This is a genomic window from Enterobacter cloacae complex sp. SHL021, assembly GCF_049237765.1.
GTDB lineage: Bacteria > Pseudomonadota > Gammaproteobacteria > Enterobacterales > Enterobacteriaceae > Enterobacter > Enterobacter cloacae.
The window spans coordinates 1-56,648 of the sequence record NZ_JBMKJG010000018.1 but is presented as its reverse complement, the minus strand read 5'-3'; the positions used below and the strand labels follow the sequence as shown (position 1 = coordinate 56,648).

Here is a 56,648-nt window from a genome sequence, read left to right as displayed (position 1 = left end):
TTGATCGCCACTTTCCCCACCTCTCCAATCTACCCCAACCCAGGCGTGACAGGGCATTTAAGCAAGTTACACCCATAAGAAAACAAATAAATAACATATCAACGAAAAGTCAACGCTTTTCCCTGATTTGGTCTAAAAAGTTGACGTTTTCGCACGCCATCTCTTATATCCAAAATCCTGCGCACCAGAATCCATCTCTCTGCGACCAAAACGCCAAAAACGACTCGTGATACCACCCCAAAACAGACACACTCAGAAGCGCTCCCGTTGCGTTATATTGGACGTCTAAACAAGTTGTTTTCATGCACAAGAAAACAAGTTAACCACACCCACAGGAAACCCAGAGACGCCATTACCCGCAATCCCGGAAACACCCACCTCTTCCTGTCAGGCTACCGAAAAGACCCACCTCTTTGCCCCAGGCTACAGAGCACCCACCTAATCTTCCCAGGCAACAGAGAACGCAGCTCGCGAATGCAAACCCCTACACGCCATTACCCAATACACGGAGAAGAACAACCAGAACGAAACCCCGGACAAACCCAGACCAGAACAGGAACCGTCGCAATCTCGCTTACCCACCATTACCCCGGAAGAGAGCGCAAATTCCTGAATAGCAGGGAACGCCATTACTTCATATGCGGAGAACAACTAAAGCGCCCTACTGCCATTACCCACACTTCCACCATTTCACGTAAACGGAGAGAAAAGCGCACCTGCCATTACTCAATACACGGAGAAGAAAACTCACCAAAACGACGAGAACAACCCAGACGAAAACACAAAGAAGAACCACCTCAAGAAGAACAAAACCACATACGCCGGCAGAGAGAACAAACCGCCCATTTCACCCAAAGGAATACTCGCCGTATAGAGCGTTATCAGGGTGAAGGTTTGCACGTCCACAGGAGAGAAAATCCGTAGAGACTTAACTGGAGGTATAAGTGGGAAGGGGAAGAGGGGTATCGCTACTTTCTCCGTAGAAATTCAAGCCATAGTTTTCATCCCCCGTAACGCCCCTATCCACCCCTTCGGTCAGCCTTCGGGCCATCCAGAGAAAAGGTCATGTCCCTTTTCAGGAACGAGAGCGTCGCCGCAGGGAAAAGGCTGGAGGTTTTCAGGGAAACGGTGGGAATCCCGCTATACGAACCGGGAAAAGGCTGGCTGCCGGTCGGGAAACGGGTACATCCCGGTACAGAGCGAGGGACGTCTGCGGGAGTATGCCTTATTCCTCATTCACCTGAAGAGTGCGGGAATTAGTGAATCCCGCAGTTGAGCGTTGAGACCAGATCAGCTTCGCACGCTCATGTCGGGAAGCCAGATCTAGTGTAAAGGGTTACGGGTTTTGGTGGTGAAATCGCCGAGGACGTTTATTCGAAAATCTCACTGCCCTGATTCGCATCGTCCCTGTTGTCCCACAAATCATCGAGCGCCTCTTCTCTTGTCCCGAAGGGGCCGGAGACGACAGGTGCGTTTGAACTGGTATCGTCCAGCTCTGTGTAAATCTGACCGTTAACCAAAATGACGCGTCCGACAGTAATGCCGCCATGTAGCAACTCGCCTCTCTCGGCGTCGATGCTGAAGTACCCGTCTGTGTAGTCTTTATTGCTCATTACATTCCCTCTGAGTTAGCCAGATACATACATATCAATAAATCGGCACAAGCACATCAGCCTTTAAGGAATTCTTTTTCACCGTTTTCTTATTTCGATAATAACACCAATAAGAAAACAACGTGTTTAGACAAAGGAGAAACACATGTACAAGCATTTGAATATCAGCATCACTCTCTGTGGCGAGGAAGCGTCCTCCCAGTGTGAGATCTCCCTTGATGACGCTATCCGTTCCCAGGATGTTGTTGGTCGCGTGGCGACGCTCATCTCTGAAGGATACAGAGAAGGGACGTTTGATTTCCATATCGAGGACAACCCAATGTCCGTCGCGTGGAACTGCACGACGTCAGAAACCAAGTGAGGGTGAAGAGATGATTAAGATGCCTGTGATGGTTGAGGTGTGGAGCGTGGATTCCCTGGCTGAGTGCCTGGATGCTGTGGGGCCGGAGTTGTACCGCAAGTTGTGGTCATTCGTCCCGGCTGAAGGGGAATCGCCCAAAGGGAAAGATATCTGGCACCTGCTCAGTGAAGATGAAAAGCGGGAGCTGGTGGACGCGGTATACATCGAGTTCCCGGACGACGAAGATTAAGAGTGAGGCCACCAGCACGGTGGCTTTTTGCTGTTTGCAACCTCCGGGGCAGCGCAGCACCGTAACGCTATGCTTTGTAGCCGTTTTCTCGCTGGTATTATTTGCACCAACAAGAAAACAAGTTGTTTACGGAGTGAGTTATGAAAAACGCGATGATCACCAAACTGAGCGCGGGCCAGCCACGTAAAGAAAAACCAACCGTAATGAGCCAGCTGACCCTGCTCGATATCATCGCCAACGGCACTGCCATTCGCCTGTTCAAAGAGACGCTGGTCTCGTTCGACAATGGTTCCCGCACGCGTTACGTAATGAGTGTGCGTCGCCAGAGTGGAAGAGGGTGGATGGCAAAACAGATCATCTGGCCGGAAGGAGAGCTGGAACAGGCGCTACTGGAAGCGAACAAAGTAGCCCAGCAAGAAATCCAGCGTGCCTCTCTCCTGGCGACAGCCTGACATGTGCAAAAGCGATTAGTCGTCCCTACGACAGCCCCGTCCATCCTTCGGGGCTTTTTTGCTTACCTGTATTGTAAGTGCCTACCTATGACAATAATATAATCAGGTCAACAACAGGGAGACCAAAAATGACTGTAATTCGTGAAAACCTGGTTCTTGATTTGTACTATGCGTCAGAAACAACCTCAGGCGGAAAAGTTGCAAAACTGACCGCTATTCTGCGTGACAGCACGAACGGGACTGAAGTGCTCACCACCACCCTGATCCGCACCGGGACAGAAGAGGATTGGGTGTACACCGTAGGCTTCCAGAGCATCAGCGACGCATCCGAACCAATGCTGCTGAAACTGGAAACGTATTTCCGCGGCGTAGACAAAGAGATGTTTGAAAAGATGATGGTGAAAGCGGACGAGCTGTACACCTCCTACTTGAACCCGAGCAACACCTGGCTTGGACAATACGGTCTGCGCATCGTGTCCAACGAACCGGTTGAAAACTACATCCCGGAAAGCGTATTCGCTTAATCCCTCCAATGGCGCGTACCCCGCGCCATTTTCTTATCCCCGATAACAAAATGTTTTTTGCCTTATCCACATTGCGATAATTACACCAACAAGAAAACAAGATGTTTACGCATGGAGGATATGCACATGACCGATTTCACTAGCTCCCCTAAAGCTGAAAACGTATGGCTGGAATCCTGGCTCGACCTGTCGCCGGAAGAACAGCAGGAAATGGATCACGTTGAACAGGACGAACAATATGATGCCCGCTTCTTCCGCTTTGAGGACAGCGTTTATGATATTGCCGACTTCATGCGCGATGACCGCTTCCCGGACTGGCACGCAGGCTACCCATTAAATGCCTTCGCCATGCTGATGATCCGCGTGGATGGCTCCGGCGATACCATCGACGTCGGTCTGCTCCACTAAGAGAACGAGGCCACCCATGCTGGTGGCCTTAAATGACCATCCTGTTTCCCGCAGGCTAAAAACACCCACCTCTTACCGCCAGGCTACCGAGCAACCCTCCGACTCCCTGCCGGCCACCAGCTGCCGGAACAGAACGCTTGGACGCCTTATGCGCGTAGCGATAATTAAACCAATAAGAAAACAAGTTGTTTAAAGGATTATCACCATGAACTTTATCGCTACTGTTAACATCCCTGCGCATGGCCATATTTCTGTGACGTTCTCTGATAACGAGAAAAGCGTGCTGGGCGCCTGGCGTGACAATGTAACCATCGAGCTGTCCGGGAAAGAGAAACAGCAGATCACCAATGACATAATCTGCAACCGTCGCCATAAGCGCGTATTTGAGAAAGCGTATGTCTCCACCTCGGGATTTGGCGTATTCATCTTCCCGGTGCGCAGCGGTCGCTTCTGTCAGTCAAAACTCATCGAGTTCGCCACGCAGATCGCGCTATGGGTTAAAACAGAATCCGGGTTCGACTTCAGCGAACAGGAAGCAGTGGGGGAGGGGATGCGTATCGCCAACAATGCCATCAAGTGCAAAAACGTCACCTACGAAGCAGGAATCGACTCGTGGAGTATCTCGTGCGGGGACTATGTGAAAGACGTGTACGGAAAGAATCGCATTCACATCCTGGCTGGCAAGTAAGAGGGGAGGGGCTGGAAACGCCCCTTTCTTTTCGTCCACCAACTGCCGCAGGGAATTTTAGAAACGGCCAGAGAGCTTTCCGGGGAACCGAAGGGAAACGGCCAGGGAATTTTCGGGAAACGGCTGGGTTTGCCTTTATGTAGAAAACAGAGCGGGAGAAGCCCAGAATCCTGCCAGAAAATATCGCAGGGGCGCTGGGGTAGCGCTGGTGGGGTTTCAGCCCCTGAGCCATCCAGATAGCTTTCGCTATGTGATTATGTGAATCCGTGGGTAAACCACTGCAAGCGCGTACACGTCGCGCCAACGTGCCAATGATACGCGAGCGCCCACGGATAGCGCCAACATTGCCGACACGTCCCGAAGGATAGCGCGGATCACGTCGCCAGATATCGCCAGACGATCACGCCCACGACACGACAAAATAAGCCACGCGCTAAAACGCTGTAAAACGCGCTATAACGTGTTTTTTATTGTGGGTAATGGGTATGTACCACCACACATAAAAACGCGTTAAATTGGCGCGTTTATGGCGCTTATTTTTGGTCTGTTTTGGCTGACTTCAGACAATGAAAAACGCGCCAACTATGGCGCGTTATGGTGTGCGGATCTTGAAACGAAAAAAGCGCCCATAGTGGGCGCTATTGTTTTTATTTTTCTAAGTGAATTTTAAAGCCAGCGTTTAAAAATTCTTGAATCATTAAAAGAACATCGGATTCTTTGATTCCTGCGCGCTTCCTATGATCCGCGCTATTCAGATCTATTTTAAACGTGGTTTCGTCGACTACTTCAGAGCTGAGAGCGTAACCAGCTAAACCAGCGATATCATAAACAAGAGTATGATTATGGATGTTAACGCCAGCGATAAAAATAACCATAAAAACGCTCCTTAAAAAATAAAATTGAATACAGACTTAAGATCTTTTGAATAAGCGCCCATAGTGGACGCTATATTCATTTAATTACGCTTTGAAAGCGTCAGCCAGATAGTTATAAAAATCACTTTTGATAAAGCGATATTGCTGCGATCCGTTTTTCGCTGCGCCCATTCCTTTGATCTTCTCGACCAGTCCGAGACGTTCACAAAGATTGATCAGCTGGTTGGCTTGCGTATATCCAGCGTCCAATTTAATTTCGTTGGCTTTTTTCGCTTCATTCATCAAATCGAAAACAGCGCCATTTGTGAATGTTTCCAATTCTTCATTAATCATTTCGATTAATGCGAATACGCGAGATCCGGACATATCAGCGACGGAATAAACGCATTTACCAGACTTGATAGACTTAACCAGATAAACCAATTTTTCGAGTGAATAGCTATTGGTCATAGCTTCGCGGAAAAACACTTCTGGCGCTTGTTTGCTTGCTTTAATCGCGTAGTAAAAGACACCAGCTAATTTCTCATCATTAACAGCGTTTAAAACGTTGTTGGTGAAGTATGCAAGTTTGGTAGTCGCTGCAAGCATGTTAGCTTTATCTGCTTTTGTGTGCGTACCATTCTGATAATGATTGTTATAAGTCTGAGTAGCGTTATTGGCTGCAACTTGTAATTCATTAGCGATAACTACAGCAGCGTCGATGATGGATTTTTTAGAGATAGCAACGTTAGACATGATATTAATCCTTATGTAATATTGATAACTTAATTTGTTATTTGTTTATCGTTAGCGTGTTCGCTTTCGATGTGACTAATTATCGATATACAGAAATTAAAATCAAGAGTTTTTTACGCGGGAACGAAAAAAAATTTCTTCAATAAAAATCAAAGTCTTAGAAATAAAATGCGTTTTCTCGAAGGTGTTGCCTAAATAAATTCCCTATTCGGTCATTCACCCTTATATATTTAAAACGGAATCGGGATTAGGGGAAATAAATATAACGGGAAGTGACACATAAAATAATAACCGGACTTAGCCGGTTATTACCCTTATAGATTTAAAACGGTAAAATCCGTTCGACCCAATCGAACATGACGACTGTCTTCCGACCGTCCCCCATGTTGAGCGTGACCTGGCAAGCGTCAACGCCTGAAGACACCCCCTCAATTTCACGGCCATCCGCCATGTAGACCCTTATAGACTTCTGCATCTCATGAGCCTGGCGACAAATTTTGAAGAAATCACGGCGAGATGGCCGATTGTCCACATAGTCTGGGTGTACCGTTGTCCGACCCGTGAAATCGTGCGCAATGCCTTCTGTCACACCTGATTCAATCGTACTGATTCGCTCAAGTGGGAGCCTTATACGATTTTCTTTGTCGAACGGGGCAGGGCAAAGATCGACTTTGTTGCGCGACGACATGAGACCCTGAACGTACATGCAGAACACCTGACCATCTTCCATCGTGACCCTTACAGGAATGAGAGACTTACGCCAGAACATCAGCGCCTTCTCCACGTGGGTGTAATCGCGCGGCCAGACTTCTGCAGGAATCCCGTAGGTGATGTCAGTAATATTCGTCATATCGTCACAGTGTCGTTGGTAGGATATCGATGTCACCTGCGTTGCTGGTGAACACCCGGAAGACTTTCGTCTCGCCAGCTTTGGTGATGGTCTCGCGTTCCTGGCGAGCAGGGTTCAGTGCGCACAGCCCGGCGCCTTCCAGTGAAGCGCCAACAATCCATTGCCCGGCATCAAGATGGAACGTCGCTTTTTCACCGGTCTCAAGTTTCGCAACCGTCTCACCATTGATGAAGATGGACGCGTCACAGCCCGCACCTATCATACCTTTGTCCCTCATAACCACCAGCGTGGTTGGTGCAGACGTCTGGTATTTGAAAACTCTGGCCTGCGGCGCCGGTTTTGCATCGGCTACAGACACAGGGCGGGATGAACATGCACTCAGGAGTAAAACGGGGATGGTAATCAGTGGAAGTAGAACGTGTTTCATGGCTTGAACTAAATCCTTATCACTTCAACGAACAAGGCGTCTTGCGACGCCCTTAATGCTTAATCGAGACGTTTGAGAATATCGGCAAGATCTTCTTTGGTCATGCCAGAGGATTCGTAAATCTTCATGACCTTTTCACGGGCCTTTGCAGAAGCCTCTAATGACGTAGCTGCCTTATCAAAATCAGCCATCGTCATGTTGGACAGCACCAGATTGATGATGTCTGCCTTTGACAGCTTAATATTGCGTTCACGCAGTCGATTCTGAAAGGTTTCCAGCTTGTCGTTTGCTTTTTCGGTTAACTGAACCTGGCAGTGTATAGCGCGTTTCTCGCTCATGCTTACTCTCTATTCAAAACAGTGAAATCGAATGTGCTACCCACCGGCAAAACGCCCTCGGCAAACCCAGGCGTCGTGTCGATAATGTGCTTCCGCTCATATGAATGCGACATGAGATATTTGTTGCTCACGTCGATAAAGTCGGTAATAAAGCACACGTTAGCCTGATTCTTTTTGGCTCGAAGACCGCGACCAACACGTTGGCGCATCTCAACTTCGGCTTTGCCGCCACCACCCAGAATCACCGCCCCTACGCTTGGAACGTCGACACCAACATCCAGAATGGTTGAACCAATCAGAACATCTATCTTGCCTGCCGCCAGACTGTTGAGCTTTGCTTGTCGGGTAGTCTGGTTTGATTCTCCGTAGATGAAATCGACCTTCAGGCCGCTTTCCTTCATCATTTCCATCAAAATCTGACCATGACGCTTCAGACGAACCAGCGTCATACAGTTCAGACCGTGACTTTTGTACATTAACGCTTCGCGCACAATAGCCTCGTTGCGGCCCAGATTGTAAACGATGCCTAACTGATAGGCTTTCTGGTAAGCCGTACTCATTCCAACCCGAAAGTTCAGGTGTTTCGAAGCAAGTTCGGCCCTAATCCGCACCTCGTCTGGAGTGTACGCGATTTTATGATATAGAAAGTATGGTTTCGCTAAAATACCTCGATCGATCAAATATTTCTCCGTTACCTTTATCTCAATGCGACCGGCAACGGCCATGAGACGCATATTTGCCTCGGTCGAGTCCTTCATGAACGGCGTAGCTGTCAGCGCCAGACGGTAATCGGCATTGATGCACAACCTGGCGATATCGTAGAAGTTTGAACCAGATGATTCGTGTGCCTCTTCCAGAATCAGCAGAGAAACGCTGGACAGAAAGCGCTTAACCAGTTCCCGGCGCTTCAGGTGGTACTGTTTTTTCTCCGGTGATGCGTCGCGCGGTGGCTCTTCGAGAAAACTGGCCAGGGTCTGCACCGTGGCAACGTTGATATGGCGCGAGACCTGGAACTCACCAGATCCAATCACCCCAACTTTCTGACCTTTCAGCCACGGCTCGCCATTCTCCGCGCGGTAGTCGATGGATTTCTGGAAGTTCTCTGCCATCTGGAACATCAGAACCGAGCGCGTGGTTAAAAACAGCGTCATACGGCCAATGCGAGCAGCTACCTTACACGCTACGTTCGATTTACCGCCACCCGTCGCAATCTGGGCAATCATCATCCCTTCGCGCACCAGTGTTTCCACAGTCTGATCCTGATACGCATAGTCCGGGTTATACGGGAATGGGTTAACTACCGGGTTCGGCTTGCCCAGCGCGGGGGCTTTTTCCTTGCGCACATGCACGCATTTGATGCCAGCTTTCAGAAGGTTGGCCGCTACTGGCTTCGCAAACCCAGCCGGGAACGCGTTTTTGCTCCAGTTGAACATCGTGCTGGTTCCTTTCCAGTCACCAGCCTCCACTTCATAGCTCAACATCTCCTGAACGAGCCGTTTCACGTTGTCATCAGCGCCAGAAATCAGCGCATTGACTGCATTCGATACAATCCGAACTGTCATAAACCTCTTTCCTTCGTGCCTTTTGTATGGTAATTGGCTATTATAGTAAGTAAGTACTTATACAATGGATTGTATCAGAATTATGGATGTGAAAATTACGATTCTGCAGGTGGAAGTCGCGAACCTGCGTCCGAATCCCTGGAATACCAACTCCGTTGGGGCGCAAAACTTCGAAAAACTGAAAGGCTCGATCGAAAAATTGGGCTTTTTTAAGCCAATTCTGGCGCGGGAGCTGGACGGGGGCGTTTTTGAGATCCTCGGTGGCGAACACCGCTGGCGTGCCGCGATGGAGCAGGGCATTTCAACGGTTCCCGTCATCTCCGTGGGCAAAATTAACGACCTGGTGGCCAAGCAGATGTCCCTCGTCGATAACGAGCGCTACGGCGAAGACGATCAGGTCGCTTTGCAGCGCTTAATCGAAGAAATCCAGTCTGAAATCGACTACCGGTTGTCCGATATCGCCCCGTATGACGACGAAATGGCTGCAACACTCGCCAAAGCGTCCGTTATCGATCTTGAAGCGCTGGAAGCGCTATCCCGTGGCGATGACGAGCCGGTCGATGAGGACAAACGCGAGAAAACCGAGCGAGTCGGCGCTGAACACCAGACGATGCGCTTCAAGGTGACGTTTGATGCGTCAGATCGCGTCGCCGACACCATCAAAACCATCATCAAAGAGCAGGGAATCAATACCGGTAACGAAATGGAGAACGCCGGGGAAGCCCTGGTTTGGCTGGTCGACTACTACAAGGAGCGTATGTAATGACCAAAAACTTTGAAATCGTCTATCGAAACCCGGCAGAACTCATCCCGTATGAGATGAACGCCAAAAAACATGACGAACAGCAGATCCGCGACCTGGCGGCCGCCATCAAAAAGCGCGGTTTTGACCAGCCGATCACTGTCGACAAGCACGACGTCATCATTACTGGCCACGGTCGTCGCGAGGCGGCACTTCTGGCTGGTCTGGAGCGTGTGCCGGTCATCGTTCGAGACGATCTGAGCGAAGAAGAAGTGAAGGCGAAGCGTCTGGAAGACAACCGCCTGGCCAGTATTGACTACGACGCCATCAAATTGCAGCAGGAACTGGAATCCCTGGTGCTTGGCGACGTCGAGGTCTTCGGTTTTGAAGAGCGCGAGCTGAACGTGCTTGTCGGCAGCATGACCGAAGAGATGGAAACCGGCTCTCTGGTGCTCGATCTGGGTGAAGAGACGGAACGCCAGAAAGAAGAGCACACCGAGATCAGTCGTGAAGTGGCCTCTGAAGAAGTCCGCGTCATCGACGTATTGGGCTTTAAAACGCTCCCTGCTGGCTCTGCCATTGTGGTTGGGGATTTGCTTGCACACATGGAAGAAATCACGGGAGAAAGCGGGGTAGACGCTTTTGTGGCGTATGCGGAGAAAGTTTCTTCTGGGGAGTTGGCTGCATGAGCAAATACACCATCAACGTATCGTTTCAGACCCGCGTGAACAAAACCACGCGCACGCTGGAGATTGCCGAATCGTTTGGTCTTGGCCTGGACGAAAAAGAGTGGACGCTTTACGACAATCTGGAGCTGGAAGTGAAGCAGGGCGATGTAGTGTACATCACTGGCCAATCCGGTTCCGGTAAATCCGTTGTGCTGCGCGAGCTGCAACGCCAGATGAAGGATGAAGGGCTTTCTGTAGCCTCCATCGATGACTTTACCTTCGACAATGAGGTTAACGTCATCGACCAGCTGGGCAAAACCACCAGCGAAGCGCTGGGGCTGCTGTCTATGGCCGGATTGAATGACGCCTATCTATTCGTGCGCAAGCCATCCGAGATGTCTGACGGCCAGAAATACCGTCTCAAGATCGCCAAGCTGATCGAGTCAGGCGCAAAAGTCTGGGCAGCCGACGAATTTGGCGCTGTTCTCGACCGTGTAACCGCCCAGGTTGTGGCGTCGAACCTCCAGCGTGCCGCCCGTAAGGTTGGTGCGACGGTAATGGTGGCGACGACCCACGAAGACCTGAAGAACGCGCTGCGCCCGGATATGCAGATCACCAAGCACTACAAAGAACGCGTGAAGGTGGAATATGCCTGATTTGAAGATCGTAGAGCTGAAGCCATCGAAAGAGGCTGACAACAACAACGTTGAAGTCATCCGCCTGCTGGAAGAAGCACTCCAGTACGCCAGAGAAGGCAAAAGCCAGAGCCTGGCGCTGCTGATGATCAACAACGACGGTAGTGTTCTGGATTGCTGGCATAACGGTGGGCGTCCATACGTCATGGTTGGGGCGATGGAATCGCTTCGCCTGGACTTCATCAATGCCAATATCGAGCGCAGGTGATCGACATGACAGACATCATCATCAAACGCTACCGCCCGGAAGAGTTCCCGCGTCATCTGGACTTTCTGGAGCGTATGACCGTTACCAAAGGCACGGTTGAAGACTGGCACGCGCTGAAGTCGCTGCACTACAAGACGGATGGTAAGCCGTTCGCGCCAACGTATTATCGCTGCGAACTGGACGGCCGGCTGGTGGGCGTCGTGGTTATGGCTTACCCGAAACTGCTGCTGGCGCCTCGCCATCGCATGTTTCCTAAGCTGAAGCCAACCACCAATACCACCGTGGCCAACCAGTATTGGGGTCGGTACGTGAACAACAACTTTGCGGTGATCAGTCGTTCCGTTGTGGACACTCAGTACCGCGGCGTCGGCGTCTCCTATCGAATGATTAACCTGGTTAGCAGGATGCACGACCGGCCAATCATCGAGATCCAGTCGTCGATGAGCAAATACAACCCGTTCGCCATGAAAGCAGGGTTCCAGTTCATCCGTCCGGAGCGTCCGAAGAGCTATGAGAGTGCGTTGCGCGTCTTCCAGCGTCATTTCCGTTCCGACCCTGGCGACAACGAAGCGATCGTCAAAGAGCTGTTCGCCATGAGTGAGTCTCGCCGTCGTCGTGCGCTGCGTGATCTGGTCGCTGACTACCACAAGAACAGTTCCCTGGCCAAAGCCGGGCGTAATCGTGGCACGACGATTCAGGACATTGCCGACAGCCTGGTGGACGAGGCCAGCATCGTGAAGCTGCTCAAGGACATTCACAACCTGAGCTTCACGTCTCCGCTGTATGGCGTGTACCGAAACCCGGACTTTGGTCATCAGCTGCCGGACACGCTGCCACTGCTGGCATTCGACAAACAGCCTTTGAATAAACCTCTTGAAATTGCATTACCGGCATAAGGATTTGCCATGACGTTGACCGACAAACAAAAAGACATCATCAAAACCATCAATTTAGGCCATGAGCGTGGGCATCTGCTCGATCTGGACGAGCTGCTTGAAGTGCTGCCGTACAAAACGACCAAACAGAGTATGCAGTTCTCTATCCGCGCACTGGTGAAAAAGGGGCTGGTGGAGAAAGGAATGTGCCGCCAGCGCGGTGATTCCGGCTACCACCGTCGCACGCTGGGACTGACCACTTTAGGTCGTGCCAGAGCCAAATTACTGGTGATGTAAGTCGGTCTGGGAGCCAGTTTGAGAGCCTGCTTCCGTATATATAAATACTAAGTGACTTATTAAATATATACGGAAGCAGGTTCTGAATACTCCCCAGCTCGGTTTTAAACACCCAGAAAACAAATTGGTTAGGCACAGAATTAAACAAGTTGTTTAGGAGCGCAAGGATGCGCTCTGAGTGTTTTAGAGGGATCTATGACTGTAGAAAAAGACGAGAGCAAAACTCGCCTGACGCCAGCTGAGTGGGCAGAAGCCGAAGCAAAGTGGACTTCCGGCGAATACACACTCTCCAAGCTGGAGGAAGAGTACGGCATTCGTCGTGAAACGCTCTCCAGACATTTCAAAAAGCGTGGATTAGAGAAAGGCGCGGACTCCGTTGGGAAGATGGTGCGCGAGTCGCTCAAATCCGACGCAGAGCTGCGTGCGAAGGCGCGTGCAGAGAAAATCGAAGAGCGCCGGACTCGTTACGACGATTGGGCATTCGCACTCGGTCGGATGGTGATGCATGAGGTGGCCACAGCCAAGAAGGACGGCAAGCCACTCGCAACCATCGAAGATGACCTGAAGAGTCTCCAGCGTGCCAGCGGCACACTCGCTAAGTGCTTCGAAATATCCTCGAAAGCGCTCGGTATGGATCGCGCTGAGAACGAAGAAGACGAAATCCCGAACCTGGTATTTGGCGAACTTACGCCTTCCCAGGTGGCGCAGCTGCGTAAGGAAGATGATGAGCCGGATCTGATTGATGACGATCTGCTTGAGTCACTCGAAGAGGAAGCACTGAGCGAAGCAGAGGGCGATTCTGACGCGTCTGGTGATGAAAGTGATGGGAGCGTCTAACTATGGCCATCCCGTCGTCTCTGAGTCTCGTACAGCTGCATTCTGGGCAGATGCAAGTCTTCCAGTCGCCACATCGTTTCAAAGTGGTGTGTGCGGGTCGACGCTGGGGTAAATCCCGGTTGTCGATCTCCACCATCATCCGCGCGGCAGCCAAAGAGAAAAAGCAACGTGTCTGGTACGTCGCACCGACTTACCAGATGGCTCGCCAGATCTTGTGGGATGACCTGCAGGAAGTTCTGCCTCGTAAATGGGTTCGTAAGAAAAACGACACCACGATGACCATCGTGCTGAAGAACGGCTCTGAAATCGCGCTGAAAGGTGCGGATAAGCCCGATACGCTTCGTGGTGTGGCACTGCACTTCGTGGTGCTCGATGAATTTCAGGATATGAAGCCGGACACCTGGTACAAGGTACTTCGTCCGACACTGTCCTCCACCCGTGGCGGTGCGCTGATCATCGGTACGCCAAAAGGCTTCTCCGAGTTCCACAAGCTGTGGACTATCGGTCAGAACAAAGATTTGCAACGCAAGGGGCAGTGGAAGAGCTGGCAGTTCGTTACGGCTGATTCTCCGTTCGTTCCGAGCGCGGAAATCGAAGCGGCGAAGAACGATATGGACCCTAAATCGTTCGCGCAGGAATACCTGGCCAGCTTCGAAAACATGTCCGGACGCGTTTACTACCCGTTCGACCGCAATGTGCATGTGAAGCCACTCCAGTTCAATCCGAAACTGCCGATCTGGGTTGGTCAGGACTTCAACATCGACCCTATGTCATCGGTCATCCTGCAGCCGCAGCCAAATGGTGAGTTGTGGGCCGTGGACGAGGTTGTGCTGTTCTCTTCCAACACGGCTGAAGTGTGTGATGAGCTTGAGCGTCGTTTCTGGCGCTGGAAGTCTCAGGTCACAATCTTCCCTGACCCGGCAGGTGCGTATCGCCAGCACGCACGCGGTGAATCGGACGTCGATATCTTCAAGGAAAAAGGTTTCCTTCGAGTCGATTATCCGAAGAAGCACCCGCCGATCGCAGACCGTGTTAACGCAGTGAACCGCATGTTGATGAGTGCCTCGGGCGAAACCCGGTTGTACATCGATCCGAAGTGCAAACACCTCATCGACTCGCTGGAGAAGGTGATCTACAAGCCAGGCTCACGCGATATGGATAAGACTGGCGGCATCGAACACAGTGCGGATGCGTTGGGTTATCCGGTTCATCGTAGGTATCCGGTGAAAAATCGTGTTATTCTTGGCGGATCTAGATAGGTAAGTACTTACCTAAACGGAAAGGAAAAGCAAATGGAATTGACTGACAAGCAAATCAAAGACCTTGTGGCACGACGCCACCCTGAATATGAGAAGAAAAAAGAACATTGGGACTTCCTCGCCAGCACCTACGCTGGCGGGCGTGCCTGGTTCAACGACAATATCTTCCGTTACTTCAAAGAGGGCGATCAGGAGTTCAAAGAGCGCCTGGAACGCGCTTATCGCTTCAACCACACTCGTGAAGTGGTAAACCTCATCAACAAATACCTCTTCAAAGAGGTCATTCACCGCAACACTGATGAAGCACCGGAGCAGATCCGCAATTTCTGGAAGCGAGCCACGCGCCAGAACACCTCCATCGATGCGTTTATGGCGGCTATCGATCTGCAATCATCCATTTATGGCCGTATCTGGGTTGTCGTGGACAGCACCATGAACGTCGATGTTGAGTCTGTTGCAGACGAGAAGAAAAATGATGCGCGTGCCTACGCTTACTGGATTTCGCCGCAGCAGCTGCTTGATGTTGCCTGGGACGAAGACGGCAATATGTTGTGGGCGCTGATTGTTGAAATCGCGCGCGACGACGAAGATCCGTTCACGTCAACCGGGCAGGAATACCAGCGTTACCGTCTGTGGACGCAAAACGAGTGGTATCTGTTCCGTGAAGAAGTGAAGAAAGGTTCCGGAAATAGCGGTCGTCGTCAGGCCAAAGTCGTTCTGGAGGATAGCGGCCAGCACAATCTGGGCGTGGTGCCGGTGTTTCCGGTGGACTGCATTGGCGAAAGCGAGTCTCCGTATTTCAGCCCGTCGTTGATTGACGATATCGCCTATCTTGACCGCGCCGTGGCCAACTACCTGTCTAACCTTGACGCGATTATTCAGGATCAGACATTCAGCCAGCTGGCGATCCCGGTTCAGTCACTGCTGCCGGGCGATGAAAACCACACCAAAGTGCTCGAAATGGGGACAAAACGCGTCTTCACCTTCGACTCTGAGAGCGGTAATCAGCCATTCTACCTGTCTCCAGACCCGAAACAGGCTCAGATGATCATCACCACGATTAAGACGGTGATTAACGAGATCTACCATTCCGTTGGTGTGGCAGGTGAGCGAACCAAGCAGGATAACGCACAGGGCATCGATAACTCTTCGGGCGCAGCGAAGATGTACGACTTCCAGCGCGTTAACAGTCTGCTGGTGACAAAAGCAGAGCGCCTCGAAAGGGCAGAACGCCAGATGATGCAGCTGGCAGCGAAATGGATGGGTGTCGAACTGGATGAAGACCACTCTCTGATCGCGTACCCGGAAAGTTTCGACATTCGCGGTCTGACTGACGAATTTGCCGTTGCTGAGAAACTGTCTCTGCTCCAGGCGCCTGATTCTGTTCGTCGTCATCAGATGGAAATGCTCATCGAGAAGGTCTTCCCGAACATTTCCGAGGCGATGCAAAAGGAATTTCAAAAAGATCTCTTGAAATTTCCTCAAAAAAATGATCTTAATACCCTTGAAAATAAGTCAGCACTTACTTATGATCGAGATACAGCCCAAGAAAGCGGGCAAGATCAACCCCGAGGGAATGGGGACTCATCTACTCAAGAGACCGAGTGATAAGTAACGAAAAGGAATTTCTATGAATCTGTGGCAAATGCTTATGGCCCGTCGTGGCCTGATGGATGTAGCTGAAGCGCATGAGCGCGGAGGCGCTGGTGGCGGTGCTCCTGCTGGAGACAATGAGCAGGGCAATCAAGACCCAGGCAAACAGGGCGAGCAAAAAGAGCAACCGAAGGGTGACGACGACGAGTATGCCGGTATGACTCAGGAAGAGTTGCTGGCAGAACTGCGTAAGTCCAAGAAAGCCGGTGCTGACCTGCTGAAAGAGAACATGAAGCGCAAGGAGAAAGAGCGCACATTGGCCGATCAGCTGGCTCAGTACGGTGATATTGACCCGGCGCGTGCTCGCCAGCTTCTCGAAGCTGAACAAGCCGCAGAAACCGCACGTCGCGAGGCGGAGCAGGCTGAACTGGAACGCCGTGGTGAGTTCGATGCTGTGAAAAAGCAGATGATCGAAGCGCACCAGGCTGAACTGGCACAGCGCGACGAACGCTACTCCGCTCTGGAGAGCGAGAACGCCGCACTGAAGGCCCAACTGGTCGAAATGACTGTTGGCGCTTCCTTCAGCGGCTCTGCCTTCCTGCGTGACAAAGTTCTGATGACTCCGGCTAAGGCTCGCGTTATCTACGGCTCTCATTTCGAAGTGGGTGAAGACGGTAGTGTTGTGGGCTTTGATAAGCCAGCCGGTCAGAAAGAACGTGCAGTTCTGGTTGACGGTGAAGGCAAACCGTTACCGTTCGAATCCGCGATTGAGCGCATTCTGCGTGCAGATCCGGAAGCTGACGCACTGTTGCGCAGCGAAGCCAAGCAGGGTGCTGGTTCCAATAGCAAACCGACCCACAAAGTAAACCAGCCGAAGAGCAAGTCGACTATGGATAAGTTGACCTCCGGTCTGGGGAAAATCGGACTCAAGTAACATCTTAAATCATAGGGAAATGAAAGATGCCATTACTGCGTGATGAAGCTGAAAAGCTGTCTAACAACGAACTTGAGCAGGGTGTGATCGAGACCATCATCGATCGCGATGACCTGTTCGCTGTTCTGCCTTTCATGAAGATTAATTCTAAGGCATACCTCTACAACCGCGAAGCTACCCTGAGCGAAGCAACCTTCATCGATGTGAACGACACCATCACCGAAGGCGCTGCAACCTTCACCGAACACGTTGCGAAGCTGCGTATCCTGGCAGGCGACGTAGACGTCGACAAATTCCTGGCGACCACTATGTCCGACACCAACAACCAGCTGGCAATCCAGGTTCGTCAGAAGGTGAAAGGTCTGGCTCGCGCATTCCGCCGCAACCTGATTCTGGGCGACTCCAGCACCAACAACAAAGCGTTCGACGGTATTCCGAAGCTGATGCACGACGATCAGAAGATCGACATCGAAGGCGCTTCCATGACCTTCTCCATGTTCGACGAGCTGGTCGACGCGGTGAAAGATCTGGGCGCAGACTGCATCATGATGCGTTCCGAGCACCTGCGTGCTTATCGCGCTCTGCTGCGTACCGTTAGCCTCGGCCCGTCCGAAATCATGATGGAAAACTTCGGCCGTCCGATGCTGTGCCACAACGGTGTACCGTTCATCGTGAACGACTTCATCCCGACTGACGCGGGCAAAGCAAGCATCTACTGCCTGCACCTGTCCGAAGAGAACGGTGTGACTGGTCTGTATGGCGGTGAAAACGCCGGTATCGTTGTTGAGAACATCGGTACTGTTCAGAACAAAGACGCAACCCGTACCCGCGTTAAGTGGTACTGCTCTCTGGCGAACAAGCACGACAAGGCTATCGCCGCGCTGACCAACGTAAAAATTTGATCAGTATAGTAGGTAAGTAATTATCTACCGTTTAAGGGTGGGCTATACGCCCACCCTTTTTGTAGGAGCGAGAAATGCCAGAACAAAAGATGAAGATCACGGAAGAGGCGTTTGCGGATTTCACGGGGCATATGTGCCGTGCCGGATTCACCAATTCCATCTCCAACGAGCCTCTGAGCGAGCGCCAGCAGAACCATCTTGCGGCTTGCTTCCGGGCAATTCCGTTCACTCAGTCTGTCACCATTACACCGGCTGCGCCGTCCGTATTGGTGGGCAAAACCGTTCAACTTAGTGCAGGTATCACCATGAGCAAAAGCGCAGATTCATTCACCTGGACGTCGGCCAATGACCAGGTCGCCACAGTCAGCGGTACGGGTCTGGTTACTGGCGTGACTCCGGGCAAAGTGAAGATCACCGCCACCGATAAGCAGACTCAGCTTTCTGCGTCAGTCGAAGTGACCGTTAAGCCTGTAAGCGTGGAGTCCGTTACGGTAACGCCAGACTCTACCTCCGTTGAGAAGGGGAAATCGGTCAAGTTGCGCGTTGATGTACAACCGTCAAACGCAACCAATAAAAGAGTCACCTGGACTTCCAAAAATAGCGACAAAGCGACCGTTGACCAGAACGGTAACGTAGCTGGCGTAGCCGTTGGTACGGCAACCATTGAAGTGGTTTCGCAGGATGGCAGCCATAAAGCTACTGCTACGGTTGAAGTCACTGAGCCTGTCGTTGCTGTTACTGGCGTCTCTGTCGATCCGAGCACCACCAGCGTTGAAGCCAACAAAACGGTACAGCTGACCGCGAACATCGAACCGGCTGGCGCAACCAATAAGCGCGTAACCTGGGCGTCAAAAAATGCCGAGTTCGCGACGGTTGATAGCGCAACTGGACTTGTGACCGGTGTAGCTGCAGGTACTGCCACTATCGAAGTCACCACGGAAGACGGTAGCCACAAAGCCACTGCGACCGTTGAAGTGACCGCAGCACCGGCTGCGTAACCAACACATGGGCGGCGATGCCGCCCATTAAGTGAGAAGAAGAATGAAACCAGCAAAAATTCGTTTATTGGAGCCTCAATTTTTGGGGTACACGGGCATTCTCTGCGGTATCCAGTTTGTCGACGGCATCTCGGTTGCCGAACTGCCATTCATCGATCAGCAGCGGATTTGTGCCTCCATGCGTGCCACTACCGTTGAAGGCAAAAATGTATCTCCTTCTGCCGCGTACAGCAGCCGCAATGATTTAACTGCGGACGACATTGTCGAGACGGCGGCCCCGGATATTGTGCCTATGAAACGTGGTACGGCTGAAGTGGAAGCCAAACCGGTACAGCGCTTTACTCGTGAAGAGCTGGAGTCGATTGCGGACTGTGAAGGTATTGCGGGTCTGCGTCAGATCGGCAACCAGATTGGCGTGAAAGCCAAAGGTATCGTTGAAATGATCGAAGGCATCCTGAAAGCACAGGGCGGTGAGTAATGGCGCAGATCGACACGTACCGTAGCGGGGAAGCAGTTTCCCTGTCGTTTGCATTTAACGTTCTGGATATTGAGTCGGCCACGTATACCGTCAGAGATGGCGCTGGTGCGATCATCGTCGATAACGAACCTCTCGATATTACTGAGGGGCAGATGTCCATTCCGGTTGTCGTGTCGGCCGAACACAACCTGCTTTCAGATAAAGAGCGCGATCTGCGACACGTCATTGTCAAAGCGGTGGCATCCGGGCTGACGCATGAAGAGCGCAAGATGTACGTTCTGCTGAATAGCTTCGAGCTGTCAATTCCAGGCCAGTCATTCGCAACGGTCGCAGACGCCCAGATGCAAGCTATCGATATGCTGAACGGCGACACCCTGTTAGCTGATGGCGAAGGGCTGATGCGCAAACGTCTCATTGAGGCTACCAGACGCGTCAAAACGCTGCCGTTCTCAATCCGCAAAGTCCTGCGTATCGACTTCGACCGGTACGATCGCCCGCAAAACATGCTGAACGTCTATGACATTCCGTGGGGCGCTGACGGGGCATATCGTCACGATCTGATCGATTGGGAGCAGATGACGCCTGAGAAATTCGACGAGTTCCCGGACTACTTCAAACAGGCATTAATGCTGGCCGTGGTTAATGAAGCCTGCGAAATCGCTAACGGTAATGACGTAGCGGCAGCCCGCGAGGACGGCATTCTGTCTGAGTCCATTGGTGAAACGACCAATATGTACCGCACCGGCAAAGCGGCAAATGTGCATGTGGCTCGCAGTACCTGGCGACTGCTGGTCAGTTACATCAATAACCGCATGATTGTTCGCCGTGCGTAACGCCAGTCGCATTATTTACTTCTGGTCGAAAGGCTCAAGACGAGCAATCGCGCCTTCGCCTGGTAATGAGTGCGGCTGCCAACCACAGGGAGAGTGCATGAACATTTCATGGCAAGCAGAGATAGCGATTTACCGTCTGGGTTCGAAGAACGTCTACGGTGAAGCGCAATTGCAGTTCGTCAGGAAGACGAACGTCGGCGTCGTTAAGTTTGAGCAAAGCAACGAGAAGTCATCGGTACGTGCGGACAGCTCCGGCAGTCGCGGTAAAGCGAATCTGGAGTTGTTCGATGCTGTTCTGGTGATCCCACTTGAGGCCGCAGTGCAGCTTGATGACGTTCTCATTCTGGAGGGGCAAAAGCTGAAGGTATCCAGCGTGCATCGTCGCTGGGGACTGCGTGGGCGCCCTGGGCATCTGGAAGTAGGGGCAAACATATGGGTCTGAAGTACGACGCACATCAGTTTAAGCGTGCTGGCGACAGGCTCAATAACAGCCAGAAAGCCTTTAAGCGTTATCTCATCCGTGACATGGAGAAGCTGGCGCGTCTGGTTGAGCGTCTGGCGCGGGCAATGGCCCCGCTGGAGACCGGCTCACTCGAAAGCGCGATCTTCGCGAGAGTGGTCAAAGAAGGCTATACCGGGCTGCGTATTGAGTTATCGGTATCTGGAGCCAAAGCACGTGAAGGGCATCCGGGCGTTGAGGTTGGCGATTATGCGGAGTACATGGAGTTGGGCAAGTATCGTCTAGGCTATCTCTCCCGCATGAAGAGCGTCACCAACCCGCCAGTCGCTGGTGTGAAGCCACGAGTTGGGCCTTTGTTCCTTGAGAGAGCCGTGCAGATCAGTGAGAAGCAGTTCACTCAGACGATAGCAGAAGCGGCAAGGAAAGCAGGTTTTACGAGAGGTTGATGTGTTTATTGAAGCATTTGCGAGCCTGATGCAGAAGGCGAAGATCGGTACAGTCGGCACTGACATTTTCTGTCACTACATGCCAGCCAATGTGAAGTCCGGTGTTCTGTTGGTTACTCCCAATACGGGGATCACCATTGACCATGAGTTAAAAGGCTTCTATCACGACTCTTTCACCGTCATCGTGCGTAATGCGACGATCACAAAGGCGGTGGCGAAAGCCAATAAGATCATGGACATGTTCCCGGTCGAAGAAACCGTGTCAGAGGGCGTTTACTTCCGGTTGGTTCGGCCAATGTCGATGCCGATTACTTATCCCAAAAACGAAGGTTCGTTGATTGAAGCGGGTATCCCGATTGAATTTGCGGGCTATTTGTTGAATTAATAAAATAAGTAAGTATATACTTACAATTGGCACCATGAAGGTGCTGATTTAACGGAAAAAGGAGTTTTCCAACAATGTCCAATACCCATGTAAAAAACATCAAACTTGGCGCCTGCAAAGTGTCGTTTGGTGGCGTTGATCTGGGTTACACCAAAGGCGGTGTTCAGGTCGAAGTTGCGACCGAAACTCTGAAAGTCACCGTAGACCAGCTGGGGCAGACCACCATCTCCGAGCTGGTGCAGGGTCGTAACATCACTATCACTGCGCCGCTGGCCGAGTCTGTGTTGCAGAATATGGTCGATCTGATGCCGGGTTCTACCCTGAGTGAAGAAGATAACGCTGTGACCATCACTTCCGCACAGGGCGTCAACCTGATCGACGTAGCCAAAGAGCTGGTTCTGACCCCGCAGGATACCACCGACTACGTTCTGACCATCCCGAAAGCTGCGACCGCAGGTAACTTCACCATGACCTACCAGTCTGATGATGTTCGCGTGTTCTCCGTTCAGTTCACCGCTTACCCGGATGACGACGGCGTGCTGGGGAAAATGAGCGGCCCAAAGCCGGTTAAAACCGTCTCTATCTCTCCGGAATCTCCGGAAGTTAAAGCCGGTGAGACCGTGCAGTTGACTGCCCAGATCACCCCTGCAGATGCCGGTGACAAAACCGGTGTGTGGGAATCCGACAATCAGGAGAAAGCAACCGTTGACCAGACTGGTCTGGTTCGCGGAGTAGCTGAAGGTTCGGCAAATATCTCCTTTACCAGCAATAGCGGCGGCAAGAAAGCGACCAAAGCAGTAACGGTTAATTCTGCCCAATAATCGCGACGTAACTAAGCAGAGGCTCAGGAAGAGCCTCTCTTTTAAAAGGACTTTAACCAATGACCAAATTACTCGATCTCGACTCCATTCTGCCTCCGAAGAAAAGCATCAAGTTCGGCGGTCAGGAATACCCCATCGTTGAAATGACTGTTGGCCTGTTCGTCTCCATCAAGCAGATGGAAGGCAAAGACCTCCAGAACATGTCGCCTGTTGAGCAGGTTACTGCTTACGCCGACCTGGTTCGCAAGGTCATCCCATCCGTGCCGGACGCTGTACTGGAAAAACTGACTGTTCCGCAGCTCCAGCAGATCTTCACCTTCGCTATGGAAGTGATTGATGAAGAGAACGAAAAAGCGGCTGGTGAAGGGGCAAAGTAATTTCCCGCGATGAATCCGGGGTAAAGACCGTATCGATAGATCTCGGATTCTATTTCAGTCGTGTAGTTGCTCACTACGCCGTGTCGCCATTAGAGCTGCTGGGCGTCCCTCTAACGATGTTCTGGATGCTCAGTCGCAACATCGACCGTCTGCGCGCGGAAGAGGATGTCCGCAACCTGCAAGTCGCTCGCGCTGCCCAGGCAGATGGCGAGGGCGTGAAGGCGTTCATGGAGGGTTTGCAACTCAGGATTGGAAGACCAGTCGTAACCGATAAAGTCTACGATCCACGCAAGGATAAGGCAGACCCTGACGCCAAAGAGCAATTGATGCAAATTTTTGGCAGAGGATGACAAGGGAATGTCACAAAACGTAGAGTTTATCCTGTCGCTGGAAGACAAGCAGTTTACAGCGTCAATCGACCGGGCGGGTAAGCTACTTACCAGATTCGGGGAGCAGGCCACAAAGCCCGCTCAGAAAATTAACAATCTGGAACGTTCGTTGGGTTCGGTCTCCCGCATCATCGGCGTTCTGGAGTCCAAGCTCGATGCCACGGCAGACAAACTACAGGATGTAGCTGCCGGCTTCGAGCTTGTGTCTGATGTTTCGCGCAAGACGCGAGGCAACATTACCAGCCTCAACTCAGGTCTCAAAACCCTGATTGAGCGCGTCGACACAACCACCTCATCCGTTAATAAACTCACCACATCGCTGCGCAAGGTTCAGTCTGAACTCAACGAGTTTTCCGATTGGGCAACGTTCGCTGGCAAGAGCGCCAGCCGCTTCGGTACGGAGGTAAAAGAAGCCTCTTCCTCCGTGAGTGGCATGAATACGCGCCTTAACACCACGACGAAGCGTCTCAGTAATTGGGGTGTCACAACGAGCCAGGCTGCCGAGGGGCTGAAGAAAGTCCGCGATCAGATGGATGCCGTGATTGGCCGCCAGCAACTGATCAGCAAGCCGGTACGTGTGCGCACCAGCGGCTACGGTGAGGGCGGTGGTAATGGCGGTGGCGGTCGACGTGGCGGCACAAATGGCCACGGCTGGCGCGGTGCTGAAAATGGCGTGTTCTCTGGTCTGCGCGGCAATATTTTCCTGCTGGGCGAGATTGGTGATGCAGCAAGAACGGTAACTGACATCCTGTTTGGCTGGCAGAAGCCAATCCTCGAAGCCGCCTCCGAAATGGAGCGTATGCGCGTCATGTTGCGCGGGCTGAACAAGGACAAGGCCAACCCTGGCAAAGCAGCCGCAGAGGATATGCAGTACATCGTGGATATGGCGCAAAACGCCCCGTTTGCGATGCAGGCGCTGACCGATTCCTTCGTTAAATTCCGCTCGGCAGGTCTCGATCCTACTGACGGATCGCTGAAAGCACTGGTGGACTCCGTTGCACGCTTCGGCGGCGATAGCGAGCTGCTTAAACGTGCTGCCGTGGCTGTCCAGCAGATGTCCGGTAAGGGCGTCGTGTCGATGGAAGAACTGCGTCAGCAATTAGGTGAAGCTGTTCCTAACGCGATGAAGGCGATGGCAGACGCTGCCGGTATCACTATGGGGGAACTGACCAAAGCAGTCTCCACCGGTACTGTGGAAGCGAAACAGGCGCTATCGCTGATGTTCGTTGGTCTGCGTGCGGAGAACGAAAACGCCGCCAAAGACATGATGCAAACCTACACTGGTGCGCTGGCGCAATTGCAAACCTCCTTTACGCTGTTTGCCGATCGTGTCGGTCAGGCGGGCTATCTGGATTCTCTCTCAAAGGGGATGAAAGAGCTGGCCTCCATCATGAATAGCGCAGAGGGCATTTCGTTCGCTAACTCGCTGGGTTCCGGACTCTCCACGGCGATCGACGGCTTACGCGAGCTGGCGCAGTGGCTGGCTAAAAACCAGGAACTGGTTATCAGCCTGGGCAAAGTCGTTGCTGCAATGGTGGCGTTCAAGCTGATGCGTGCCGGGATTGCAGGCGTGATTGGCACTGCCGGGCAAATGGTTAACACATTTGCCAAGATGTCGACCGTTCTCCAGGCTCCGTTCAATCTGGGCGCGACAGCTGTCACCCGCTTTAATCGTGCGGCTCGTATGGGGCTGGCTCCAATCCCGTCGCTGATCTTCGCTATCCGTGGCGCGATTACGGGGCTTCAGGGCGCGTTTGCTGGGCTAACTGCGTTCATTGCAGCAAACCCCATTGGTGCAGCGTTCACCGTAGCTACCGTGGCTGTAGCCGGTCTTATCACGTATATGACCATGCTCCGCAGCGAAACGTCCAAAGTCGTGGATGAGATCCGCAAAATCCCGGAGGCGATGACGGCGGCCAAGCGTGCGCAGATGGCAGCGCGTGCAGCCGAGCTTGAAAAGCAGATCCAGCGAGACCAGCAGGCGCTTAAAACCGGCGAAAGCGTGAACTACTACTCCACAGCGGCTGGCCCTGTAGCCGTGAAGGAGTCCAAAGAGGTTGTTGAGGCTCGCCTGAAGAAAAATCAGGAAGAGTACGAAAGAACCACAGGCACGATGGCGCTGGGTGATGGCGCGGTGGCCAAACGGCTGGCAAAAGAGGCTGCTGAATCCCAGATTGAGAAAATCCGGGCAGATAACCAGGTCTTCTCTGCGACGTTTGTGAAAGCCCGTCAGGAGGCTCTGGATAAGATCCAGAAAATCAACGACGACAAATCGCTTTCGGACGACGAGAAGAACAAGCTGCTCGCACCGCTTCGCGAGAAGGTGAACAAGTCCTATCTGGAACCGGCGCAGAAGCTGGTCGACGACCTGTCTTCTCGCAAAAACGCAACCGAGAAGCAAATTGCCCACTTCAGCGACATGCTGGAGAAAGCGAAGAAAGAGGGGAACACCGAGCAGGTTCAGAAGCTACAAGGCAGCATCCGTGGGTATCAGGAGCATCTTGAAGCTGTTGCTCAGGAGCTGACTCAGGCGGAGTTCGAGCGTGATAGCGCGGCGAAAACCGGTAAGGGCGTAATGTCCAACCAGGGAACCGTTCTGGGGCTGGGAACGACCGATAAAGCGGCTCAGAAAGCACTGGCGCAGTATATGCGGAACCAGATGGACTCCGCGACCTACCAGCGCACACTGCCAGACGGTACGGCGATGCTGGACTTCGAAGGCAAGCCGATCATCGGGCCGAAACAGCTCAAAACCCAGTTGAACCTGCAGAAAGCCTCCAGCGCCAGCTCTCTGGAGAAAATGAGCGACGAGGAACGTGCAGCCGCGATCGCCGCACTGACCAAAGCGCGTGAGCAGGACGCCGCAGCAGCGGAAAAAGCCGGGCAGCGTACTGCCAATGCTTCTCAGCGTGCCGCGAGGAAGGAAGAAAATGCGCAGCGTAAGCTGGCGGCCGGCTACCAGAAAGCCCTGGATAAAGCCGATCAGCTTATGGGGCAGATGGGTGAAAGCTCAAAAGCGACCGTGTCGTTTGATCAGTCTCTCCGCGATACCACCAAATCGCTGACCGAACTGGCCAACGCCGTACCGAATGAGTTCATCACTCAGGAGATGATCGACAAAGCCAAGTCACGCCTGGCTGACCTGGCGAACGCGAGCGACGACTATCGCGAGATGTTCAACCGCCGCAACGTCGAGCAGATGATCTCCACCTGGGCGCCGGAATCCGATTCCATCATCAGCGCGGGTTACAAGCCGTCTCGTGAAGAGAAGGTGGCCGATTTCAACGACACCTACAACCGTAACCTGAAAGCGTTGATGGATCTGCGTGACCAGGCTTCTGATCCGAAAATCGTGGCGCTTTACACCAAGCAGATTAACCAGCTGGTGGCGGCAGGCAACACCGCTCTCATCAAAGAGACGGGTACGGCGACACAGAAGCTGGCGCTTGAGTACGAGAATCTGGCCGATCAGCTGGAAAACAGCTGGAGCAACCTGTTCAGCAACATGACGGATACGCTGACCGACTTCGTCATGAAGGGGAAACTGGACTTCTCCAGCCTGGCAGAATCCATCCTCCGCGACATCACCAACATGGTTGTGAAGACGCAGATCACCCTGCCTCTCATGAACATGCTGGGGATGGGAACGACGGCAGCGGGCAGCTCTCAGAGCGGCAATCTGCTTTCTGGTGTCGCATTAGCGGTTGCCAACCAGGGCGTCCGGATGAATGCGGTCAACGGCGATAAGAGCGTGGGTGAGGCGACGAAAGAGACCTCCAGCTCTGTCTCCGGTCTGGGGCAGACCACTCAGCAGACGACCAGCGCGATTGGCTCTGCAACCAACGCGATCGGCAGCTGGGTGAATGGACTGTTCACCAGTACTGAAGCCAAAGACGCGGAAACCAAAGCGGTGAAGACATCCATCTTCTCCATGCAGAACCTTAGCTCTGTCACGGGGGCGCTTGCTGCCGCGTTTGCCATGCTGGGAGCAAACATGTCCGGCTCTGGCAATAAGTGGTTGAGCTTCGGCGCTACCATTGCCTCCGGGCTGGTGTCTGCCTGGGCTGGTGGTGGCTTCGACAACATCGGATCGGGTTCCTCCGGCTCTAACTCCGGGTTCAACAATCTCACCGGATCGGCATCTGATGGTACTGGCGGCATCCCGGCAATTCCGAAGTTCGCCAAAGGCGGCATTTTCGGGAAAGACGGCGTGGTTCCGCTGCGTGCGTACCAGAAAGGTGGCATCGCTGACTCTCCACAGCTGGCGCTGTTTGGTGAAGGGGATATGAACGAAGCCTACGTTCCGCTTCCGGATGGGCGTTCCATCCCGGTCACGCTCAACGCAGAGAGTGTTAAAGGCGGCGGTGGCGGCGTTTTCTCACCTGTCAGCATTGAGATCAACGTCAGCAGCGACGGCAGTGTCTCGGAGAACAGCAATTCCGAAGGCGCATGGAGTCAGGCAGCGCAGCGCATGAAGGCGATCGCGCTTGAAACCATCGCTCAGGAGAAGCGGCCAGGCGGTTCGCTCAACCCTAACTCTCAACGTAACTAACCACGGCTGCCCCGGAAGGGGCAGTCTCACAAGGATGTGAGATGGAAAGACTGACTTTTAACTGGTATCCCGACTACGAGTCGGAAAAGACCGTGAAGCCTAACGTGACGGTGCTGAATTTCGGTGACGATTACGAACAGCGCCAGGCCAAAGGTCTCAATCGCATTAAAGAAGAGTGGAGCCTGACATTTACGCGCTCTTACGACGTTATTAATGCCGTCGATGACTTTTTGACGGCACGCGCGGCCGTTGAGTCGTTCTACTGGACGAACCCTCGTGGCAAAAAGATGGTTGTGGTGTGCGACAGCCATACTGTGAAGCGTTACCAGGGCTATCTCGTTCTCACTGCGACCTTCCGACAAATTTATGAAGGATAATTTAACCCACTAGATAAGTAAGTACTTATTTACTATTATCTATAGGCGCTGACAGGATGTTGGCGCCTCTTTATTTCAAGGAAGAAACGATGGGTATTAAAGCTGATATTCAGAGCTTGTCGCCCTCCGCGCTCATTGAGCTGTTCGAACTTGATATGTCGAACACCACCTCTGGGGGCAAGCTGTTTTTCCACGCTGGTACAAACGAACTGATGGAGCCAGTCGTTTGGCAAGGCGTGTCCTACGAACCGTGGCCAATCAAGGCGTCAGGCTTTGATAAGACTGGTCAGGGTACTTTGCCGCGTCCAAAAATCCAGGTCTCCAACTTTGCCGGAAGTGTCTCCGCTGAAGTTCAGGCAAACGACGATCTGGTGGGCTGCCGCATCATCCGCAAGATGACGCTGGCGCGTTTTCTCGACGCGGCCAACTTCAAAGACGGGAATCCAACCGCAGATCCAAATCAGCACTTCCCGGATGAGATGTGGTTCATCGAACAGAAGACTCTCGAAACCCATGAGGTTGTCGAGTTTGAGCTGTCGAGTGTGTTCGATCTGATGGGCGTGCAGCTGCCGTACCGCCAGATCATCAAAAACACCTGCCCGTGGAAATACCGCGGTCCAGAGTGCGGCTACACCGGCCCCTATTTCGACAAAAACAACCAGCAAACCACCATGTCAGGCGCGGATTACTGCACGAAACGCTACGACTCATGCAACGCACGCCGTAACTACTTTGCCAATGGCGTAATCCACTTTGGCGGGTTTATTGGAGCAACGCGTTATGGGTAATAGAGCTTTCCCGGAGCTTGGTTCGGACGTTATGCAGGAAATCTATCTGACAGCCATCAAACGCTACCCGAACGAAGCGTGTGGCTTTCTGGTACGTACCACTGGCGAGAAATATCGCTTCATGGAAGCCCGGAACGTGTCGGAAAACCCGGAAAACACGTTTGTTATGCACGCTGACGACATTATCGCAGCGGAAGATGCGGGAGACGTGGTTGCCATCTGGCACTCCCACACTGACGAATCAGCTGAAGCGTCAGACGCCGACCGCGCCGGATGCGAGGCAACGGATGTTCCGTGGCTGATTCTGGCTGTTAGGAAGAATGTCGATGGCGATGCGCCATTTCACTTCAGTGAGATGAATGTGATCACCCCAGACGGCTTTGAGATGCCTTATCTGGGGCGGCCCTATGTGTTTGGTGTCTTCGACTGCTGGATGCTGTGCCGCGACTACCTGAAGCGTGAGTTCAACGTCGAGTTGAATCCAAACCCGCACCTGCATATTCCATCGTGGTACACGGGCGATACCGACATTCTCGATCAGAACTACCGCAATGAAGGGCTTGTTCGTCTGGCGCCGGGGACGGAACCCCAGCGTGGTGACGTCTTCTTCATTCAGTACGGAAAGATGCCTGACCACTGCGCGGTGTACATCGGAGACGGAATGATCCTGCACCACCAGATCGACCGTCTGAGCTGTCGCGCTTATTACGGTGGCATGTACCAGAAACACACGACGCACCACCTGCGTCATAGAGACTTACTCAAGGGAGATGAAACGTGTCTGAGTTAGTTCATGTGCAACTTGGTGGCCCGATGGCCAGACATTTCGGCCGCCACTGGCATTTAAAAGTGCGCAACACCAAACAGGCGTTGGATTTGGTCGAAGCCAATCGTCCGGGCTTAAAAGCATGGATGAAGCGCAACATGAAGACCTACGACAGTTACCACATCCAGATCACCAATAAGCAGGGGCACAAGTGGTCGGTTGATGAGAGCGAGTTTCAAATGATGGGGCAGTCCGACAACATCGCGAAGATCCGCATCACACCGGTTCCTCGCGGTAGTGGCGGTAAGGCTTTTGGTTGGTTCCAGACAGTCGTAGGGGCACTCGTCATGGTTGCCTCATTCTGGTTCCCAGCGCTGGCCCCGCTCGGCTTGTCGCTAATGATGGGCGGTATTTCGCAGCTAATTTCGCCCCAGGCGACCAATGACAGCGTAAGGCAGGCAGATAACTCGAACTCGTTTTATTTCGACGGGCCACAAAACACCACTAACCAGGGCAACCCGGTTCAGCTCATTTATGGCGAGGAAATTCTGGTCGGCTCACAGGTTGTGAGTTCTTCGATCACCATCGACCAGCTTTAGTAAGAAGGGAAATTTTTGAACATGGAACACTTCAAGAAGAAGAGACTGCCTCTCCTGATTGCAGGTGCTGGCGGTAAGAAAAGCAGTGGCTCCAGCCGCACGCCGGTTGAAGCCGACGATACCGTAAACTCGCGTGCTATGGCGTCCATCCTCGACCTGCTCGGGGAGGGTGTCATTGGCGGGCTGGTGGATGGCGCAAAGTCGATCTTCGTTGATGATCTGCCAATCCTTAACGAAGACGGGTCTCCAAACTTTAGCGGTATCACGTGGGACTTCCGCGATGGTTCACAAGACCAGACGCCGATGTCCGGGTTCGATTTCGTTGAAACGCCGAAGTCAGTCAACATCCAGCTGAAAAGAATGCACGACGTTACGATTGCCATCGATAACGATGAGGCAGACCGTGTCCGCGTCATTCTGAAGTTCCCGTCTCTGCGTAGCATTGACAAAAAGACCGGTGATACCAACGGTACGACCGTGAAGTACAAATTCCAGATTGCCAATGGCGATAATGCCTTCAAGGACGCCATCGCAGAAGGGGAGAGCACTTCCGAAATTACGCTGACGGCAAAAAAGACGGGCGTCTACTACCGCAGCTATGAGCTAAAACTGCCCAAGCCAGGTCGTGCCTACAAGGTTCGCGTGCTTCGTCTGACCGATGACAGCAACACTCAGTACATCTTTAACGATACGTGGGTGGACTCTATCGGTGAGATTGTTGATACGCCGATGAACTACCCGAACTCCGCGCTGGTCGGCCTCAAGGTCAACTCAGAGCAGTTCGGCAGCTCGATGCCGTCTCGTTCGTATCTGGTGCGTGGTCTGAAGATCCGCGTCCCGTCCAACTACGACGAACACACAAACACCTATATCGGCGTATGGGATGGCACATTCAAGCTGTTGTCATCTTCCAACCCTGCCTGGATTCTCTTCGACCTGCTTACCAACGCTCGTTATGGCCTGGGGCAGTACGTTTCTGAGTCCATGATTGATCTCGGGCAGATCTACCAGATTGGGCGCTACTGCGACGAAGAGATTGACGATGGTTTCGGTGGCAAAGAGAAGCGCTTCGCTATCAACACCCAGATCACCAGCCGTCAGGACGCGTACCGACTGATTCAGGATATCGCTGGCGCCTTCCGCGGAATGGTCTTCTGGGCTGGCGGCATGGTTAACGTCATGCAGGATAGTCCGTCAGATCCGGTCATGATGTTCACCAACGCGAACGTCAAAGATGGCATGTTCAGTTACAAGGGATCTGCGCGTAAAGACCGTCCGTCAGTGGCTCTTGTGACCTACAACAACAAGGAAGACGGCTACAAGCAGAACATCGAGTACGTCGAAGACCAGGAGGCGATGCGTCGTTATGGCGAGCGCAAAACCGAAGTGGTTGCGTTTGGCTGTACCAGCCGTGGCCAGGCGCATCGTGTCGGTCTGTGGCTGCTGTATACCGCACGCATGGAGTCCGACGTTATCAGCTTTACGGCAGGGCTGGATGCTTCCTTCCTGATGCCGGGCGAAACGGTGCTGATTCAGAACAAATACCGTGCTGGTAAACGCAACTCTGGCCGCATTGTGGCGTTCACAAAGAACAGCATCACTCTCGACGCACCGGTTACGCTGAATAAGGCTAGTAGCTACATCCGGATCTTGAATCAGGAAGGAGAAATCGTTGAGCGCGATATTCTTGAGACCGGGGAAGACATTACCAAAGTGACCTTCTCCAAAGCGCTCAATTCTGGTGATATGCCGGTTATGAATGGCGTCTGGACGATTACCGAGCCAGATCTGGAACCAATGCGCGTGCGTGTTATCAACGTTGCCCAGGGCGAGGCTCAGGGGACGTTTGACGTTACCGTTGTCCAGAATAACGCATCGAAGTACGAAGCCATCGACAACGGCGCGACGCTGATCCCCGAGAACAACACCGTTCTCGACCCGACTTATTCGAAGCCGACCAACCTGCAGGTGACGGAAGGGACGTATATCTCCAGTCCGGGCAACCTCTCAATCAAGCTCGTTGCCACCTGGGAAGGTAAGTCTGCGGAATATTGGATCAGCTGGCGTCGTTCCGATGAGAACAACGTCTCTAACTGGCAGTCCGCACGCGTTACCGAAGAGCAGTTCGAGATCCTCAATATTGCCGAGAATGGTCAGTACGACATTCAGCTCTATGCGGTTTCGTTCAGCGGCAAGAAGACGGATATCATCAGCACCGTTTATCAGGTGAAAGGTACGATGACGCCGCCAGGCTCTCCTACCTCTCTGACGGCCGTGGGTGACTACCGCAACGTGATTCTGAATTGGGTCAACCCGGACTCAATCGACCTCGATCACATCAACGTGTACGCCTCCCAGACCAACGATCTGGAAACGGCAAAGTTGATTGCAGAGGCTGCCAGCACCACGTTCACCCATGCCGGTCTTGGGGATAGCGAGACCTGGTACTATTGGGTTCGCGCGGTGAACAAGCGTGGCATGTTAAGCCCGCCGAACTCCAATCTTGGTACGGAAGCGATGACGCGAGACGTCCTCTCATTCCTTACCGGGAAGATCACCTCTTCCGAGCTGGGACAGGAGCTGCTGGAGGAAATCGACTCTAAAGCCTCTCAGGATGCGGTCGACGCCATCAACAAACAGATGGAAGAAAGCCTGAAAGAGCTTGATCAGTCCGTTACCGATCTGGACAGCAAACTGGAAGACACCAGCGGTCGGCTTGAACAGGCCCAGAACGACCTCAAAAATGAAGTCTCTGGCACGCTGGACAAGGTCAACGACGCGCTGCAACAGGTTGAGGACTCTAATGCGGCTCTGGTTGAGTTGCAGGAGACCGTTTCCGAGCAGGGCAACGCCGTTGCAGGTGCTGTGGAAGCGGCACACGCTGCGCTCGACAATGCCTCCGCGCTGATTGCTGAAGAGCGTGAAGCCCGTGTCGAAGGCGATAAGGCAAATGCCAAACAGATTGAGGCAATGAAATCCTCCGTCGATGACAGCGTTGCCGCCGTCGAAGAGATGAAAAAGACCGTTGCCGAAGTCGAACGCGCCAGCGCGGAAGTATCGACCAATATCGAGGCTCTGGCCAAAACCAATATTGACCTCGCTCTGCGTCAGGATGAAGACCAGCACAAGCAAATGGTCAATAACGCGAAGATCGCCACCACTCAGAAGACGTTTGCCGACGATATGTCTGCAATGGCCTCAAAAGTGGAAGAGATCCGCGCAGAAATTGGTGAGGACATCCGGACATCGATTCTGGAAGAGACAACGGCTCGCGTAGAGGCTGATAAGGCGATCGCAACACAAATCACCAAGTTGGAAGCCCAGATCAATGATGATATTTCTGCGGCCATTGTTTCTGAGCAGGAGACCAGAGCCACTGCGGATGAATCCTTGTCCAGGCAGATTACGTCACTGCAGGCGAAGGTAGAAGGTGACATTAGTGCGGCTCTTACCGAAGAGCAGATCGCCCGAGCTTCGGGGGATGAGGCATTATCCAAACAGATTACCAGCCTCAAGGCCCAGACGGGTGAGGATATTAAGGCGGCAGTTGCCAGTGAAACGAAAGCGCGTACTGACGCAGATAGCGCACTGGCAACTCAGATCAGCACGTTAAAGGCCCAGACTGCGCAGGACATCAAAGCAGCGGTTGCTACTGAGACTAAAGCTCGTACCGATGCCGATTCGGCGCTGGCCGGGCAGATCACAAGCCTGAAAGCCCAGACTGGCAAGGATATTAATGCAGCAGTTACGTCCGAGGCGAACGCCAGGGCAAATGCTGATGGGGCGCTGGGATCACGTATCGATACGCTAAAAGCCTCTGTTGACGGTAACTCTGCAACGATTAAACAACAGGCGACAGCTATTGCGGACACCAATAAAAAAGTCTCTACAGCCTGGACGCTTAAGATGGAGACATCGACAAGCGGTGGGCAGAAGTATGTTGCCGGCATTGCGTTGGGGATCGACAGCACTGGTCTGTCTCAATTCCTTGTTCAAGCCGACCGTTTTGGATTGGTGAACTCAGTGAATGGAAAGGTTACAACGCCTTTCGTCATTGAAAACGGTGTGGCATATATGAGCGGAGCTTGGATACAAAATGGCACTATCGATAATGCAAAAATAGGGCAGTTCATTCAGTCTAACGACTTTCAAAGCGGTGTCAGAGGATGGAATATAAACAAAAATGGCTCTTCTGAATTTCAGAACATCAAAGCCAGAGGGGAGATTATTGCAACAACGGGAAGGATGAGTAATGTCGTAATTGATGAGACATGTACTGTTAAAAAGCTATTCGCTGAAAACATCTATGGAGACATTATTACAGCATCATCCAATTTGACCGATAAGGTTTGGGGAAATTCAACTGGCACTAGCTCGGGTACGCGTTACCCAATTGCAACCATACATGGTGCACCTTTCGAAAGAGTTTTTTTATTTTTAGGGACAACTGCTGCGCATACCCTTTGGCGACAGAACGTCACAATTAGATGTGATGAGTCGATCGTTTTCCAATATGACACAGGAAACGATGGTTCAAGTGGCGATTCTACAAAAAAATGGAATAACTTGTTATTAAGGATACCGGCTTCGTCGTATGGCGCGACCCAAAATCTGACAGTTCAGTTTCCAAACAGGGGCGATAGAGGATATCTCCAGTTCACCGGAATTCTAATGCTATATAAAATTTCTGGTTCGGTGACTATTCATTAATTACAATGGTAGGTACGTACTTACTTATGTGGGCGGGAATGCCCGCACTTTCAAGGAGCGAATATGTGGTACAGGGAAGGTACTATCACATTTACAAAGGGAAGTGACACACTTGAGGGCACTGGTACGTTTTGGAACGTCACAGCCAATGGTGTATTGCCGGGTATGATTGTCATCGGACCCGATAACAGGCTGTACGAAATTAAGCGCGTGCTAAATGACACCCGCTTGACACTCATGGAGCAGTACACTGGTGAGACCCAGAATGAGGTCCCATGCCGGATCATCACTACCTATGAAGGCGATCTGACCCAGTTCAGCGCCCGCTTTACAGCATTGATGACCCGAATGTCAGCCGACTCGAAGACAATGAGAAGCTGGTTAACTGCCATTGATGAAGTGACACTCGAACGCGAGGATGGTACTGAGGTAACGGTTAAATCGCTCACCCAAATCGTCGATGAGCACAATGCCAACCAGCAATGGTACAGGGACAATACGGATGCAATCGATGCCGCAGGTGACAAAGCTAAACAGGCCGCCGCCAGCGCAGCGGCAGCTGCCAATAGCGCAAGCACTGCCGGAACAAAGGCGACTGAGGCCAGCAAAAGTGCCGCCGCAGCTGCTGCATCCGAAGGCGTTGCCAGTGAAGCCGCTAAGGGTGCAAAGACCTCCGAAACGAATGCAGAAAGCTATAAAGAGACTGCTGTAGCTTCAGCTGCCACCGCAACGGAGAAAGCCGCCGAAGCAGGGGCATCTGCTTCGAGTGCCTCTGCGTCCAAAAATGCCGCGAAAGCCTCAGAAACTAACGCTGCTGGCAGCGCTGTCTCTGCTGCGGATTCTGCGACCGCAGCATCAAATTCCGCCGCGGCTGCTGAGGTTTCTGAGAGCAATGCCGCCGCATCGGAAAACGCAGCAGCGGGTAGTGCAGCTGCCGCGCTGGCATCTCAGAACGCAGCCAAAACATCTGAAACAAACGCGGCGCAGAGCGCCGATGGGTCGGCCGCCAGCGCTGCCGCGGCTAAAGTATCTGAAACCAACGCCGCCGCCTCGGAAACAGCCGCCTCCGCGAGCAAAGTGGCTGCCGGTTTAAGCGCTGACGCGGCGGCGGGGAGCGCCACTACAGCTGGTGAATATGCTGATGCGGCAAAGGCCAGCAAAGATGCAGCCGCATCAAGTGCTGGTGAAGCGAAGAAGTCTGAGGCAAGCGCAGCCGCATCTGCGACCACCGCAACTGACGCGCTGGCAGGTATTGAAGCAAAGGCAACAGAAACCGCTGAGTCTGCCACACTTGCGTCCGCAAAAGCGACCGAGGCCTCGGCTTCGGCAACTGAGGCCAAAGCATCTCAAACGAAAGCGAAAGCGTCTGAGGACAAGGCATACGAATATGCGCAGAATGCGCAGTCCAGTATCGCCAGCGTGAAGTGGAAAGGTACGTCCGCCGAACTGGACTTGACCTCTGATACGCCCAAATGGGTAAAAGTCTCGCGTGCGCGTATGCCGCAAGCGACCAGCACTGTCTACATCGAAGTGATCGGTGGCGCTGGCTATGATGCCGATAGCCCAGGCCAGGCGGCGATGGCTGATATTGTTCTTCGCACAGCGGGGGGCGATCCCAAAGGTCTCAATGCTGTTGCCTATTTAACGCAGGACTCTGCTGTAAATAGTTTAGCCACCGTTAATACCGACGAAGAAAATTACGATATCTACATCCATGTGGGTGCGGGCGCTAAGAAGCTGATTGTGAACTTGCAATTCTCTGGTGCCGCAGTTGAGTCACTGGAGGTGATCGAGTCGGTTGACTCTTTGCCGGAAGGGGCAGTAGAGGGGACGATATACCAACGAGTATTATCAGACATTAATGGTGCTATTACAGGCTCATTGGTAGGTAATGCGAGTACCGCCACCGTACTTCAGACGGGACGTCGTATTGGCGGAGTGTTGTTCGATGGCAGCGAGGACATCGATCTTCCGGGAGTTAATGCGAAGGGGAATCAAAGTACAACAGGCAATGCCGCGACCGCCACTAAGCTGCAAACTGCACGTAAAATAGCAGGTGTAAATTTTGACGGCTCTTCTGACATTGATATTAGCCCGGCGAACATTAATGCGGCAGCAGCGGTAAGTGGTTGGCTGAACAGTGGCAGTGGCGCGGTCTTTACTACTGCTCAGTTCATTACCTGGCTTAATGAGCAAGGTGCTTTTGGATATAAATGTTGGATCGCGCGTTGCTCATGGTCTTATGCCAGCAATAACTATATTGACGATACAGGTTGCGGCAGGATTGATCTCACTGGTTCTGTTATTGAGGTATTCAGTAATGGGAACTCAAGTAACTACACGATCCGTGTCACCACGCCGACTACAACGGGTCATGGAGGGATGACTAACGCCGAATTTATTTACGTCAACAATGGTGACGTCTATGCTCCTAGTTGGCGTCGTTTATACAACACTCGCAATAAACCTACACCAACTGATATAGGCGCTTTGGCTTCAGGTGCCAATGCTGTCTCGGCGAGCAGACTCCAAACGCCCAGAGCAATTAACAACGTTGCGTTCGATGGCTCCGCAAATATTAGTATCCCTACTCTGATATCCCGTGGCCGCGTTACGGCTCTGAATGGAAGTGCGAAAGGCGCATTGCCAGGCATTCAGATGTATGAAGCCTATAGTAATGGGTATCCGACTACTTATGGCAACGTTCTTCATCTTAAGGGGGCTTCGGCTTCTGGCGAAGGCGAGTTATTGATTGGTTGGAGCGGAACCAGTGGCGCCCATGCTCCGGTTTACATCCGTTCTCGCCGTGATGCAGCTGACGCCAACTGGTCTGGTTGGGCGCAGATCTACACTACCGTCAATAAACCTTCGCCCGCAGATATTGGGGCTTTGCCGATAGCCGGTGGGGCGTTAACAGGGTCTATATCAACTCCAGGCTTATTGACCACTGGTGATATTACGTTTAGGAACCTCGTTAACAGACATATTCGATTTGAATATACCAAAAATGACGGAACAACGGCCGTTGATGGTTATATCTTTAAAGATGGAGTCGACCACTCCTCACGCCGGCCTGGTATCCGCATCAACTGTGGAACTCCTAATAAAGCCACGGGTAATACATCTTCTTCCGGTGATTTTGTTTTCGGTGAAGATGGATCGTTTACACTTCCTGGTGGCGGTATCATAAATCAAGACGGTTTGAACCCAAACGTATACTGCATGAGTGCATTAAGCACGACTGCTACAGGTTCCAAAAATTTCCTGAGGAAAATGCGTGGTGGCAATTCAGACACCATATGGCATGAAACTGTTCAGGGCGGCGTTTATCGTTTAGCAACAGGTAACAGCGACTCACAGGAAGAACTGCAAATTTCAACAGCACAATATGCACGTTTTCGTGGAGAGGTTCAGGTCTCGTCAATTAAAGGCGATGGGGGGCAATTCAGAGCAGTAGGCGGGAATTTTGGTTTCATTATTAGGAATGACGGCGGAAACACCTACTTTCTTCTGACTCCCTCAGGCAATGCATATGGTGGTTGGAATGGTCTTCGCCCGTTAACTATCAACAATGTTTCTGGACAAACTTCGGTATCCAATGGGCTGTCTGTTTCTGGTGGGGCCGTAATTAATGGTGCCTTGGGAATAGGTGTCGCTAACGGATTAGGTGGAAACTCTATTGTTTTGGGGGATAACGATACAGGTTTTAAACAAAACGGGGATGGTTTGTTGGATGTATACGCCAACAGTGCTCATGTGTTTCGGTTCATTAATGGAACATTGCAAAGCTATAAACCTCTTTCTGTATCTGGGGACATCACTTCGAGCGCTTGGGTGTATGCCAACCGTTTTGCTATCAATAGCGGTTCTGGTTCATGGATCAGCATGCGTGATCAGAACGTTATTTTTGGGCGCAATGCTGTATCAACCAGTTCGGCCCAAGCGCTGCTAAGGCAAGACCATGCGGACCGCAAATTCTTCGTTGGCGGCTTGGGAAACAGTCAGTTTGGTTTTTACATGATCAACAACTCACGTACCGCAAACGGCACGGATGCGAACGCATACCTCCAGAATGATGGTACTTGGGTTTGTGGAGGCAATGGCAGCTTCAATGACGTTTATATCCGCTCTGACCGTCGTAGCAAACGCAATATTCGCAAGATTGAACGAGCGCTCGACAAGCTGGATCGGATCGAAGGTGTTCTGTACGAGATTCAGGTCTGTGACCGTTATGAGCAGTCTGGTGGCCTCATCGCTCAGGACGTCCAGAATGTTCAGCCTGAACTGGTAACGGTTGACCATAACGATCAGTCTGGAGAGCCGCGTCTGCGTCTGAACTACAACGGCGTTATCGGTATGCTGGTTGAGGCCGTCAAGGAGCTGCGCAAGGAAGTGCGTGAACTGAAGGCGAGAATGTAATCAAGGCGATTGGTGGGGCTTTCCCACCAATCATCTATTTTCACATCGGATAAGGAGATTAGATGTGCCAATTGTCGGTGTTCCCGGTTGGATTGGGTCTTCGGCCGTAAGTGTGACAGGCCAGAGATGGATGAGCGCTGCTCGAACTGCGGTGCAATTGTCTGCTGCTGGTAACATGTCTCAGTTAGCAGGTCGCTCTATGGAAATTAATTACAGCATCGGTGCGAATAATAATTACAACAAAGACACACTGATCAACTATTTGAAATCCCAGGGTTCGACGCCAGTCGTTGTTACCATTACAGGGAATCTGGTGTCGTCCAGTAGCGGCGTTCCATGTTTGGATTTCCCAAGTTCGCTTACCAACTCTTATATCAGCCTTGTAATCAACGCGGGTGTAACTGTCTACGGTCGTGGCGGGAATGGTGGTGTTAAAGGTGGCGGTGCTGCCGGTGGCACTGCAATTAACAATGGGATTGGTACTCGTTTAAGAATAACCAATAACGGTGCTATTGCCGGTGGCGGTGGCGGTGGTGGCGGTAACTCAGCCGATGGTGGTATGGGGGGCGGCGGTCGCCCCTTTGGTGTTGCAAACACTACAAGGCCGCCAGCTTCAGGTTCGCGTGCGGCAACTTCTGGCACTTTAACCGCTGCCGGTATTGGCGCTCAATATTTAATCGGCACTACCGCTGTCCAATACACATGCGGTAGTGGAGGTAATGTGGGGGCTGCTGGTGCGGCTGCTACTGGACGATTGGGGACAATGTACGGAGGGGGCGCGGCGGGTAAGGCTGTCACGGGGAACGTGCCTACATGGACTAAAGTCGGTGCAATTTATGGTGCTCGTGTGTAAGTACTTACCTACCATGTAAGGGTCATTTGTGGTATAAAACAGCCATCCCGATTTGACGATTCATGGAGGAAATAATGTCGAACGAGATGGCAGGCGTAACGCCAGAGCAGGTAGAGCGCATTGCCGCTATCGTTGCGCGTGAAGTTGTCGGCAAATTAGGTAAGGAGTTACGTGAGGAAATTGGCCAGGAGGTCAACGACCAGCTCAAAACCTACTTTGGCGATATGACGCCTTCGCAACACAGCATTCAGCACTCCAACCTGGACAAACTACTTAATCGACTAGACGCCATCTCCAGCGGGTTCTTTGGCGGCATTATCTCAAAGATAACGTCGTTCCTGATTACCGCGCTGCTGCTGGGTCTGGCCGCTTATGGCGTGAAGAATGGACTGCAATAACAGGAGATCAAGGATGAAAACTCCGAGAGGCATTCGTAATAACAACCCTGGCAACCTCGACAAAGGTTCGCCGTGGCAGGGGTTAATTGACAACCCTGCCGAACCGCGTTTCTGCACGTTCAAAGATCCCGTATGGGGCATTCGAGCGCTGGCAGTAACGCTCATTACCTACCACGACAAGCGCCGCGCGAAGGATGGCTCCAGCATCGATACGATCCGCGAAGTCATCGAACGCTGGGCGCCTCCGCATGAAAACAACACCGTAGCTTACGTGAACGAGGTATCTAAAGCCGTTGGCGTGACCCCGGACATGATTATCGATCTGCACGACTACGACACTCTGCGTCCGCTGGTGGAGGCGATTATCCGTCATGAAAATGGCCTTGGCCCGCTCAAAACGCCGAACACCTGGTATGCGGCAGAAGTTATTGAGGAAGGTCTACGTCGCGCTGGTGTCGTTAAGCCGGTGAAAACCGTGAAGGCTGTTCCTGTAACCAAAGAAACTGCCGGTGCGACCGTTACGGCGGGAATTGGTCTGGCACAGCTGGCCGACGTCATGCCACAGGTCTCTGCGGCAATGGACAAGGCGCAGGGACACATCACCAGTGGTGATACGGTTCGGATCATCTTCGGTATCGCGACCATTGTGGTGGCTGGCTTTATCGCCTGGTCACAGGTGCGAAAACACCAGAACGGGATGGTCTGATATGACCGGCAGCCTATTTTCAAAGCTGAAGTTTCCTCTGATGACTCTGGCTGCCGTTCTTTTCGTGCTTGTCGGTGCTTATACGATGGGAGGTCGTGCGGCCCGGCAAGCAATCGAAGAGAAGGCCAGACAGGAGGACAGGAAAAGGCTTCAAAGCACAGTGGACGTCAAAAATGAGACACTTAATGAAGTGCGGCGGAAAGATGCTTCTGCTGTTCATCGCGAGCTGCATGATAAGTGGCTGCGTGATTAAAACCCAGACACCAGGCGTGTTGTTTTGCGACGGTGCTAATCCAATTTACGTCAGTAATGATGATTTCATGACCGAAGAGACCGAACGCGAGATCCTCTTCCACAACACGATGGGAGAGCGGTTATGCAACTGGCAGCCCGGACAAGCAGCGAGTTAGAAAAAGCCCCTCAATCGAGGGGCTTCTTTATTTTCCACCAAACAACTTCTCAATGCCTTTTGTGGGATAGAACAGCGAATTGGCGTTATCACCCGTAAGAGGGGTAAAGCCTAACTGCTTATAAAACCGCATCGCATTCTCATTTTTGGCGTCAACAAACAAAGCGTAGATCCCAACGGCCAGGGAAGCCCGGTATACCACTTTCATCGCATGTGCCACCAGCGTTTCCCCATACCCTTGTCGCTGGATACTTTTGTCTATTGCCAGACGACCGAGCGTAACGCTTGGGGCGTCGGAATAGGGGACTTTACGCTGTTGAGTGTTGGAAGGAAGCGTGTTTCTTGCAAAGCAGCTCCCGGACAACGTGTAAAACCCCATCACTTTCGGTATCGGATCTCTCGTCAGAAGCAGATATCCGCGTAATATACGCCCGCTGTGTTGCTGGGCGAGGCGATTGTTAAGAAAATCATTGAGAGACGTTTCTCCGCAGTCGAAGCATGAGAAATCATATACAGCCTCTTCTGAAAACATCTCAATGGTCAGGTTGGCCACGTCTTACTCCATGCTTTGTAGACGCTCGGCAGCTCGTTTCAGCCTATCATTCGGTGCAGGCGGGTTACTGATGGCATCCATCACTATATTCCATGACTCTTCGCTAAGAATCAGGCGACGATGTTGCTCTATCACTTCCGCAGCACGTTCAGAGGCACTGGCAACCATAAACTGAGTAATTGTCTGGTTGGTCATTGCCGCAGCTTCTTCGATCATGCTCTTGTCGTCGTCGGTTAATCTGAGATCGATGCGCTGTTTTTTCAGTGCTGACATGCTTGTACTCCTAGCCCCACGCCTTGACTCGCGAGGCATCTCTATAGTCGATTTTTCAGTTTTCAGTTTTCAGTTTTCAGTTTTCAGTTTTCAGTTTTCAGTTTTTCGATTTTCAGTTTTTCGCATTTAGTTTTGTAGACGGATTATGTCACTCTTTGTACGGCATCTTTCCGTACAAGAACTATAAAGCCAATCGAATAAACTTTCAACTGATTGTTTGTCCTGTGAGCCAACACCCGTACTGCCTATCATTTCACCTTTACACCGTAGCCGTAGGCATTTAGGCTATATCGCATATAAGAAAACAAGTTGTTTCATACGATAATAATTCACGCAAAGGGAACTCACCAATGACCAGGATCATTGTGGTTGGCGGCACAAAAGGCGGCCCAGGCAAATCTACCGTTGCCCAGCAAATTGCGGTATGCCTCAAAGTTAAAAAGAAAAAGAAGACTCACGTCACCGACATTGATATTCAGCGCACCACAACGAGCTGGTGCGAAGACCGTCGCCAGAACGAAGATCTTGAGCTAATCCCGTTCGCATACGTTCAGGACGACATCGTCAAACACATCAAATCGCTGAAGGGACGCTACGATTACGTCGTCATTGATGCGGGTGGTTTTGACTCCGAAATTCAGCGACAAGCGATGCTGCTGGCAGACTTCATCATTATCCCGCTTCGCCCTAAGCGTCGTGATTTGAAATCCCTGCGTGATATCGACCCGATTATCGACAACGTTCGCAACGTGAACGAGACTGTGAAGATCCGCGCGGTAGTGAACCAGTGTCCGTCACTGCCTTCCCAGGCGTCACGTATTCTGGCGGCGAAAGAAATTGTCGAGACATTCGGCATCGAGGCTGCGCCGGTTAACCTGTACAACCGTAACGTTTATGACGACGCGGAAGAGGCAGGTCGTTCTATATTTGAAATGACTGGCGCTGAACGCGATAAGAAGGCAGAAGCCGAGTTCGAAGAGTTTGTAGATTACATCATGAGTCTGGAGGAAGAATAATGTCCATGAGAATGGGAGACCTTGCAAAGCGCAAAGATCCGGAAGAACCGGTAAAAAGCAGCACCCCAATGCGCCAGCCAGTCAGACCGCAGGGGCGTCCGACTCGTGGGAAAGAGAAGATTAAGAGCCGCACAATGTCGCTGGAAGACGAGTACTTCGATCTGCTGGAGATGATGAAGTTCATCCCTCGTTTCGAGAAATTCACCCGTTCTGACGTGATTCGTGCAGCCATTTTCCATCTGGCAGAGAAGTCACCGCAGGAAATCGAGGACATCGTGAAACTGAACGAGGCGATCACCGCTGCCGACGTCACGATGCGCACCGATGAAATTAAGCGTGAGTTGATGAAGAAAGGTTGATATGGCTAAATTTTTGTCTAGACATTTAGGTTGGCTTATTGGCTTAGCGTTGGCCATATTAGCCGCAATTGTGTTTGGGAAAGTTATCGGCTTGCTAGGAATTTCAAACCAAGGGGTTATTTCTGTTGCAGGTTCAATGATTGGAATGATATGTAGCGGATTATACCGCAACACTTTAAAGTATATTAAATCCGAAGAATACAGATTAATAATACAAGAGTATAAAGAGAAACGTGACGAAAGTGTCAAGAAAGAGCGAGAAGAGTTAAAGAGGAAGACAATCGTCGAACTTTATCTCTTAAATGAAAAGAAAACCTTCAGCAAGGTTAAGCTTCTCTCTTTGGTGATGATATTTTTCGGCGCAGCGCTGAGCTACGTATTCGGCTATAGCTCAATCGTTACCATCACTGGAACTGTAGCCTTTGCTTTACTAGAGCTAAAAGAGAGAGTTTTGGCTTATCGTATAGCTAAAGGCTTTTTCGGTAATAATAGTACTGAAGCTATCCAGTTACTTAAATTTATTGAGACCAATATCGACAACATCGATACTGGTAGCAGTGGTGGCAAACGTAAGATATTGAATGACCCTGTTTTAGAAGAAATCCCAAATGAGAATTTGGGAAAGGGGGCTTTAGATGCCAGATAAAGATCTGACAAGTAGATATCTCAACAGAGCAATGGATATTTTGCTATTAGGCTATCCACTTAGAACTGTTTTTGGGTCGCTTATCGGCGCTCTACTGTGGGTCGTACTTCATATTTGTACACCATTCTTGCTTACCAAGGGCTTTGTTGTTGACTGGATATATAACGCTGGTTGTTTTGTTGTTGGCGTTTTGATCATGAATACCAAAACAATCATTGAAGTGTTCAATGGTGATGCAATCAGCGAGAAGTTTGGCAGTTCTTTGAGGCATATTGATAAGCGTCAAGATTTGTCGGATGAACAAAAGAGGCATTTAATTAACAAGTTATTGAGTGAGCATATAGCGAATCTCACTGACAACCAAGTCAAGGAAGTTGAACAAAGAGTTACAGATAAGTAAATTTAACTAATTCTATTAGAGCAGGTCGTTAATATTAATAACGACCTGCTTATTGGTTAAGATAATTATGTGTACCATTCTGTGTTGCAATATAAAATAGTGGATAAAAATGCTATACAAATACGTAGGGCATGAAGACCCAAACGAATTAATAAAAATTCTTAAATTCTTCATCGAAGATGGAACAATCCGAGCCACCCGGCCACACGACTTCAATGACCCTGCCGAATTCAAAGCCAAATTTAGTTTTGACGCCACGATACCGGAGAAGCGTGTTCGATACCATGAAATGTGGCCAGGCAAAAGCGACGATGACGGTGAGAACTGGTTAAGAGGGCGAACCAAAAATGCCGAAGAGTTTGACGCCTATATGCTGCGCGGAAATCTGCTTTTGAATACCGGTGTGATATGCCTCACCAGAACTGACACTAATTATCTGATGTGGTCGCATTACGCCAGATCTCACTCTGGATTTTGCATAGGGTTTGATGACGCTATTGTGGAAGCACTGGATGACCGACACACAGCGTTAATCGGTGATGTGGAGTACGTGAAATCGCCGCCTGAAGTGAACTTCTATACCGCTGATGTGTACGACATTATCAGAGCCATCTTTCTTCACAAGGGGGAGAACTGGAAGTACGAAGAAGAGTTCCGGATTATCTCTGAGCTGCCAGGGCTTAAGAAGTTCGACACCTCACTAATCAAAGAGATTTCTATCGGATGCAAACCCTATCCAGAGCTGGAAAGTTTTGCCCGCGAGCTGCTGGACAGCAATCTGGCCGTGTACAAAATGCTTTGCCCGACTGACTCGTACCAACTGAAGCGTGTGAAGCTTGACAAGAACCTTTCTTTTCAAGGTTACTAGTTTTGGCAGCTTCAATTAAGAACCTGCTTCTGTATATAAATACTAAGTTACTTATTATTATTTATACGGAAGCAGGTTTTTTCTATGCCAACTTCCCAGACACATTCCCTTACGTGTCCACTTCCAAAAACAGTCTCCAGTCGCTATGATTCGCCCATTATGATAAGTAAGTAACTACCTATCAGGCGGAGCACATGAGCCAGATCTTCTTTAACACTATTAACAACGACCAGTACGACTTCATGACCGAGTGGGACACCACAGTCATGGACAAGTGGGTGGCCGAGAATATTGGGCTGTCACGCTGCAAGGATGAGGCGGAGCTGTTCGAGACAAAGTGGTTTGATTACCGCGACATGCACCCGCTTATGGCCACATGCCTCTTCACTGAGGCATACAAGCGCCAGTACTCATACATCATGCTGTCGCATGGCCGAGAACACTATGAGACGGCCCAATTCACTACCGGTTTGAAACGTGTGCCGTATCAGGAGCTGTCGACGGCCAACAAAACGTCTCTCTGGAAAGCACGCCAGTTTGCCGACCAGTACTGCTGCTCTTATGACTACTTCATTTCTACCGTTCTTTCCGCAGCTGCACGCCGTCTGTGGGACAAATTACCTCGCCCCCAGCATCTCTGGCAGCCCGAGCTGATCGAGATATTCGAAGAGAAGTTAGCCAAACGCGCTGTAACCCGTCTGGATGACTCTCTGGTGAGTTTTAAGCATCTGGGAGACATGCAGCACGACCCGATTCAAGAACGCTATTTTGAGTGGGTTCTGGAGCGTCTGCGTGGCATTACCCGAGACAAACGTGTCCGCATCATCTTCTCCGCTGTCTGGTTGATGGAAATCGTGCCTGATCGTGTGATTTACGCGCACTTCCCGGAAGAACTGGAAGAAGCACGGCGATTCTGTTGATCCCCTATTTGGCTTTTTTAGTATTAGAAAACAAATTGTTTAAGCACCAAAGGAAAGCACATGACCGAACTTTGCCACACAGGACGAGGGTTGTCAGAAGAGTTCGATGACGACTTCCAGAACCGGCTCGCAGCCTATTTCTGTCGCGACCATGAGTTTCTGACTCGCGCCGGTGATCTGGTTGCGCCAAACCAGTTCTCCAATGCGGCCAACGCCATTCTGGTGAACATGGTGTCGGGCTACTACAGAATGTATAAGAGCGCACCGTCATCGTCGGCCATCCTCGACATGCTCAAACGCGCCAAACGCGATAAGACGATCCGCGAAGAGCTGTTCCCCGATGTTGTTGAGGCGTTTAAGCGGATTCTCGCTGAGAAGCTATCGGACACGGCGTACATGGTCGACCAGGTCGCGACGTTCGCCAAAAGCGTGGCGTTCGACGACGCGCTAATCAAAGCGGCTGAGATGAAGGAGAAGGGCGATTTCCAGGGCGCGATGGCAATCATGGCCAAAGTCCAGCAAATCGGCTCTAACGAAGCGACCGGCATCTACGATTACTTCTCTGAGTCAGCAGAGCGTTACAAGACGCGTGAGTACGAGGCATCCGACGATTACGTGCCAAACAGCATCACAACGGGTCTCCCCCTGCTCGATAAACTGCTTTACCAGAAAGGCTGGGCCAAGCGTGAAATGGTGCTGTTCATGGGCTTCGCGAAGTCTGGTAAATCGACGGCGATGGGTGAGTTCTCTGTCAACGCCACGCTTGCCGGTTACAACGTCCTGTATCTGTCGCTGGAAGTACACACCTCTATTCTGTCAGACCGTTTCGACGCCCGTCTGTCCGAGACGGAAATGTCCAAGCTGGTGGAGCGCCGCGACGACGTCCATCGCAAACTGGCGGAGCTGGGGGCGACGAAAGGGGTTGGGAGCTTGTGGATTGTTGAGCGGCCATCCGGAAGCGTATCGCCTGCAGATCTTGACCGTATGCTGGGTGGCATGAAGGCAAATGGCATGATCCCGGATATGGTGGTTGTCGATTATGCCGATCTGATGCGGCCGAGCTACGACCTCCGTGATGACCGGGCAAACATACGAAGCATTTACACCGATCTTCGTGCGCTGTACGACAAGCACAACGTTGCCGGCATCACCGCATCCCAGACAAACAGGGAAGGTGGGGCATCGGAAGTGGCGACCATGATGCACGCAGCAGACAACATCGAGAAGGTGCGTATCGCTGACCTGGTCATCACTATCAACAAAACGGAAGAGGAAGAAGCAAAAGGCGAGGCAAGACTCTACTTTGCTGGTTCACGTAACCAGAAGGGCGGGGTGAGCATCCGTGTCAAACAGAACCTGGAACAAATGCGGTTTATCGAAAGAATCATGGATGTTTTATAAAAAAAACAGGCGTGGAAAGTCTCTCCACGCCTTAATCCATCAGAGATTTAAGTTTTCTTTTGCCAAAACCACAAAAGAAAAACACATGAGCCTCTATGGTAAATAAAAACCGAGAGTAATCAAAATATTGCCTGAAAAAAGTAGGTTTAAACGTGAGCGACCTGAAAGAGTTACTGACCGAGCTGGATTTTGAACAATGGCTCGATACTGAAGGCGTTATCTATCGTCGCGGCGGAGTGAGTACGCGCGGGCGAGAAATTAACATCAAAGAGTGTCCGGTATGCGGCAGCTCAAACTGGAAAGTGTATTTCAACCTCTCTCATGGCGTAGGTAAATGTTTTGCGGGCGATCACCCCGAAGAGATTCAGTTTAACAAGCTGGTTTTTCTCAAGCACTACAGTGGCAAATCACGTCGGGATTTCGAAGCATACGTTCAGAATGCCTTAATCTCGCAGGGGTGGGCGCCGAAGAAAGAAGAAGTGGTGTTATCCAGTGGTGTTGAGCTTGAGGGGCCAGTTGCTCTTCCTCGCCACTATGAACTGCCTATCGATGGACGTCTTCCTGATTATCTCGTCAAGCGTCTCATAACGCCGGAAATGGCCCGATACTTCGACCTTCGTTATTGCGTGGAAGGTAAGCACGCGTATGTCGATCCCTACACCGACCAAGTGAAGGGGCAGGTGTTTGACATGCGTATTCTTATACCGGTTTACGATCTGGAAGGTGTGATGAAGACATTCCAGGGGCGTGATGTCACCGGCACAGCAGAACGTCGCTACCTTTTCCCCATGCAGCTACCAGCCTCCGGAAAGTTTCTCTACAACGGCCATAACGCGGTCGGAAAGCAGACGGTCGTCGTATGTGAAGGTGCGTTTGATGTCATGGGAGTCAAGCGCGCCATATTCGAAGAAGAGACGTTGCGAGAGTACGTCGAGCCAATAGGTACGTTCGGGATGCACTTATCCGGAAATACAACGGGAGATGCAGAAGACCAGCTGGGCGCGTTCCTGACATTGAAGGCCCGTGGCCTGCGCAACGTCATTATGATGTGGGATAGCGAAAAGCAAGCGATCCGCAACACGATGTCGGCGGCCAGACGGATCGCCAGTCTGGGCATCAATGTTAAAGTCGCCTGCTTGGGAGAGGAAGGACTTGACCCGGGCGACGCGACGCCAGAGCAAATCCTCAAGGCTTATTATCGTGCTAAACCATATACCAAACAGCTTGAATTGTTAGCCAAAATTAAAGGCATAGCAGCATTACTTTGAGTTAACTTCGGAAATGTAGACGTTCACAGAGAACGTCTTTACCTCAGTTTTGAAGTTGTCTGTCATAACCGCAAGGTAGGCATTATTGCTTTCATTGAATCGCTTCAAAATAACCTGGACATTGTCTGTGCAGACAAAGGATGTTGCCTGATTTCCTGCATTGTCTGTATTATCTTGTAGAAAGTTACAGTCAATTTTTCCATTATTAGCTTTGAAGGTGGCAACGTCACTCTGCCAAGTAAATGTCGCATTTACACCTTTATCTATTGATTTTGCAATAAGACGCTTGCTATCAATTTTATTCTTTGGTTGTTTTACAGACGTGCGAAAATAACCTAGTCTCTTCATATCATTAAGTGAATCGCAGCCAATTTTTTCGCCTTTGTCACAAGATGTCTGATAAAGTTCACTTGCTTTTTGGTAGTCTTTTTTTACGCCCAATCCGTTTAAATACAAATATCCTAAGTTTGACAAAGCCGCCTCACTGCCTTTATCTGCCGCCTTTTCTAAGTATGAGCGGGCAAGAGAATAATTCTTTTGAGTGCCTTCACCATGAATGTACATATAACCAAGATTTGACATACCCATAGGATCTCCAAGATCTGCTGCCTTTTTGTACCATTTAATGGCTTCAGCATCATCTCGTTTTGTTCCAATCCCTTCATCATACAATGAGGCCAGGCTCGTAATAGCTTTTACATAGTTTTTATCAGCCGCTTTTTTATACAATTCAAAAGTCTTCTTAGTATTCTTAGGGACTCCGTTTCCAGACAGATATTTCGCACCTAAATAATACATAGACTCTGGACTGCCGGCAGCCACAGCAAGTTTATAGTATTTAATAGCTAAAGCAGAGTCCGGGTTACCTACCAGGCCTTTTTCATAAAAAACTGCAAGATTATTGTAGGCAGCACCTTCTACCGCATTGTCAGCAATTTTATATAACTGTTCAGCCCTACGGTAATCCTTGTTGACGCCATATCCAAATGTATACATTAATGCGAGGGCGTGAGAGGCTGGCTTATCTCCTTTTTCCACTGCTGATGTGAGCCATTTTTTTGCTTGAGGATAGTTCTTTTCGAAGCCGTTTATGCCTTTTAGATAGTTTACCCCTAAATCACGCTGCGAAATGATATCTCCACCTGCGGCAGATTCAATAAGTCTCTGATTTTCATTAGCTACCGCCGAACCAGAATTTAGAAACAGTGACAATGCGAGTAGTGCTGTTGAGTTGATGAATTTCATATCGTTTCGTGTTTAACCAAGTGAATGTCGTGTGGTAGTCAAAGGTGCGTTTGTAGTTAGAGAGGTTACTTCAATTCGGTGAGCCTGTCAGTGTCAGTCTTCAAAGCGAGAGAGCGCCTACATTAATAAGTAGATACATACTTATGTTTCTGTAAGAATAAGCGCATTGTTGAGTGAGGAATACCGATGAAAGAAGACATTCAAAAATCCGTGACAGAGATGATTGATAAATCGGGCGTGGAAATCGACGCTGACGAACGCCAGAAAATTGTTGGTGAAGCCATCGATGCGGCGTTGGAGCATATTGCACAGGTACTGAAGACTGTATCGCTTGCAGAAGGTTCTTCTTACATGCGGGTATGGATTCGCTTTGGAGAGTCCCCTGAATTACCGGGCATTAAACAGAAGCGTGCTGCGTTGGTGGCTTTCATGAAGAAGGGTGAGAATGGCTCGATGGAGATACGTACCGGCGCCTGGTACGACGGCCGTATCGTCTTCACGAATTATGCCCAATGCCTGCATGGTGAAGATCTTCTTAGTGTCGTAGACATCACCCTAAGAGCGATCAAAAACAGAGCGGAAACTGAAGAGGACACAGCCTGCGCCGCATTCCTAAGCATCATCGAATTGCCTGAAGTAATGGAACGTTCTTCTGAGCTGAAGACCCCGCCTGGTCTGCTGGATTTAGTTGTAAATGCTGACACCAAGAAGGCGGTGCAGCGTGTTCGTGAGGTTGAATACGGCATCATCTGCGATATGTGCCGCAGCGACTTAGACCTGGTGCGCATCATTGTCGATGCGGGTCAGGCATGTGATGGTGTGCTCGCCAGTTTTGCAGGGCAGGTGGCACGCCTGGCCAACGAGCTGCCGATGATTAAACAGGAGGCAAAATCCTACGCCGTCCACCATGCCAACGATTTACTGGAGCCATACCGGTTCGAAGCCGCTCAGGACAAAATGACTGGCTGGGCGACCTGGTAAGCCTCGAAAAACCATTTAGCCCCCTGGTGGGGCTTATTTAAACTGCGCTCAATAAGTAAGTACACGACTACGGTTAGAAGCATGTCCACAAGAACAGATTTGTCGAAAATCCCGTCTATCTCCGGAAACAACGGTTATTCGCTGCGCTGCCCGGAAGTGAAGATCAACGGCCATGAGGCCCATTGCAGCTATACAGTCTGCCAGCACACCATCCTCGCCTACAAAGAGAAGCGTCTCCCGGCTACATCTTTCCAGTCCTGCGCTGCGGCCATTGCTGCTGGAAAATGCCAGGCGCTGAAGATGATGGTCGAAGAGATCCGCAAAGGCGAACAGCTCTACTTCATCGATATGACTGCGCTTATCAAAGAAGTGGAAGAGCAAAACGACCACGCCAGAACGCTTACCCGGAAGCGCAACACCATGACGATTAACAGTCTGGTTAAACGCACGAAGAAAACAGAACCAGCCAAACCCGAAACCACGTCCACCGATTCACTGGCGCCCGTCACTGACGTGTACGCGGCACTCATTGAAGAAGCAACCAAAGAAAACACATGAAAACTCCCGAGCGACCGATGGAGGTTAAACACTAATGGAAAAACTGATCGCCCTAAAGCACAAGCTGGATGCCATAAAAACGATGGGAACCAACGCCAAGAAAGAGGCGCTGGCCAACCTTGATGAATTTGAGCAGAGCATGGTCTCGCTAATGCTCAACCCATTCATTCGATTCGGTGTGAAGAAGTACACAGTGGCCGAGCCACTCGATACTTCTGTACCCAGCGACCAGAAGGTAGTCGAGCTGCTGGAGAAGCTGGCGGCGCGCGAACTGACCGGGAACGCGGCCATTACTGCTGTCGAATCACTAGTTGCCTCAATGTGCGCTGACGGGCAGGACGTGTTTCGTCGCTTCCTGCTGAAAGATCCGAAAGCCGGCGTCGGCATTAGCCTGTGCAACAAGGTGTTCGAAAACCCAATTCCGAAGTTTGAGGTACAGCTGGCGTCTCCGTACAAGGAGAAAGGCGACAAATACCCATTTAAACCAAACCCAAAGGCCAAGTGGCCAATGATCGGCAGCCTCAAACTCGATGGTCTCCGGGTTATCTGCGAAGTCATCGTTGACGAGGAAGAGGTGAACTTCCTGACGCGTACCGGCAATCCGATTACGTCACTCGATCACCTTAAACCGGCCATGCTGGAGCGAGGCAGACTCTCCGGTTTCAAGCACATCTTTTTCGATGGCGAGGGTACTGCAGGTACGTTCAACCAGTCCGTGTCGGCGCTTCGCAAGAAGAACGTGACAGCCATTGGTGCCGTTTACCACATCTTCGATTTCTTCTTACCGGAGTGGCGTGCTCAGGCAAAAAGCAAAGAGTACCTGAAGACCGGCATGAAGCTGAAAGAGCGCCTGGCTATGCTGGTGGCGTTATTCCGCAACACTTGCGGGGAAGATTACGCGCAAGATATCCACCTGCATCCGTTCTACATCATCCATAGCCATGAAGACTTTATCGAACGCTTCATGAAGCGCCTGGACGAGAACGAAGAGGGGGAGATGGGCAAAGATCCGGATTCTGTTTACGAGTTCAAGCGTACCCGCAGTTGGTGGAAGCTGAAAGACGAGGATTCCGAAGACGGTGAAATCATCGACTTCGAGCCAGGCGACCCGGACTCTGGCTTTGCGCATACGCTGGGCAAGATAGTGATTCGTCTGGAGAACGGCGTCATCGTTCGTGCCAGCGGTATCAAGCATAAGTACCTGGATGAAATCTGGAACAATCAGGAGAAGTATCGTGGACGCATCGTCGAGGTTCACTGCCATGAGAAAACGCCAGACGGTAGCTTACGCCACCCACGTCTGAAGTGGCCGAAATGTCTGCGAGATACCGAAGACCGTATTGGAGATAAAGACTGATGCTCGGCTGGATGATTGTATTTTTGGTCGTCGGCATTGTTATCGGCAGTCTGGTTACGTCCAGCTGCATCAACGATTACGTAAAAGCCGGTGTCATGCAGAGGCGCGGCCGCATTTACCGCATTGTAGATATCACGTACACACTGAAGGAGATTAAGGATGATCATGTTAAGTAAACGGGAGAAAGAAACTCTGCGTGAAATCAGCCAGTGGAAACAGTTCTACGCCAACTGGAAGCCAAAGACCCGCGCCAAACTGGAACGTATGAATCTTGTCGCTAACGTTTCGCCAAAGGGATGTGTGGAGAACTATCAGCTCACTGAAAAAGGACACTCACTGTTGGAGCAATTGACTGAGGCGGGAGCGTTCTGATGATTCCATACATCCTGTTATCTTTTGCTGGGGGCGTGGCCCTCGGCTTCAGTATCTGTCGCGGTCTGGTCAGGCAGGAACTGAAAACCAAAACGCTTCGCATCTGTAAGCGGCTGTATCGGGTTGTTCACGAGACGGGAGTGCGGAAATGAGCAATTTGACCTCTTTCGACTGGTGGCTGGCAACCTACCTTGTAGCGGCCGGCTTCGGATATGCCTTTTACATTGGTCAGTTAATCGTAAAGCTACTGCTGATCAGATTTGCCAGCCATAAACGCATAGACGACGGTCTGTGGCGCCTGGGTTCTCTGCTGGAGACTCACTACGGCGAACTGAAGGAGAATGAAACTATCACTATTCAAGCGAAGCGTTTTACGGCCATCATCACGAGAACGCCGGAACAGAAGGTGAGTTTGATCAAAAAGATAGCAACTGAACGAGTAACAGAAAAATAAGTATTTACTTACTTATCTATTATGTATAAGATTCATTTGTTTTCGTTGAGACGCGACTGTTTGAACGTTAAATATAACTGCAAACGAAGATACGTACCTGGCAGTAGCCTAAGAAGCCAAACACCAGCGAGGTCAGTTTCCAGCCTCGTCACCGAAATGGGACACACTGAGCGAGTGTGATTGCAGAACGCAGGATAGGGCATGTTGCACCACCCATGCCCTATTCGATGAAGTAACAGGATGGGCGGTTGGTTTCCTCATTCCATTCCATCATCCCGGTTTCAGCCAGCTGACCGTCCATCCTGTTACGTCATTTCCATTACTTATGTCGTTTAATCTTGGGTTAAAAGCGGCGACGTAACCCGGCTGGCTTGGTTAGCCAGCGCACAACGTTGAGGTCACTGTTTTTTCTTTTAATCATACAGGTGATTCCACAGAGCTGTAGTGACTGATCAATATGTTGGGTCGAACATAAATCGGTTCAGTGGCCTCAACGTTGTGAAAGCAGGATTCTTTAACCCTCTGGTGAAATCATTGTTGCCTATGTAGCCCCTGGTTTCACAACATGGATGATTCCATACATCCAATAAGATCGAAGAGTCTGGCGGCCATCAACCGCCGAGAAGGATTCCAGATCTTCGCTCTATGTGAGCGAGCCACAAGCCTCGTCTGGCACTAACGTAAAGTGCAAGTTGCGGGAAAGTTCTTGGTTGCCTGGTTGTCCATGAACAAGTACCGCCGCGAAAAATGATGGTGTAGCTCAGTGGTAGAGCGGTTGACTGTTAATCAACTGGTCGGTGGTTCGAGTCCACCCACCATCGCCAACATAGCGCTGAACGGTTTGGAGTTCGCCACCACCGTCCGAACGGAAAGACTCCGCAAATGTCGCCAGACCGTTCAGCGCTGTGATAGACACGGCAGACGTTCTTAACCATTGCTTCTTAGCATTGTACCAACACTTTTTAGCGCAAAAATCAAAGGGGCTTCGGCCCCTTTTTTGCTGGGTTGACTCCAGAATATTTCCACGTATGGTTTTACCACCTTTGGGCCTTCATTTAGCAACGGCAGCATTAGACTGCCTGCATGTGGGTGATAGGATGTGGCAGTAAAACATGGAGATAAGCCAATGAAAAAGCGCAACCTCAATATTCTTGCATCTCTGGTGATCGCGCTCGCTCTGACGGGATGTAACGAGTCTGAAGTAGATAAAATCACGCTGATAGGCCAAGACAAAAAGGCTCTTGAGAGCCAGTACAAAACCCTCTTTGAAAAACGAACACCAAACATCGAAGCCTTCGCTCTGTTCGATAAAACTGCGTCTGAAGGCAAGGAGCCGCATACCACTGGTGGATTAATTGACGGCAAAGTTGAGTCGAGCATGACTACTAACGTCGGCAAATATACCTTCATGCAGCTCGACGAAATGCTTACTAAAGAATACGGTAAGCCAGTTGCCACCAAAGACCAGGTATTTGATGAGACAGCCTTGAATGGACTGGAATGCGCCAAGACAATGTCATGTGCAGCGGGAAAGTATTATGAGGTATTCCGCGGTAAAGAGCGCCTGATCATGATGATCAACGGTGCCGGTTTCATGAATAAAGATGAGGGCGTAACGTTACTTACCTTTACCGACAAACACTTAAAAACGGCGCGTCTGGAAGAAGACAAACGCCACTAACAAATAACTCTAAGACTATTTATACAGCGAGGCAGTTTTGGGAAATCGAGACAATTTCAGTGCCAATGTAAAAAGAACGCTGGCAAACAGAGTTGGTCATAGATGCTCATTTTTTGGTTGCAACCAAGTTACTACTGGGCCTGATATCTCCAACCCTATGGGTGCAATTAATAGTGGCATTGCGGCGCACATCACGGCAGCTGCGGAGGGTGGCCCTCGTTATGACAAGTCACTCACACCGCAGCAACGAAGTGATATATCAAATGGTATTTGGATGTGCGAGTATCACGCAGGGTTAATTGATTCGCATGACCCAGCTTATTCTGCCCCTCTTCTTCATTCATGGAAGGTTCAGGCAGAGGCTCTGACCTGCTCCCCGTTGATTAGTACACCCCGATGTTAGTAATGTCTTCATAAGCCACATGAGGACATCCCCATGAAGAAGCGTTTTTCCGACGAA

Annotated in this window: 61 protein-coding genes, 1 tRNA gene and 1 pseudogene; 53 read left to right on the top strand and 10 right to left on the bottom strand. The window is 51.2% G+C overall.

From position 1 onward, the window contains the following. Positions 1-1,370 precede the first annotated feature (1,370 nt). Positions 1,371-1,613: a hypothetical protein gene (locus ACOTZF_RS17815; RefSeq protein ID WP_200084496.1), complete on the bottom strand. Its 243-nt coding sequence runs from the start codon at positions 1,611-1,613 to the stop codon at positions 1,371-1,373. 145 nt (positions 1,614-1,758) lie between these two features. On the opposite strand from ACOTZF_RS17815, the gene ACOTZF_RS17810 reads away from it, so the two are divergent. From ACOTZF_RS17810 to ACOTZF_RS17785, 6 genes are all read left to right on the top strand, one after another. Next, the gene (locus tag ACOTZF_RS17810) at positions 1,759-1,974 is read left to right on the top strand and encodes a hypothetical protein (RefSeq protein WP_421636146.1); all 216 of its coding nucleotides are present in this window, start codon (positions 1,759-1,761) and stop codon (positions 1,972-1,974) included. A 13-nt stretch (positions 1,975-1,987) separates the two neighbouring features. Continuing rightward, positions 1,988-2,203: a hypothetical protein gene (locus ACOTZF_RS17805; protein ID WP_421636171.1), complete on the top strand. Its 216-nt coding sequence runs from the start codon at positions 1,988-1,990 to the stop codon at positions 2,201-2,203. Positions 2,204-2,343: 140 nt separating this feature from the next. Continuing rightward, entirely contained in the window at positions 2,344-2,655 is a 312-nt protein-coding gene (locus ACOTZF_RS17800) for a hypothetical protein (protein WP_006812530.1), read from the top strand. A 128-nt stretch (positions 2,656-2,783) separates the two neighbouring features. Further along, complete coding sequence (locus tag ACOTZF_RS17795) at positions 2,784-3,179, top strand: hypothetical protein (protein WP_006812529.1); 396 nt, start codon at positions 2,784-2,786, stop codon at positions 3,177-3,179. 126 nt (positions 3,180-3,305) lie between these two features. Continuing rightward, positions 3,306-3,587, top strand: coding sequence for an ABC transporter (locus ACOTZF_RS17790; RefSeq protein ID WP_305871467.1), 282 nt, complete (start codon positions 3,306-3,308; stop codon positions 3,585-3,587). Positions 3,588-3,792: 205 nt separating this feature from the next. Then, on the top strand, positions 3,793-4,275 hold the full coding sequence (locus ACOTZF_RS17785) for a hypothetical protein (protein WP_421636145.1): 483 nt from the start codon (positions 3,793-3,795) through the stop codon (positions 4,273-4,275). Between the two features lie 647 nt (positions 4,276-4,922). On the opposite strand, the gene ACOTZF_RS17780 is transcribed toward ACOTZF_RS17785, so the two are convergent. The 6 genes from ACOTZF_RS17780 to ACOTZF_RS17755 form a co-directional block, all read right to left on the bottom strand. Beyond that, on the bottom strand, positions 4,923-5,150 hold the full coding sequence (locus ACOTZF_RS17780; protein ID WP_000234274.1) for a hypothetical protein: 228 nt from the start codon (positions 5,148-5,150) through the stop codon (positions 4,923-4,925). An 84-nt stretch (positions 5,151-5,234) separates the two neighbouring features. Next, positions 5,235-5,885, bottom strand: coding sequence for a hypothetical protein (locus tag ACOTZF_RS17775; RefSeq protein WP_421636144.1), 651 nt, complete (start codon positions 5,883-5,885; stop codon positions 5,235-5,237). Between the two features lie 322 nt (positions 5,886-6,207). Further along, positions 6,208-6,735 (bottom strand): transcriptional regulator, encoded by a 528-nt coding sequence (locus ACOTZF_RS17770; protein ID WP_421636143.1) that lies wholly within the window; start codon positions 6,733-6,735, stop codon positions 6,208-6,210. 4 nt (positions 6,736-6,739) lie between these two features. Next, positions 6,740-7,162 carry a hypothetical protein gene (locus tag ACOTZF_RS17765; RefSeq protein ID WP_000683475.1) on the bottom strand — a complete coding sequence of 141 codons (423 nt, stop codon included), beginning with the start codon at positions 7,160-7,162 and terminating at the stop codon, positions 6,740-6,742. Positions 7,163-7,221: 59 nt separating this feature from the next. After that, a complete protein-coding gene (locus tag ACOTZF_RS17760) occupies positions 7,222-7,500 on the bottom strand; it encodes a hypothetical protein (RefSeq protein WP_001291547.1) in 279 nt (92 codons plus the stop codon). Positions 7,501-7,502: 2 nt separating this feature from the next. Next, entirely contained in the window at positions 7,503-9,062 is a 1,560-nt protein-coding gene (locus ACOTZF_RS17755) for a DEAD/DEAH box helicase (RefSeq protein ID WP_421636142.1), read from the bottom strand. Between the two features lie 59 nt (positions 9,063-9,121). Here ACOTZF_RS17755 and ACOTZF_RS17750 point away from each other — a divergent pair. From ACOTZF_RS17750 to ACOTZF_RS17600, 31 genes and pseudogenes are all read left to right on the top strand, one after another. After that, positions 9,122-9,825, top strand: a pseudogene (locus ACOTZF_RS17750) (ParB/RepB/Spo0J family partition protein). Next, positions 9,825-10,493 (top strand): ParB/Srx family N-terminal domain-containing protein, encoded by a 669-nt coding sequence (locus tag ACOTZF_RS17745; protein WP_000164561.1) that lies wholly within the window; start codon positions 9,825-9,827, stop codon positions 10,491-10,493. Before ACOTZF_RS17750 ends, ACOTZF_RS17745 begins: the two are co-directional and overlap by 1 nt. Beyond that, entirely contained in the window at positions 10,490-11,128 is a 639-nt protein-coding gene (locus ACOTZF_RS17740; RefSeq protein ID WP_006812519.1) for an ATP-binding cassette domain-containing protein, read from the top strand. Before ACOTZF_RS17745 ends, ACOTZF_RS17740 begins: the two co-directional genes overlap by 4 nt. Next, positions 11,121-11,375, top strand: a complete 255-nt coding sequence (locus tag ACOTZF_RS17735; RefSeq protein ID WP_001113021.1) for a hypothetical protein — start codon at positions 11,121-11,123, stop codon at positions 11,373-11,375. Before ACOTZF_RS17740 ends, ACOTZF_RS17735 begins: the two co-directional genes overlap by 8 nt. A gap of 5 nt (positions 11,376-11,380) precedes the next feature. Then, the gene (locus ACOTZF_RS17730; protein WP_421636141.1) at positions 11,381-12,271 is read left to right on the top strand and encodes a hypothetical protein; all 891 of its coding nucleotides are present in this window, start codon (positions 11,381-11,383) and stop codon (positions 12,269-12,271) included. Positions 12,272-12,280: 9 nt separating this feature from the next. Next, a complete protein-coding gene (locus ACOTZF_RS17725; RefSeq protein WP_000176291.1) occupies positions 12,281-12,547 on the top strand; it encodes a hypothetical protein in 267 nt (88 codons plus the stop codon). Between the two features lie 195 nt (positions 12,548-12,742). After that, on the top strand, positions 12,743-13,384 hold the full coding sequence (locus tag ACOTZF_RS17720; RefSeq protein ID WP_006812517.1) for a hypothetical protein: 642 nt from the start codon (positions 12,743-12,745) through the stop codon (positions 13,382-13,384). A gap of 2 nt (positions 13,385-13,386) precedes the next feature. After that, a complete protein-coding gene (locus ACOTZF_RS17715) occupies positions 13,387-14,643 on the top strand; it encodes a phage terminase large subunit (protein ID WP_002211787.1) in 1,257 nt (418 codons plus the stop codon). 33 nt (positions 14,644-14,676) lie between these two features. Beyond that, a complete protein-coding gene (locus ACOTZF_RS17710; RefSeq protein ID WP_421636140.1) occupies positions 14,677-16,251 on the top strand; it encodes a hypothetical protein in 1,575 nt (524 codons plus the stop codon). A 22-nt stretch (positions 16,252-16,273) separates the two neighbouring features. Next, positions 16,274-17,170, top strand: coding sequence for a DUF6651 domain-containing protein (locus ACOTZF_RS17705; RefSeq protein WP_045339224.1), 897 nt, complete (start codon positions 16,274-16,276; stop codon positions 17,168-17,170). A 26-nt stretch (positions 17,171-17,196) separates the two neighbouring features. Beyond that, positions 17,197-18,072, top strand: coding sequence for a major capsid protein (locus tag ACOTZF_RS17700; RefSeq protein WP_040110313.1), 876 nt, complete (start codon positions 17,197-17,199; stop codon positions 18,070-18,072). 74 nt (positions 18,073-18,146) lie between these two features. After that, positions 18,147-19,070 (top strand): Ig-like domain-containing protein, encoded by a 924-nt coding sequence (locus ACOTZF_RS17695; protein WP_001115046.1) that lies wholly within the window; start codon positions 18,147-18,149, stop codon positions 19,068-19,070. Between the two features lie 43 nt (positions 19,071-19,113). Next, complete coding sequence (locus ACOTZF_RS17690; RefSeq protein WP_000801184.1) at positions 19,114-19,548, top strand: hypothetical protein; 435 nt, start codon at positions 19,114-19,116, stop codon at positions 19,546-19,548. Continuing rightward, positions 19,548-20,381 carry a hypothetical protein gene (locus ACOTZF_RS17685; RefSeq protein ID WP_000057119.1) on the top strand — a complete coding sequence of 278 codons (834 nt, stop codon included), beginning with the start codon at positions 19,548-19,550 and terminating at the stop codon, positions 20,379-20,381. The genes ACOTZF_RS17690 and ACOTZF_RS17685 overlap by 1 nt, the downstream gene beginning before the upstream one ends. A 97-nt stretch (positions 20,382-20,478) precedes the next feature. Then, entirely contained in the window at positions 20,479-20,823 is a 345-nt protein-coding gene (locus ACOTZF_RS17680; protein WP_001027662.1) for a hypothetical protein, read from the top strand. Continuing rightward, positions 20,814-21,287 (top strand): hypothetical protein, encoded by a 474-nt coding sequence (locus ACOTZF_RS17675; protein WP_421636139.1) that lies wholly within the window; start codon positions 20,814-20,816, stop codon positions 21,285-21,287. The genes ACOTZF_RS17680 and ACOTZF_RS17675 overlap by 10 nt, the downstream gene beginning before the upstream one ends. Position 21,288: 1 nt before the next feature. Beyond that, entirely contained in the window at positions 21,289-21,672 is a 384-nt protein-coding gene (locus ACOTZF_RS17670) for a minor capsid protein (protein ID WP_000469441.1), read from the top strand. Between the two features lie 74 nt (positions 21,673-21,746). Then, positions 21,747-22,493 (top strand): Ig-like domain-containing protein, encoded by a 747-nt coding sequence (locus ACOTZF_RS17665; RefSeq protein ID WP_045339234.1) that lies wholly within the window; start codon positions 21,747-21,749, stop codon positions 22,491-22,493. A gap of 59 nt (positions 22,494-22,552) precedes the next feature. Then, positions 22,553-22,870 (top strand): hypothetical protein, encoded by a 318-nt coding sequence (locus tag ACOTZF_RS17660; protein ID WP_000163862.1) that lies wholly within the window; start codon positions 22,553-22,555, stop codon positions 22,868-22,870. A 125-nt stretch (positions 22,871-22,995) separates the two neighbouring features. After that, the gene (locus ACOTZF_RS17655; protein WP_000952684.1) at positions 22,996-23,220 is read left to right on the top strand and encodes a hypothetical protein; all 225 of its coding nucleotides are present in this window, start codon (positions 22,996-22,998) and stop codon (positions 23,218-23,220) included. Positions 23,221-23,227: 7 nt separating this feature from the next. Further along, complete coding sequence (locus ACOTZF_RS17650; RefSeq protein ID WP_421636138.1) at positions 23,228-27,811, top strand: tape measure protein; 4,584 nt, start codon at positions 23,228-23,230, stop codon at positions 27,809-27,811. Positions 27,812-27,852: 41 nt separating this feature from the next. After that, positions 27,853-28,188: a phage tail protein gene (locus tag ACOTZF_RS17645; protein WP_000440566.1), complete on the top strand. Its 336-nt coding sequence runs from the start codon at positions 27,853-27,855 to the stop codon at positions 28,186-28,188. Between the two features lie 89 nt (positions 28,189-28,277). Next, positions 28,278-28,976 (top strand): phage minor tail protein L, encoded by a 699-nt coding sequence (locus ACOTZF_RS17640; RefSeq protein ID WP_421636137.1) that lies wholly within the window; start codon positions 28,278-28,280, stop codon positions 28,974-28,976. Further along, a complete protein-coding gene (locus ACOTZF_RS17635; RefSeq protein ID WP_421636136.1) occupies positions 28,969-29,766 on the top strand; it encodes a C40 family peptidase in 798 nt (265 codons plus the stop codon). The genes ACOTZF_RS17640 and ACOTZF_RS17635 overlap by 8 nt, the downstream gene beginning before the upstream one ends. Then, the gene (locus ACOTZF_RS17630; RefSeq protein WP_023316017.1) at positions 29,754-30,341 is read left to right on the top strand and encodes a tail assembly protein; all 588 of its coding nucleotides are present in this window, start codon (positions 29,754-29,756) and stop codon (positions 30,339-30,341) included. Before ACOTZF_RS17635 ends, ACOTZF_RS17630 begins: the two co-directional genes overlap by 13 nt. Positions 30,342-30,362: 21 nt before the next feature. Next, on the top strand, positions 30,363-35,051 hold the full coding sequence (locus ACOTZF_RS17625) for a phage tail tip fiber protein (protein WP_421636135.1): 4,689 nt from the start codon (positions 30,363-30,365) through the stop codon (positions 35,049-35,051). Between the two features lie 63 nt (positions 35,052-35,114). After that, entirely contained in the window at positions 35,115-39,470 is a 4,356-nt protein-coding gene (locus tag ACOTZF_RS17620; protein WP_421636134.1) for a tail fiber domain-containing protein, read from the top strand. 64 nt (positions 39,471-39,534) lie between these two features. Then, positions 39,535-40,323, top strand: coding sequence for a receptor-recognizing protein (locus ACOTZF_RS17615; RefSeq protein ID WP_421636133.1), 789 nt, complete (start codon positions 39,535-39,537; stop codon positions 40,321-40,323). Positions 40,324-40,397: 74 nt separating this feature from the next. Next, positions 40,398-40,721, top strand: a complete 324-nt coding sequence (locus ACOTZF_RS17610) for a hypothetical protein (RefSeq protein WP_000064173.1) — start codon at positions 40,398-40,400, stop codon at positions 40,719-40,721. A 13-nt stretch (positions 40,722-40,734) separates the two neighbouring features. After that, positions 40,735-41,427: a hypothetical protein gene (locus tag ACOTZF_RS17605; protein WP_421636132.1), complete on the top strand. Its 693-nt coding sequence runs from the start codon at positions 40,735-40,737 to the stop codon at positions 41,425-41,427. Between the two features lies 1 nt (position 41,428). Beyond that, positions 41,429-41,680 carry a hypothetical protein gene (locus ACOTZF_RS17600; RefSeq protein ID WP_421636131.1) on the top strand — a complete coding sequence of 84 codons (252 nt, stop codon included), beginning with the start codon at positions 41,429-41,431 and terminating at the stop codon, positions 41,678-41,680. 184 nt (positions 41,681-41,864) lie between these two features. Here ACOTZF_RS17600 and ACOTZF_RS17595 read toward each other — a convergent pair whose 3' ends face one another. Together ACOTZF_RS17595 and ACOTZF_RS17590 are read right to left on the bottom strand one after the other, a co-directional pair. Then, on the bottom strand, positions 41,865-42,389 hold the full coding sequence (locus tag ACOTZF_RS17595; protein WP_006812498.1) for a GNAT family N-acetyltransferase: 525 nt from the start codon (positions 42,387-42,389) through the stop codon (positions 41,865-41,867). 3 nt (positions 42,390-42,392) lie between these two features. Next, entirely contained in the window at positions 42,393-42,662 is a 270-nt protein-coding gene (locus tag ACOTZF_RS17590; protein ID WP_006812497.1) for a DUF1778 domain-containing protein, read from the bottom strand. 350 nt (positions 42,663-43,012) lie between these two features. Here ACOTZF_RS17590 and ACOTZF_RS17585 point away from each other — a divergent pair, with 350 nt between their 5' ends. From ACOTZF_RS17585 to ACOTZF_RS17550, 8 genes are all read left to right on the top strand, one after another. Beyond that, a complete protein-coding gene (locus ACOTZF_RS17585; RefSeq protein WP_023315962.1) occupies positions 43,013-43,678 on the top strand; it encodes an AAA family ATPase in 666 nt (221 codons plus the stop codon). A gap of 5 nt (positions 43,679-43,683) precedes the next feature. Further along, entirely contained in the window at positions 43,684-44,037 is a 354-nt protein-coding gene (locus tag ACOTZF_RS17580) for a hypothetical protein (protein WP_160859104.1), read from the top strand. A 1-nt stretch (position 44,038) separates the two neighbouring features. Beyond that, positions 44,039-44,683, top strand: a complete 645-nt coding sequence (locus tag ACOTZF_RS17575) for a hypothetical protein (protein WP_421636130.1) — start codon at positions 44,039-44,041, stop codon at positions 44,681-44,683. Next, positions 44,673-45,083, top strand: coding sequence for a hypothetical protein (locus ACOTZF_RS17570; RefSeq protein ID WP_060458854.1), 411 nt, complete (start codon positions 44,673-44,675; stop codon positions 45,081-45,083). Before ACOTZF_RS17575 ends, ACOTZF_RS17570 begins: the two co-directional genes overlap by 11 nt. A 109-nt stretch (positions 45,084-45,192) precedes the next feature. Continuing rightward, on the top strand, positions 45,193-45,951 hold the full coding sequence (locus ACOTZF_RS17565; protein WP_060458855.1) for a DUF2971 domain-containing protein: 759 nt from the start codon (positions 45,193-45,195) through the stop codon (positions 45,949-45,951). A gap of 194 nt (positions 45,952-46,145) precedes the next feature. After that, complete coding sequence (locus tag ACOTZF_RS17560; protein ID WP_421636129.1) at positions 46,146-46,871, top strand: hypothetical protein; 726 nt, start codon at positions 46,146-46,148, stop codon at positions 46,869-46,871. Positions 46,872-46,931: 60 nt separating this feature from the next. Beyond that, positions 46,932-48,272, top strand: a complete 1,341-nt coding sequence (locus tag ACOTZF_RS17555; RefSeq protein WP_029463883.1) for a DnaB-like helicase C-terminal domain-containing protein — start codon at positions 46,932-46,934, stop codon at positions 48,270-48,272. A 152-nt stretch (positions 48,273-48,424) separates the two neighbouring features. Continuing rightward, complete coding sequence (locus tag ACOTZF_RS17550) at positions 48,425-49,540, top strand: DNA primase (protein WP_421636128.1); 1,116 nt, start codon at positions 48,425-48,427, stop codon at positions 49,538-49,540. On the opposite strand, the gene ACOTZF_RS17545 is transcribed toward ACOTZF_RS17550, so the two are convergent. Continuing rightward, entirely contained in the window at positions 49,532-50,785 is a 1,254-nt protein-coding gene (locus ACOTZF_RS17545; protein ID WP_421636127.1) for a tetratricopeptide repeat protein, read from the bottom strand. The genes ACOTZF_RS17550 and ACOTZF_RS17545 overlap by 9 nt on opposite strands. A 186-nt stretch (positions 50,786-50,971) precedes the next feature. Between ACOTZF_RS17545 and ACOTZF_RS17540 the strand changes: the two genes are divergently transcribed. The 8 genes from ACOTZF_RS17540 to ACOTZF_RS17505 all read left to right on the top strand — a co-directional run bounded on the left by ACOTZF_RS17540 (position 50,972) and on the right by ACOTZF_RS17505 (position 56,188). Beyond that, positions 50,972-51,766, top strand: coding sequence for a hypothetical protein (locus ACOTZF_RS17540; protein ID WP_421636126.1), 795 nt, complete (start codon positions 50,972-50,974; stop codon positions 51,764-51,766). A gap of 81 nt (positions 51,767-51,847) precedes the next feature. Further along, a complete protein-coding gene (locus ACOTZF_RS17535) occupies positions 51,848-52,324 on the top strand; it encodes a hypothetical protein (protein ID WP_072105575.1) in 477 nt (158 codons plus the stop codon). 34 nt (positions 52,325-52,358) lie between these two features. After that, positions 52,359-53,681, top strand: a complete 1,323-nt coding sequence (locus tag ACOTZF_RS17530) for a DNA ligase (RefSeq protein ID WP_421636125.1) — start codon at positions 52,359-52,361, stop codon at positions 53,679-53,681. Further along, complete coding sequence (locus ACOTZF_RS17525) at positions 53,681-53,857, top strand: hypothetical protein (RefSeq protein WP_023180936.1); 177 nt, start codon at positions 53,681-53,683, stop codon at positions 53,855-53,857. Before ACOTZF_RS17530 ends, ACOTZF_RS17525 begins: the two co-directional genes overlap by 1 nt. Then, positions 53,841-54,053 (top strand): hypothetical protein, encoded by a 213-nt coding sequence (locus ACOTZF_RS17520; protein ID WP_421636124.1) that lies wholly within the window; start codon positions 53,841-53,843, stop codon positions 54,051-54,053. Before ACOTZF_RS17525 ends, ACOTZF_RS17520 begins: the two co-directional genes overlap by 17 nt. 148 nt (positions 54,054-54,201) lie before the next feature. Continuing rightward, a complete protein-coding gene (locus ACOTZF_RS17515) occupies positions 54,202-54,507 on the top strand; it encodes a hypothetical protein (protein ID WP_004110169.1) in 306 nt (101 codons plus the stop codon). A gap of 749 nt (positions 54,508-55,256) precedes the next feature. Continuing rightward, positions 55,257-55,331, top strand: a tRNA-Asn gene (locus ACOTZF_RS17510). 302 nt (positions 55,332-55,633) lie between these two features. Next, entirely contained in the window at positions 55,634-56,188 is a 555-nt protein-coding gene (locus tag ACOTZF_RS17505; protein WP_284953669.1) for a hypothetical protein, read from the top strand. The last annotated feature ends 460 nt before the right edge of the window (positions 56,189-56,648 follow it).

Bases quoted from the DNA above. Each gene is read 5' to 3' on its own strand.
- ACOTZF_RS17815 (WP_200084496.1), bottom strand. From the start codon at position 1,613: ATGAGCAATAAAGACTACACAGACGGGTACTTCAGCATCGACGCCGAG.
- ACOTZF_RS17810 (WP_421636146.1), top strand. From the start codon at position 1,759: ATGTACAAGCATTTGAATATCAGCATCACTCTCTGTGGCGAGGAAGCG.
- ACOTZF_RS17800 (WP_006812530.1), top strand. From the start codon at position 2,344: ATGAAAAACGCGATGATCACCAAACTGAGCGCGGGCCAGCCACGTAAA.
- ACOTZF_RS17795 (WP_006812529.1), top strand. From the start codon at position 2,784: ATGACTGTAATTCGTGAAAACCTGGTTCTTGATTTGTACTATGCGTCA.
- ACOTZF_RS17790 (WP_305871467.1), top strand. From the start codon at position 3,306: ATGACCGATTTCACTAGCTCCCCTAAAGCTGAAAACGTATGGCTGGAA.
- ACOTZF_RS17785 (WP_421636145.1), top strand. From the start codon at position 3,793: ATGAACTTTATCGCTACTGTTAACATCCCTGCGCATGGCCATATTTCT.
- ACOTZF_RS17780 (WP_000234274.1), bottom strand. From the start codon at position 5,150: ATGGTTATTTTTATCGCTGGCGTTAACATCCATAATCATACTCTTGTT.
- ACOTZF_RS17775 (WP_421636144.1), bottom strand. From the start codon at position 5,885: ATGTCTAACGTTGCTATCTCTAAAAAATCCATCATCGACGCTGCTGTA.
- ACOTZF_RS17770 (WP_421636143.1), bottom strand. From the start codon at position 6,735: ATGACGAATATTACTGACATCACCTACGGGATTCCTGCAGAAGTCTGG.
- ACOTZF_RS17765 (WP_000683475.1), bottom strand. From the start codon at position 7,162: ATGAAACACGTTCTACTTCCACTGATTACCATCCCCGTTTTACTCCTG.
- ACOTZF_RS17760 (WP_001291547.1), bottom strand. From the start codon at position 7,500: ATGAGCGAGAAACGCGCTATACACTGCCAGGTTCAGTTAACCGAAAAA.
- ACOTZF_RS17755 (WP_421636142.1), bottom strand. From the start codon at position 9,062: ATGACAGTTCGGATTGTATCGAATGCAGTCAATGCGCTGATTTCTGGC.
- ACOTZF_RS17745 (WP_000164561.1), top strand. From the start codon at position 9,825: ATGACCAAAAACTTTGAAATCGTCTATCGAAACCCGGCAGAACTCATC.
- ACOTZF_RS17740 (WP_006812519.1), top strand. From the start codon at position 10,490: ATGAGCAAATACACCATCAACGTATCGTTTCAGACCCGCGTGAACAAA.
- ACOTZF_RS17735 (WP_001113021.1), top strand. From the start codon at position 11,121: ATGCCTGATTTGAAGATCGTAGAGCTGAAGCCATCGAAAGAGGCTGAC.
- ACOTZF_RS17730 (WP_421636141.1), top strand. From the start codon at position 11,381: ATGACAGACATCATCATCAAACGCTACCGCCCGGAAGAGTTCCCGCGT.
- ACOTZF_RS17725 (WP_000176291.1), top strand. From the start codon at position 12,281: ATGACGTTGACCGACAAACAAAAAGACATCATCAAAACCATCAATTTA.
- ACOTZF_RS17720 (WP_006812517.1), top strand. From the start codon at position 12,743: ATGACTGTAGAAAAAGACGAGAGCAAAACTCGCCTGACGCCAGCTGAG.
- ACOTZF_RS17715 (WP_002211787.1), top strand. From the start codon at position 13,387: ATGGCCATCCCGTCGTCTCTGAGTCTCGTACAGCTGCATTCTGGGCAG.
- ACOTZF_RS17710 (WP_421636140.1), top strand. From the start codon at position 14,677: ATGGAATTGACTGACAAGCAAATCAAAGACCTTGTGGCACGACGCCAC.
- ACOTZF_RS17705 (WP_045339224.1), top strand. From the start codon at position 16,274: ATGAATCTGTGGCAAATGCTTATGGCCCGTCGTGGCCTGATGGATGTA.
- ACOTZF_RS17700 (WP_040110313.1), top strand. From the start codon at position 17,197: ATGCCATTACTGCGTGATGAAGCTGAAAAGCTGTCTAACAACGAACTT.
- ACOTZF_RS17695 (WP_001115046.1), top strand. From the start codon at position 18,147: ATGCCAGAACAAAAGATGAAGATCACGGAAGAGGCGTTTGCGGATTTC.
- ACOTZF_RS17690 (WP_000801184.1), top strand. From the start codon at position 19,114: ATGAAACCAGCAAAAATTCGTTTATTGGAGCCTCAATTTTTGGGGTAC.
- ACOTZF_RS17685 (WP_000057119.1), top strand. From the start codon at position 19,548: ATGGCGCAGATCGACACGTACCGTAGCGGGGAAGCAGTTTCCCTGTCG.
- ACOTZF_RS17680 (WP_001027662.1), top strand. From the start codon at position 20,479: ATGAACATTTCATGGCAAGCAGAGATAGCGATTTACCGTCTGGGTTCG.
- ACOTZF_RS17675 (WP_421636139.1), top strand. From the start codon at position 20,814: ATGGGTCTGAAGTACGACGCACATCAGTTTAAGCGTGCTGGCGACAGG.
- ACOTZF_RS17665 (WP_045339234.1), top strand. From the start codon at position 21,747: ATGTCCAATACCCATGTAAAAAACATCAAACTTGGCGCCTGCAAAGTG.
- ACOTZF_RS17660 (WP_000163862.1), top strand. From the start codon at position 22,553: ATGACCAAATTACTCGATCTCGACTCCATTCTGCCTCCGAAGAAAAGC.
- ACOTZF_RS17655 (WP_000952684.1), top strand. From the start codon at position 22,996: ATGCTCAGTCGCAACATCGACCGTCTGCGCGCGGAAGAGGATGTCCGC.
- ACOTZF_RS17650 (WP_421636138.1), top strand. From the start codon at position 23,228: ATGTCACAAAACGTAGAGTTTATCCTGTCGCTGGAAGACAAGCAGTTT.
- ACOTZF_RS17645 (WP_000440566.1), top strand. From the start codon at position 27,853: ATGGAAAGACTGACTTTTAACTGGTATCCCGACTACGAGTCGGAAAAG.
- ACOTZF_RS17640 (WP_421636137.1), top strand. From the start codon at position 28,278: ATGGGTATTAAAGCTGATATTCAGAGCTTGTCGCCCTCCGCGCTCATT.
- ACOTZF_RS17635 (WP_421636136.1), top strand. From the start codon at position 28,969: ATGGGTAATAGAGCTTTCCCGGAGCTTGGTTCGGACGTTATGCAGGAA.
- ACOTZF_RS17625 (WP_421636135.1), top strand. From the start codon at position 30,363: ATGGAACACTTCAAGAAGAAGAGACTGCCTCTCCTGATTGCAGGTGCT.
- ACOTZF_RS17620 (WP_421636134.1), top strand. From the start codon at position 35,115: ATGTGGTACAGGGAAGGTACTATCACATTTACAAAGGGAAGTGACACA.
- ACOTZF_RS17610 (WP_000064173.1), top strand. From the start codon at position 40,398: ATGTCGAACGAGATGGCAGGCGTAACGCCAGAGCAGGTAGAGCGCATT.
- ACOTZF_RS17605 (WP_421636132.1), top strand. From the start codon at position 40,735: ATGAAAACTCCGAGAGGCATTCGTAATAACAACCCTGGCAACCTCGAC.
- ACOTZF_RS17600 (WP_421636131.1), top strand. From the start codon at position 41,429: ATGACCGGCAGCCTATTTTCAAAGCTGAAGTTTCCTCTGATGACTCTG.
- ACOTZF_RS17590 (WP_006812497.1), bottom strand. From the start codon at position 42,662: ATGTCAGCACTGAAAAAACAGCGCATCGATCTCAGATTAACCGACGAC.
- ACOTZF_RS17585 (WP_023315962.1), top strand. From the start codon at position 43,013: ATGACCAGGATCATTGTGGTTGGCGGCACAAAAGGCGGCCCAGGCAAA.
- ACOTZF_RS17580 (WP_160859104.1), top strand. From the start codon at position 43,684: ATGAGAATGGGAGACCTTGCAAAGCGCAAAGATCCGGAAGAACCGGTA.
- ACOTZF_RS17575 (WP_421636130.1), top strand. From the start codon at position 44,039: ATGGCTAAATTTTTGTCTAGACATTTAGGTTGGCTTATTGGCTTAGCG.
- ACOTZF_RS17570 (WP_060458854.1), top strand. From the start codon at position 44,673: ATGCCAGATAAAGATCTGACAAGTAGATATCTCAACAGAGCAATGGAT.
- ACOTZF_RS17565 (WP_060458855.1), top strand. From the start codon at position 45,193: ATGCTATACAAATACGTAGGGCATGAAGACCCAAACGAATTAATAAAA.
- ACOTZF_RS17560 (WP_421636129.1), top strand. From the start codon at position 46,146: ATGAGCCAGATCTTCTTTAACACTATTAACAACGACCAGTACGACTTC.
- ACOTZF_RS17555 (WP_029463883.1), top strand. From the start codon at position 46,932: ATGACCGAACTTTGCCACACAGGACGAGGGTTGTCAGAAGAGTTCGAT.
- ACOTZF_RS17545 (WP_421636127.1), bottom strand. From the start codon at position 50,785: ATGAAATTCATCAACTCAACAGCACTACTCGCATTGTCACTGTTTCTA.
- ACOTZF_RS17540 (WP_421636126.1), top strand. From the start codon at position 50,972: ATGAAAGAAGACATTCAAAAATCCGTGACAGAGATGATTGATAAATCG.
- ACOTZF_RS17535 (WP_072105575.1), top strand. From the start codon at position 51,848: ATGTCCACAAGAACAGATTTGTCGAAAATCCCGTCTATCTCCGGAAAC.
- ACOTZF_RS17530 (WP_421636125.1), top strand. From the start codon at position 52,359: ATGGAAAAACTGATCGCCCTAAAGCACAAGCTGGATGCCATAAAAACG.
- ACOTZF_RS17525 (WP_023180936.1), top strand. From the start codon at position 53,681: ATGCTCGGCTGGATGATTGTATTTTTGGTCGTCGGCATTGTTATCGGC.
- ACOTZF_RS17520 (WP_421636124.1), top strand. From the start codon at position 53,841: ATGATCATGTTAAGTAAACGGGAGAAAGAAACTCTGCGTGAAATCAGC.
- ACOTZF_RS17515 (WP_004110169.1), top strand. From the start codon at position 54,202: ATGAGCAATTTGACCTCTTTCGACTGGTGGCTGGCAACCTACCTTGTA.
- ACOTZF_RS17505 (WP_284953669.1), top strand. From the start codon at position 55,634: ATGAAAAAGCGCAACCTCAATATTCTTGCATCTCTGGTGATCGCGCTC.